The sequence below is a fragment of the Rhodococcus sp. NPDC057297 genome, from assembly GCF_042667435.1.
GTDB lineage: Bacteria > Actinomycetota > Actinomycetes > Mycobacteriales > Mycobacteriaceae > Rhodococcoides.
Genome location: NZ_JBHUZE010000002.1, coordinates 800240 through 856970, shown reverse-complemented (window position 1 = coordinate 856970; position 56731 = coordinate 800240). Strand labels below are relative to the sequence as shown.

Below are 56731 nucleotides of genomic sequence, written 5' to 3'. Positions count from 1 at the left end.
CGCAGCCGAATCACCTCCCTGGGCCCAATGCAGATATCTGGGATTGGCAGATGCACGGTTTGTGCCGTGGCGTCGACTCGTCGATGTTCTTCCATCCGGACGGCGAACGCGGCCGAGCACGTGCTCAGCGTGAGATGCGTGCCAAGGAGATGTGCCGAACCTGCCCGGTTCTCGCACAGTGCAGGTCCCACGCGCTCAGCGTCTCGGAACCCTATGGAATCTGGGGCGGAATGTCCGAGACCGAGCGGGAGATGTACGCACGCCACAACCGTCGTCGAATCGCGGTTTAGCAGGACCGACACGAGAAGCGGGGCCTTTCCTTGGAAGGAAAGGCCCCGCTTCTCGTCCTGCGAGTTACCGAAATCAGTGACTGTGGCCGTGTCCGGCCGCAGGCTCCTCCTCGTCGGCAGGCTTCTCGACGACGGCGCTCTCCGTCGTGAGAATCATCCGCGCAACGGACGCCGCGTTGACGACCGCAGAACGCGTCACCTTGACCGGATCCACGACACCGTCGGCGAGCAGGTCGCCGTAGGTCAGAGTCGCGGCGTTGAAGCCGTGGCCCTTGTCGAGTGCCGCGACCTTGCTGACCACGACGGATCCGTCGATGCCCGCGTTGGTGGCGATCCAGAACAGCGGCGCGTTCAGTGCAGTACGTACGACTGCGACACCGGTTGCTTCGTCGCCCGTCAGGCCCAGGTTGTCCTCGAGCGACAATGCGGCCTGTGTCAGTGCCGAACCGCCTCCGGGCACGATGCCCTCTTCGACAGCAGCCTTGGCTGCGTTCACGGCATCGTCGACGCGGAACTTGCGTTCCTTGAGCTCGGTCTCGGTTGCCGCTCCGACCTTGATGACAGCAACTCCGCCGGACAGCTTCGCCAGACGCTCTTCGAGCTTCTCGCGGTCCCACTCGGAATCGGTCGCTTCGATTTCGCGACGCAACTGGGCGACGCGGGTGTCGATGTCCGCCTGCGTGCCTGCGCCGTCGACGATCGTCGTGTCGTCCTTGGTGACGACCACTCGGCGAGCAGATCCGAGCAATTCGAGGCCGGCTTCTTTCAGGCTGAGGCCGACATCGGCGGTGATGACCGTACCTGCCGTCACGACGGCCAGGTCGTCGAGGAACGCCTTGCGGCGGTCACCGAAGAACGGCGCCTTGACTGCCACTGCCTTGATTGTCTTGCGGATCGAGTTCACGACGAGCGTGGACAGAACCTCGCCCTCGGTGTCCTCGGCGATGATCAGCAACGGCTTGCCGCTCTCGGCAACCTTCTCCAGCAGAGGTAGGAAGTCGGGGAGCGACGTGATCTTCTCACGGTGCAGCAGCACGTAGGCGTCCTCCAACACTGCCTGCTGCGCATCGACGTCGGTGACGAAATACGGCGACAGGTAACCCTTGTCGAAGCGGACACCTTCGGTGACCGACAGCTCGGTGTCCAGCGTCGAGGACTCCTCGACGGTGACGACGCCGTCGGCGCCGACGCGGGTGAGTGCCTCACCCACGAGCTCGCCGATCTCCGGGTCACGCGAGGACACCGTGGCGACCTGCGCGATGGCTTCCTTGCCCTCGACGGGTGTAGCCGCCGCGAGCAGTGCCTCGGCAACCTTGTCGGCAGCCTTGGCGATACCGGAACCGAGTGCGATCGGGTTGGCGCCTGCCGCGATGTTCTTCAGGCCTCCGCGCACGAGTGCCTGCGCCAACACGGTGGCCGTGGTGGTGCCGTCGCCCGCAACGTCGTTGGTCTTGGTGGCGACACTCTTGACGAGCTGCGCACCCAGGTTCTCGAACGGATCTTCCAGATCGATCTCGCGTGCGATGGAGACGCCGTCGTTGGTGACCGTGGGGCCACCGAATGCCTTGGCGAGCACCACGTGTCGTCCGCGCGGTCCGAGCGTCACCTTGACGGCGTCGGCCAACTTGTCGACGCCACGCTCGAGAGCCCGGCGGGCTTCCTCGTTGAATTGGATTTGCTTTGCCATGTTTCGGTATTACTCCTTCGAGTCAGTGAACTCGATTGAACGCACTCCGCCCCGGGACCGAATCGAAATCGGGTACCGGGGCGGGAAGCGTTTACGGCCTACTTGGCGATGACAGCCAGCACGTCACGTGCCGACAGGATCAGGTACTCCTCGCCGGCGTACTTGATCTCGGTGCCGCCGTACTTGCTGTAGATGACGGTGTCGCCTTCTTTGACGTCGACCGGGATCCGGTTGCCCTTCTCGGTGACACGGCCTTCGCCGACAGCGACGACGGTGCCTTCCTGAGGCTTCTCCTTGGCTGTGTCGGGGATGACCAGACCGGAGGCGGTCGTCGTCTCGGCCTCGTTGGCCTGGACGAGGATCTTGTCCTCGAGCGGCTTGATTTTCACGCTCGCCACGTTGAGCCCTCCATTGTTATGGGGTACGCGTCCGGGGTCGGATCCCCGGACTGCTGTGTTTGTACTGCACGTTCACTGCTCTGCACTTGATCCCGTCGTCGCGGGTTCCGGGACTTCGCGCATCGCTGTCTAGCACTCTATACACGCGAGTGCCAGCACTCAACCCCTATGGGTGCAAGGCCGTCAGCGAGCCGTACGCCTGCAGCGAAACCCCCGTCGACCACGGTACTTACCCGCCCCTGTGAGCGGAGATGCAGGCCGTGGCAAACATTTGTACGCACGTGCGGGGCCCAGCAGCGCACCCGACGCCCAAGCGGTGCCGCGTTTCACATTCGCACGGGAGCTTCTGTAACGTTAAGATAACGAGACTCCGATATGTCCACCGGACGTACGAAGCGAACGCGGGGTACAGCACAGGACCGACAGGGCGGGAGGTGGACGGTGAGAACTGCCATCGGCGTATCCACCGGCACCGAGGTCGTCTGCGCCGCTCTGATCATCGAAGAGGACAACGGTTCCCGCACGGTCGAGTACCGCACCGTATCCGCCGACAGTGAGGTCAACACCGATGTCGGTGACCTCGTCGCGTCGGCCATCGATGTCGTCCTGGCCCTTGCTCCGCCGCCCGACGGCGTCGGGGCTCACGCGGGTGAGCGGGTTCGTCCGGAGGTCATCGCGGTCACCCATCGCACCGAGGACCACGCCGCATCCATCAGGTCGGCGTGCGGACGCTCCACCCACGCCATCGTTCTCGTACCCGAGACTGCCGCCGCGCATGCATTTCTCGACGATGCGGGCTCGATCGCGCGTTACCGGACGGTGACCGTCGTCGATGTCGGCGCCACCGGGACCACCGTGTCGGTCATCGACACAGCTTCCGGTGAGGTCCGCCATGCAGAACGCACGTCGCAGTTCGGTGGTGACCTCGCGGATCGGCTGGAGTGGGATCTGCTCGAGCGCGGTGGAAGCGACGACGGCCGGGACGAGTACGAGACCGCGCTGCGCCCGCACGTGGTGAAAGTCGGGCACTTCGCACGCCGAGTCGCGGCGTCGGCGGGTTTCGATGCGGAGGCAGTGGTACTCATCGGCGGAGGGGCCCGCATCCCGTCCATCCGCGCCGTTCTCGGTTCGGTACTGGATCTTCCGGTGATCCTTCCGTCCGATCCGGACACCGTCCTCGCGCAGGGCGCGGCCTTGCTCGCATTGCACGGGGCCCCCGGGCGTTTTCCTACCGTCGCCGACGGCAGAGGTTCGGGTGCGCGCTCGTTCGGCCGCTACGGCAGTGCGCTCGCTGGGGCCTTGCTCGTCGGCGGAATCGTGTTGGCGTACGGCATCCAGACTCTCACCCCCAGCAACGATTCCGGAGTTTCACCCGCGGGTTCGGCCGGAACGACGTCCGAGGACGTCGAGGCCGTGAACGTTCCCGCCGGAGACGACAACCCGATCGGCGCGCCGTCGACCAGCACCCGCGGCTCCTCGGCCGCGCCCAGCACCGGTTTTCCTCGACCGCCTGTCGTCGACTCGACGGAGTACACGTCGGGCAGCACCACCCGACCATCGACGACGCCGTCGTTGCGTCCGGCTCCCGATCTCCCGGTCATTCCGTGGCCGGCCAGCCCACCGGAGCAGTCGACGACCCGGCCCGCGCCGCAGTCTCCGACATCACCGCCCGGCGGCGGAGTGGACTCACCTCCGACCGACGATCCGGGCGAGACGGTGACCACCCCGCCAGTGACGACCCCGCCGGTGACGACCCCGCCGGTGGCGTCGCCGGAGCCGCCCACCTCGGCACCGGGCGGGTCCACCGAGCTCAGCCCTCCTCCGTCGACTCCGGGGAGTATCCCGACCACCGACGTCAACGGAACACCGACGACCCCAGGGTTGAGCCCTCCCACGACGGTATGGTCGCCTCCGCCGAGCGCAGGAGCTTCGGACGTGGACACGGTGCAACCGACGCCGTCGAACGCGCCGACCACGTCGTCGACCACACCATCGGAACCGGCAGGCGGAGCGACCACGCCGACTGCGTGACCGAACAGTTCGCTACCGGGCAGCGGTGATCTGGCTGGTGGACACCGGCAGTCCCGGATCGGTGGCTGCTCGCAGATCCGACGGCTCGGCTCCTCTCGCGATCAGGTGGGCTCCGAGCGCCGCGATCATGACACCGTTGTCGGTGCACAGCCGCGGTCGTGGAATCCTGAGCGTCAAACCTGCTTGCTCACATCGTGATTCGATGAGCGATCGAATACGAGAGTTGGCCGTGGCGCCACCGCCGAGGACGATGGTGTCGACACCGACGTCGGTCGCTGCGCGCACGGCCTTCATCGTCAACACATCGGCGACCGACTCCTGGAACGAGGCGGCGACATCGGCGACGGGAACGACGTCTCCCGCTCGCTGCCTGGCTTCGACGAACCGTGCCACGGCCGTCTTGACTCCGGAGAACGAGAAGTCGTAGCGGGCATCGCGTGGTCCGGTCATACCCCGAGGGAACGCAATAGCGGTTGGGTCCCCTTGTCGCGCAGCATCGTCCAGCGCCGGACCACCCGGGTAGCCCAGTCCCAACAGTCTGGCCACCTTGTCGAACGCCTCCCCTGCGGCGTCGTCGACCGTCGTCCCCAACTCGACGATGGGCTCGCCCAGATCGTTCACGTGCAAAAGATGTGTGTGGCCACCGGAGACCAGAAGCGCCACGCAGGACGGCATCGGCCCGTGTTCGAGCGTGTCGACGGCGACATGTCCACCGAGATGATTCACCGCGTAGAACGGCACACCCCAGGCAGCCGCATACGCTTTCGCTGCGGCGACTCCCACCAGAAGCGCTCCGGCGAGGCCGGGTCCGATGGTCACGGCCACCGCGTCCGGTCGATCCAGGTCCGCTGCGGCGAGCGCGCGCCGCATCGTCGGAACGATTGCTTCCAGATGGGCGCGGGACGCCACCTCGGGAACGACGCCGCCGTAGCGTGCGTGCTCGTCGACACTGGAGGCGACCTCGTCGGCGAGGAGCTCGCACACTCCCGAGTCTCGCCAGCGAACGATGCCGACTCCCGTTTCGTCACACGAGCTTTCGATACCCATCACGTTCATGCGGTTGCACCTACCCTCGGATCGGGCCGTTGCATCGTGTAAGCATCTGCGCCACTCGGTTGGTAATAGTTGCGGCGGGTGCCGACCACCACGAAGCCTTCTCGGACGTACAGTTCGATCGCGGGCGTATTGTCGGTGCGCACCTCGAGGAACACCGAACCGCCGTGAGCGTTCGCTTCGCTCAGCAGTCGGTCCATGAGCGCGCCTCCGATTCCGCGGCGGTGCGCAATCGGGTCGACACCGATGGTGTGAACCTCGGACTCGGCCGAGGTACCGTGCCCGAGCAACGCGATTCCGGCGTATCCCAGAAGCTCTCCGTCTTCTCGCGCCGCGAAGTAACGATTGTGCGGCGCAGCGAGTTCGGAAAGAAACGCTTGTTCGGTCCACGGATCGTCGCCCGGAAACAGGATGCCCTCGAGCTCAGCGCACCGCGGCGCATCCGCCGGGTCCATCGGGGTGATGTCGACGCTCATCGGCCTGCTGCCTTGGCGGCCTCGCGCTCGGCGATCGTCTTGGCATCAGGCCTGCGCAAGTACAGCGGGATCAACGGCTCGGGGGTGATTCCCGACGTCAAACCGTCGGCCGCCGTCATGACCAGACCCGCGGGTGTGGGCGACTCGGCTTCTGCCGCAGGGAGATCGAACAATCCGACGTGCCCCGCAGACCCGGCGATCATGTTCGCGTCACCGGGGTCGACCAGGTCAGGGGCGCCCACGTCCGGGCCCGACACTCGCACGCCGGCCCGGTACCGCGCCGAATAGACTTCGCGGCGGCGTGCGTCGGTGACCACGAGCAACTCGGCCACGGTGTCGACCTGCACCGCGATGGCATCGAGACTGCACACTCCGTGCACCGGGACACCGAGTGCGTCACCGAATGCCGCGCCGGTTGCCATTCCGACGCGCAGGCCGGTGAACGGACCAGGACCGACGCCCACGACGACGGCGTCGAGATCTGCAGGCGTCAGGTCGGCCTCGGCGAGGCATTCGAGGATGTTGGGCGTCAACACCTCCGCGTGCAATCTGGCATCGACGACGACTCGGGCTGCGAGGGTGTGCGCGACACCGCCCTCGAATCGGACGACACCGGAGGTCACAGCGGGCGTGGAGGTATCGACGGCGAGAACGAGCACGGTATCTCAGAGTACCCGCACGAGCACGGCCGGTCAGTGCTGGGCGATCCGTCGCACCTGTACACGACGAGTGTCGGACTCCGGATCACGACGGATGCGCACGGAGATGTGGGAATCGACCAACTTCTCCACCAACCCCTCGCCCCACTCGACGACGACCACGGCGTCCGCGAGGTCGGAATCGAGGTCGAGCGCATCCAACTCGTCGAGCGCGGATTCGCCCGTCATCCCCAGTCGATACGCGTCGACGTGAACCAACGTCACCGGATCGAGGCCCTCACCCCGCCGGCCCGGTCGATGCTCGCGAGCGATGACGAACGTCGGTGAGCTGACACGTCCCTGGACGCCGAGACCCGCCGCGATGCCGCGTGTCATCGCGGTCTTGCCCGCACCGAGGGGGCCGTCGAGCACAACGAGGTCACCGGCGGTCAGGTGCCGGGCGAGTTGCTGCCCGAACGCTTCGGTGTCGGTTGCCGTCTCGAGAAGTCGCTCGGTGCCGTCGAACATGTCCGTGCCGGTGTCCGCTCTCGGGTCCGTGAGGTCAGACAATGCCCCTCCTACCGGATCGACGCTGGGCCCTCAGCTCCATGGCGCGGGTACCGAGCCGCACCAGCGCGGCGTTCACCTTGTCCGGGAATTCCAGCTGAACGAGGTGGCCGGCCTGACGAATCCGCACCATCTCGGCTTCCGGAAGTGCATCGGCGAGCGCAACCGAACTGTCGAACGGAATGATCCAATCGTCGTCGCCGCACACGACCGTCGTCGGAACGCGCAGAAGCTCGGCGAGTGCATCGCTCTCGTCGTGCAATTCCAGCGTCTCGAGAAAGTTCACGATGGTCACGACGGAGGTGTCGTCGATCATCTTCTGCGAGAACTCGACCAGCCGCGGACTCACCCGCGTTCCGTAGGACGCCGCACGCAGTACCGGTGCGATGAGCGTCTTCGCCGCGCCGCGGCCGAACTGGACAACACCGGGAGAGGTGCGTACGGCCAGTCGGAACGCGTCGACCACCGGGTTGTCGAGGCTGCGACCGAGCCCTGTCTCCGCCAGGCCTGCCGCCGTCGTCGAGATCAATCCGACCCCGACGACCCGCTCTCGTACCAATTCGGGTCTCTGCCTGGTCATGGACAGGACGGTCATTCCACCCATCGAATGCCCGATCAGCATCAGGTGTCCTCGCGGCGCGACGGCGCGGATGACCGCGTCGAGATCGAGGCCGAGCTGGGCGATCGTGCAGCTCTCCGGCGTCGGGATCCCGGACTTACCGTGTCCTCGCTGGTCGTAGAACACCATGCGCACCTTCGAGCCCCACTCCTGCTCGAGCGCCTGACGCTGGAAGTGCCACGACGCCATCCGCAGGCAGTACCCGTGCACGAACACTGCGGTGATGGGCGCGTCGGTGGGCCCGACTTCCCGCACGGCCAGCGGAACCCCGTCGTCGGCGATGACGATCGACCCTCGGTCGGCGTCCATCAGCTCGAGGTTCTCGCCTGCGAGCGGGTCCTTGTTGGACCTCAGCAAGGTTTCGCGTAACGCGATCCCGACACTGCCGAAGATCCCGAAGCTCCCGGCCAGTTTCACCGAGCAACCTCCTCGGTCGTGTCTGCGTCGCGTCGATCGGTCGACGCCGATTCGGACTCGACATAGCGTCTGCGTGCCCGTCCACCGATCCCGGTGACCACCTCGTAGTGAATCGTGTCCAGTACGTCGGCCCACTCCTGCGCGACGGGGCCGTCGTTGTCGCCGGAGCCGAACAGCACCGCCGTGTCGCCCTCGACGACGGATCCGCCGTCGGGTCCGAGATTCACGACGAACTGGTCCATACAGACTCGACCGACCGACGGATACCGTCTGCCGTTTATGGTGACGTCGAATCGACCGCTGAGTGAGCGTCGTACACCGTCCGCATAGCCCATCGGTATCAGGGCGACGACGGTGTCCTCGGGTGACGTCCATGTGTGACCGTAGGACACGCTGTCTCCGGCACGCACCTTCTTGATCAGCGCTACCTGCGCGGACACTGTCATCGCGGGGATCAGGCCGAACTGGCCCAGTTCGGGGATCGGCGAGAGTCCGTACATCGCAATTCCCGGCCTGACCATGTCGAAGCGGAGATCGTGCCTGGTCACGGTTGCGGCGGAGTTCGCCAGGTGCACGATCTCGGGTCGCACACCGGCCGCTGCAGCCCTGACGACGCTTTCCTGCAGCACCATCGCCTGCTGGTCGTTCAACGGATGCCCGGGCTCGTCGGCGCACGCCAGGTGCGAGAACATGCCGCGAAAGTGGACGGACCCCTCGGCGACCGCGCCGCCGAGGACGGTGAATACCTCGTCGAGCCCCTGGGGTTCGATCCCGTTGCGGTTGAGTCCGGTGTCCACCTTGAGCGTGACTGCCGCCGTGGTACCGACACGGCGTGCGGCGTCGACGACCGAGTCGAGCTGAGCGCGCGAGGACACTCCGATGCCGATCTCGGCCGTCAGCGCGGGCGCGAAATCGGTGTCCGAACGGTGCAGCCAGGACAGGATGGGCGCCGTGATTCCGGCATCACGCAGTGCGATGCCCTCTCCCACCGTCGTGACGCCCAGCTCGGAGGCACCCGCCGCGAGTGCGGTTCGAGCCACCTGCACGGCACCGTGGTTGTATCCGTCGGCCTTCACCACAACCATCGTTGCGGCGTTCTCTGCGTGTTCGCGAAGCACACGGACGTTGTGTGTGATTGCTGCGAGGTCGATCGTCACCGACCCGCCCGCGCCGGTGTCCGCTCCCTCGGCATCCACCGTTGACGCACTCACGTTGTCCACAGCACCCGATAGTGCCACCACTGCGCGGCGATCGTGCATCGGGTCCGTGGAGATCTGTGAACGATCACGCACGTCCTGTGACCGAACGAACAGTTCGGATTGCGTCCGACACTGCCCCCAGCAGCGGACTCGCGGAGATCGGAGCGGCGAACTCGCCGCCGCGGCCGTGCGCCGCCGTCGCGGCGGCCAAAGCATGGACTCGCGCCGCGCATGCTGCCGCGGTGACCGTGTCCAGTCCGGATGCCATGAGGGCACCCAGAATCCCGGCCAGCACGTCACCCGAGCCCGCCGTCGACGCGGCCGATCCTCCGGCGTCACTCACTACAACCGCACCGTCGGGCCCCGCGATCACGGTTGCGCGACCTTTGAGGAGAACACTCACACCCCACGTCGACGCGAGTTCCCGCACGGCAGAGACCCGATCGGAGCCGGGAGCCGCACCGGTCAGACGCTCGAACTCACCGGCATGCGGGGTCAGCAGCGTCGGCGCGGCGCGTCCGCGGACCAGCTCCGGCGACGACGACAGGATCGTGAGAGCGTCGGCATCGACGACGACGGGCAGTTCGGACGCGAGGACGTGCGACAGTACGTCACGGGACGAGGTATCGGTGCCGAATCCTGGGCCGACTACCCAGCACTGAACACGCCCAGCCTCCTCCACCCCGGTTGCCGCGACGACTTCCGGATAATGCGACACCACCTCCGCCGCAGCGCTTCCGACGTATCTGACCATCCCGGACGTCGCAGCGACCGCGGCACCGGAGCACAGGATCGCAGCGCCCGGATACTGCGCACTTCCCGCGATGACCCCGACGACTCCCTGCGTGTACTTGTCGTCGGTCGCGGTGGGAATCGGCCATCGAGCACCGACGTCGGCCGGCTCGAATGCCCGAAGGTACGGTGGCCCGAGTTTCAGGCCCAGTTCGACGACGTCGACTCTGCCGCAGTACGGGGCGGCCAACACGTGAACCGGCTTGCGCGCACCGAACGCCACCGTCACGTCGGCTCGGACGGCCGGGCCGTCCACAGCACCGGTCGTCGGATCGACTCCGCTCGGAATGTCGGCCGCCACTATCGGTGCCGACACGCGCGAGACCACGTCGGCGGCCTCGGGCCGCAGCGGTCCACGACCGGAGATCCCCACCACGGCGTCGACGACGATGTCCGGCCGACCGGGGGAATCCACGATCCGCCCGCCCGCGCGGCGGAACGCGGCGAGACCGGCTTCGTGCGTGCGCTCCGGGCTGAGCAGCACAGCGCTGACAGCCACGCCCCGACGTCGCAGCATCGCACCCGCCCAGAGCCCGTCGCCGCCGTTGTCCCCCGATCCGACGAGCACACACACGTCACGCCCGACTATCCCGGAAGTCCTGCTGCGCAGTTCCGCAGCGACTACCCCGGCCAGCCCGTGCGCGGCGCGCCGCATGAGTGCGCCGTCGGGCAGTGATTGCATCAGCGGACGCTCGGCGTCACGAACCTGGTCGGGTGTGTAGTAGCTGCGCACGATGGCTTCCTGCCGGATCTATTCGACGGTCACGGACTTCGCGAGGTTCCGAGGTTTGTCGACGTCGTATCCGCGAGCCTGCGCCACCTCGGCTGCGAACACCTGCAGCGGAACCGTCGAGAGCAACGGTTGCAGCAGGGTCGGAGCGGCGGGGATCTCGATGAGATGGTCTGCAAAGGGCCTGACTGCCTCGTCCCCTTCCTCTGCGATGACAACGGTGAGCGCACCGCGAGCCTGGACCTCGCGGATGTTGGACAGCAGTTTCGAGTGCAGCACCGCGCGGCCTTTCGGCGACGGCATCACGACGATGACCGGCACGCCGTCCTCGATCAGTGCGATGGGTCCGTGCTTGAGTTCACCCGCGGCGAATCCCTCTGCGTGCATGTAGGCCAGCTCTTTGAGCTTCAGCGCACCCTCGAGTGCCACGGGATATCCGACGTGACGGCCGAGGAACAGGATCGTCGGTGTGTGGGCGAGCTCGCGCGCGAGCACCCGTACCGGCTCCACGGTGTCGAGCACTCGCTGCACCAGCTCCGGCATCGATTCGAGGTCGGCGTACTCGCGAGCGACCTCGTCGGGGTACTTGGTCCCGCGTGCCTGGGCGAGCGCGAGTCCGACGACATAGTTCGCGGTGATCTGCGCGAGGAAGGCCTTGGTCGAGGCCACTCCGATCTCGGGTCCGGTCCGGGTGTAGACGACCGCGTCGGCCTCGCGAGGAATCTGCGATCCGTTCGTGTTGCAGACAGCCAGCACCCTGGCGTTCTGCTCCTTTGCGTGCCGGACCGCTTCCAACGTGTCCGCAGTCTCGCCGGACTGGGAGATGGCCACCACCAGCGTCGACCTGTCCAGAACCGGATCGCGGTACCGGAACTCGCTCGCCAGTTCCACCTCGACCGGCAGCCTCGTCCAATGCTCGATCGCGTATTTGGCCAACAGGCCGGAGTGGTACGAGCTTCCACAGGCGACCACGAACACCTTGTCGACGTCGCGCAGCTCCTGATCGGACAATCGCTGCTCGTCGAGCACGATCCGACGATTCTCGAAATGACCGAGCAACGTGTCCGCGACAGCAGCGGGCTGCTCCTGGATCTCCTTGAGCATGAAGTAGTCGTAGCCGCCCTTCTCGGCGGCTGCGAGATCCCAGTCGATGTGGAAGGGCCGACCCTCTGCAGGGCTTCCGTCGAAATCGGTGATCGTGTAGCCCTCGGCGGTGATGACGACCACCTGGTCCTGACCGAGCTCCACCGCGTCACGCGTGTGCTCGATGAACGCCGCGACATCCGATCCGAGGAACGTCTCACCCTTGCCGACACCGACGACGAGAGGAGTGGAACGGCGAGCAGCGACGATGGTGTCCGGGTGGTCGGAATGCGTGAAGACCAAGGTGAAGGCACCTTCGAGCCGACGCAGGACCGTCTTGGCGCTCTCGACGAAGTCGCCCGCCGTGGGGCCACTTGCGTATGCCGCCGCGACGAGGTGCACCGCCACCTCGGTATCGGTGTCACTGGAGAACTCGACGCCGCTGGACTCCAACTCGGCCCGCAGGGGACCGAAGTTCTCGATGATGCCGTTGTGCACGACCGACACCGAGCCGCTCACGTCGCGGTGCGGATGCGCGTTCCGGTCCGTCGGTCGCCCGTGCGTTGCCCATCGCGTGTGGCCCATGCCCGTCGTTCCGACGAACTTCTCCGCACCGACCTCGTCGAGCTCCGCTTCGAGATTGGCGAGACGACCGGCCTTGCGTTCGACTGCGGTGTTGCCGTTTCCGTCCAGAATGGCGATGCCTGCAGAGTCGTAGCCCCGGTACTCCATGCGCCTGAGCGCCTCGACGACAACACCCAACGCCGGGCGGTGGCCGACATATCCCACGATTCCACACATGGTGGTTCAGGGTACCCGCCACCGGAGCCCGATCAGCGTGGCGCGTCGCTCCTTCTCTGCCCCGTACCCACGCCGTTCCGCTTCGATCCGATAGCGTTGCCGCTGTGCCGACATCGAAGAAGCTCGCCGCCCAGCTCGGGAAACGTGGTCCCCACCCAGTGCTCCGCGGCAACCTCGCGTTGGCGGGCCAGCCCGGCGTCGTGTTCACCCCGGCCACGGGCTACAACCTGCCTGCGGTGGCGTTCGGCCACGGCTGGCTGTTGAGTGCCGAACGGTACGCGGACACACTGAAGCACCTGGCGTCGTGGGGCATCGTCGCCGCCGCTCCGGACACCGAGCGCGGACCGGTTCCGTCACACCGCGGACTGGCTGCCGACCTCGCCACAACCCTCGACATCGTCACCGGGGTGCGGCTCGGAACCGGAGACATCAGCGTTCACCCGGACAAACTCGCCGTGGCCGGCCACGGCATGGGCGCCAGTATCGCGGTACTCACCGCTGCGGCGCGATCGGACGTCAAGGCCGTCGCTGCTCTGTACCCGGCGCCGTCGGCACCGAGCGCCGAGGACGCCGCCGCGACGCTCGACATCCCGAGCATCGTCCTCGGTGACGCAGCCCTGGCCGACTCGTTGAACGACAACACCGTGTCCCTCGCGGGCGCACTGCGCGCCCCCACGACGTTCCGGCGTCTGGACAAGGCGTCGTCCGACGGAATCGTCGAGGGCCGGCGACTGCTGAGCCCCCTCGGAGTCGGCGGGACGGAGAAGTCGACCGTCCGAACCACCCGCGCTCTCCTGACCGCGTTCCTGTTGTTCCACCTCACCGGCGAAGAGAAGTACGCCGAACTCGCCGGAGCTGGTGAGCTGAAAGGAACGCGAGTCATCGATCCGCACGCACCGGTTCAGGATCAGCCGAAGCCCAACCCCTTGACCGCAATTCGCGGCGTGATCGGCCGCTGAACTCGCTGCCGAACCGCGGCCGGGTCAGACCAACCAGCTCCTGGTCTCCGCCTGGTGCGGATCTTCCTGGCCGTCCTGGCCGTCGCTGCGGTCCTGCTCGATCACCGGCCGGACGGTTCGGTCGTGCTGGGCTGGTGTCAGGAACGACGCTGTGCGGTACTCGTCCTCCTCCCACGACGCGGGCCGATGTACGTCCGACCACGACGCGGGCCGATGTACGCCGGACCACGGCGAGAGCTCTGTATCCGCCGCCGAGACGGGGCCCGACTCTGCGTCGCGCGTCAGGACATGTCTGACGAGGTCCTCGTATCCTCGGCCCGCGGCCTCGATCGATTCCGCACATTCCAGCGATGCGCGGTCCATTCGTTCCCTCCACCACCGACCCGAATCCCCGGAGGGCTGATTCATGACGGACCCGCCTGACTCATAGCGGGCCCGCCTGGGTCAGACGAGCACCGGAACCGGCCGGTGCGGGTGCGGGCATGTCCGGCTCAGGAACAGCCGGTGGTTCGGCGGTCGGCGGTTCTGCTGTCGGCAGCTCTGCCGTCGGTAGCTCTGCCGTCGGTAGCTCTGCCGCGGGAACCTCCGGTTCAGGCGCCTGCTCGGGTCCGGACGCGATGGGTTCCGTTGGGAGCGCAGGGGGCTCCGGTGCGGGAGCTGGGGGCGACGGTGCGGGAGCGGGGGCCGACGGTGCGGGAGCGGGGGGCTCCGGACTTGTCGTGCACTCGACGATCGGAAGGCCGAACGGTCCTGGCTTCAGTTCGAATCGACGATTCTCCCCGTCGGGAGTCCCGAGCTGCAATGCCACATTTCCATTGTGTGCCAACGACAATCGGGCACTGTGCCCGTCGAACGCAGCCTCGACATGTCCGCGTTCGGCGTCGCCGTCTGCAACGGGTGGCGGCGGGACGAACGGTCCGGGAACGGATGGGGAGACCGGATGATTCTGTGCGACGGCTGGGTCCGGCCGTTCGTCGGGCCGATTCCGCTCTGTAGTGTCGGCTGGGTCGCCCGCATCGGACGGCCCCGGACTGCGCGGTGCGTCGTTCGATTCCGCTGGCGGCACCAGGTTTTCACCGACGCCGTGAGGTGAGCTCAGACGATCGAGGAGAGCCTCGATTGCCGCTTCGGTACGTTCGACCATCTCGGCGCCGGAGCGCTCGATGGCGGCGATGATGTCCTTGCCGCTCGGAACCTCACCGAGCAGCGACTCGAGTCCTGCGCGTATCTCCGACGGGTCGATGCGGCGCTCACCGAGGGTGGCGGGATCGCCAAGAAATGCTGAGTTGCCGGGGATGACCGGAGCCGATTGCGGTTGGGTATCGACGACGTTCGGCCCGAACTCCGGCACCCGTGCCGGTGGGACCATCCCGTCGCGCCCAGAATAGGCAGGGTTCTGTGGGGCAGGAGGCAGTATGTCCGTGCCCCCTCCCCCGCCTGCTCGTCGGTTCGTGCCGTCGGAACCCCACGTGGGCTGCGGGGCAGACGGGAACGGCTCGAACCGAACGGCCTCGGCGACCAGCGCCACGGTCGTCAGGTGATCCCGCACTGCCTGATCGATGGATGAGCAGATGTCCGTGAAGGTTCGGCACGCAGCGGACACGATGGGAACGAGAACCGTGCGCAGCCACTCGTCGCACACGTCCCGAGCGTTCTGCATCAGCTTCCGTGGTGCGGAGTCGGCAGACAGAGGTCCGTTGGTTGCAGGCCACTCGAACACCGGGAGCGTGTCCGCCAGGGCATCCGCTGCCTGTTTCGCGCGATCCAGCGACGTCGGGTCTGCCAGGTCCACCGTCGCGACGGTCTCGATACGCTCGACGGTCTCCACCAGCTTGCCGTCGATCGCTCCCCACTCGGACGCGACGGTCGGATCGAACCGGGCCGTCTCCGACGCCTTCTGCTCCACCGCTCCGCGAATCCTCTCGGCGGCCTGACCGAGCACCTGCGCCAGCTGTTCGGTCGCGAGCACACGCTGGTCTGCCAACGTGGTGTCCGAAGCGATGTCGGCCACCGCGGACTCGGCAGCGGAGCCGACCCAGGCCTGCACGAGGTCGTCGGCGAGTGCCCCTTGCTTGTCGAGCTCTCGCCGAGCCGACACGACGCCGTCGCCGAGCAGCCGCGCGTCCTCGGACAGCACTGCCAGGTCGAGCCCACGTTGTTCGTCGTACCGCGCACACAGGGCCGGGTACGTCCACGCTGAGTCGGGAGTGAGCCGGTGCAGGATCGGCAGGTATCTCTCGAAATAGAGCAGGCCAACGGCTCCCGCGTCGAGGATTTCGTCGACACTGCGTCCGGTGGGGCTCACCGCGAGCCTTCCGGGGTCGCGATCGCCCACGACGTGCGGGCGTCCGCGGCCTGGTAGGCGGCGAGGACGGCATGCAGGGACACCGCGTTGTCCTTGACGGCTTCACCCCACCGCCGGATCCCCGCCTCCACGCCGTCGTAGCCTGCGGCGATTCGCAGCCCGACGTCGCCGTAGTTGCGACCGGCCGCCGCTGGCCCCAACCCTAGTTTCGCCGCCACCAGAGCGACATCCGCCACCGCCTGAGAGGACGCGTCCAACTCCGCCGCCACCCGACCGACCTTCTCGATGTCGATTTCCATACTCGGACGTTCCCCCATGTCGACGACCCGCTCGGCACCAGTTCGGTGCTCCTTCTCTGTTCGACGCAGCCCGAGAACATTCGGTTCCACCGTGCCCAGGTATCGTCCGATAACAAGAACCCGCCGGGTCACAACGAGCCAGCGGAAAGACTCGACATCGGATAGCACCTACCTGCGAGGAGTCCCATGCACATCGGAACCATGTTGAATTATTCGGGCGGGTTCAACGAGACCGTCGCCGAGGTCGCGGAGCTCGAGAAGGCCGGAGTCGACATCATCTTCGTCCCCGAGGCGTACTCGTTCGACGCCGTCAGCCAACTCGGGTTCCTCGCCGCCAAGACATCGACCATCAAGATCGCGTCGGGCATCTTCCAGATCTACACCCGCACGCCGTCGCTGACGGCCATGACCGCAGCCGGCTTGGACTACGTCTCCGACGGCCGGTTCGTGCTCGGCCTCGGTGCCTCCGGACCTCAGGTGGTCGAGGGCTTCCACGGCGTCAAATACGACGCGCCGATCGCTCGGACCAGGGAAGTGATCGACATCTGCCGGCAGGTGTGGCGCCGCGAGAAGGTCGAGCACCAGGGCAAGTACTACCAGATCCCCCTTCCCGCCGAGAAGGGCACCGGGCTCGGAAAGCCGCTCAAGCTCATCAATCACCCTGTGCGCGAACGCATCCCGGTGGTCATTGCCGCATTGGGACCCAAGAACGTGGAGTTGACGGCCGAAATCGCCGAAGGCTGGCAGCCGATCTTCTACTTCCCCGAGAAGGCAGAGCAGGTCTGGGGTGACGCATTGGCCGCAGGCAAGGCCAAGCGCGATCCGTCGCTCGGCGACCTGCAGGTGTTCGCGAGCCCGACGCTCGCCATCGGTGACGACGCCGAGAAGTTCCTGCCCTGGGTGAAGCCGCATCTCGCCCTCTACATCGGCGGAATGGGCGCGAAGGGCAAGAACTTCTACAACGACTTGGCGAAACGATACGGCTACGAGGCCGAAGCCGAGAAGATCCAGGACCTCTACCTCGCGGGAAAGAAGGAGGAGGCCGCGGCGGCTGTGCCCGACGAGCTGGTCCGCGCCGTCAACCTGATCGGTCCCGAAAGCTACGTCAAGGAGCGTGTCGCGGCGTTCGCCGAAGCCGGGGTCACCACGCTGAACGTGGCGCCACTTGCCGAGAACACTGCCGGCCGCGTCGCGCAACTGACGAAGCTACGGGAACTGACGGCCTGACGACAGGTCAGACCTGGCCGACCCGGCTCGCCAGATCCTCGGCGAGCCGGTTCGCCAGATCCACCTCGGCAGCTTCCACCATCACCCGCACCAGCTGCTCGGTTCCACTGGGGCGCAGCAGGACTCGCCCGGAATCACCCAGGATTCGTTCCGCCTCGGACACCGCATCCAGAACAGCCGGGGCCGACGCGACGGCGCGCTTGTCCGACACCTTCACGTTGATCAGCACCTGAGGAAGCGTCGTCATCACCGACGCCAGGTCGGCCAAGGAACGTCCGGTCTCGGCCATCCGCCCCATCACCAGCAATGCCGTCAGAACTCCGTCGCCGGTGGTACCGAACGACGGAATCACCACGTGGCCGCTCTGTTCGCCACCGAGCGCGAATCCGCCCGATCGCAGCTCCTCGAGAACGTACCGGTCACCGACCGCGGTGGTACGGACCGAGATCCCTGCCTCGCGCATCGCGATGTGCAGACCCAGGTTGCTCATCACGGTGGCGACCAGCGTGTCGTCGGTGAGGACGCCCGCGTCCTTGAGGCCGACGGCAAGGACGGCCATGATCGCGTCGCCGTCGACGATCGCACCCGACGAGTCGACGGCGAGGCACCGATCGGCGTCGCCGTCGTGTGCGATTCCCAGGTCGGCGCCGTGCTCCACGACAGCCTTCTGCAGGTCCTCCATGTGAGTCGATCCGCACCCGTCGTTGATGTTCAGACCATCGGGGTCGGCGTTGATGGCGATCACGTCGGCACCTGCCTGCGCATAGATCGCGGGTGCAACCTCCGAGGCCGCCCCGTGCGCACAGTCGACGACAACGGTCAGCCCGTCGAGACGATGAGTCGACGCACGTCCGACGTGCGCGATGTACCGACCCGCGGCGTCCGACGATACGCGGACGCGGCCGATACCCGGCCCCGTCGGCGCGGCGCCCTGCAGGTCGCCTGCGATGTGCGCTTCGATTCGATCCTCGACATCGTCGTCGAGCTTGTGGCCGCCCGCAGCGAAGATCTTGATTCCGTTGTCCGGCATGGGATTGTGCGACGCCGAGATCATCACACCGAGTGCGGCACCGAGGTCTGCAGTGAGGAATGCGACTGCGGGCGTGGGAAGAACCCCGACGTCGACGACGTCCACTCCGGACGCCGTGAGCCCGGCAGTGACTGCAGCGGTGAGCATTTCACCGCTCGCACGAGGATCACGTCCTACCACCGCGACGGGAGTCGTACCCGGCGAGCTGGGCGCGAGAACAGCGGCCGCAGCCCTGGCCACCTTCAACGCCAACTCGGGGGTGAGCAGGTCGTTCGCCAGCCCCCGTACTCCGTCGGTACCGAACAGTCGAGTCATGCGGGCATGTCCCCCTTCGCCGAAACGAGCATGCGGTCGCTCCGCAGGCTCCGCTCGAATGTAGAACTGTCGAACAAACGCCGCGAGGGCAGGCATCCGATACTTCGTGGACGCCTGCCCTCGCGGGTAGAACTGTGCGGCGCGTCAGCGCTTGGAGTACTGCGACGCCTTACGTGCCTTCTTCAGGCCGTACTTCTTACGCTCGACTGCACGAGCATCACGCGTGAGGAAGCCGGCAGCCTTCAGCGGCGGGCGATCCTCGGGGGTGACCTCGATCAGGGCGCGAGAGATGGCCAGACGCAGCGCGCCTGCCTGTCCGGACGGTCCGCCACCGTGCAGCAGTGCAACGATGTCGAAGGACTCCGCGCGATCGACGAGCACCAGCGGAGCCTTGATGAGCTGCTGGTGAACCTTGTTCGGGAAGTAGTCCTCGAGGCTGCGGCCGTTGAGCTTGAATCCGCCGGTGCCCGGAGCGAACCGGACGCGAGCGACAGCTTCCTTACGACGGCCGACGGTCTGAACCGGGCGGTCGAACAGGATGGGCGCGGGAGCCGCGGCAGCTGCCTCGATCTCCTCGACGACCTCGGGCTCTTCCACGGAGACGAACTCGTCCGCGGCGATCTCCACTGCCTCTTCTGGGATTTCCTGCGACGTCACGTCATTTCCCTCCGGCGCCGTCACTGGGACACCTGCTTGATCTCGAACGGAACGGGCTGCTGAGCTGCGTGCGGGTGGTTCGGTCCCGCGTACACCTTGAGCTTGCCCGCGATTGCATTACCGAGCTTGTTCTTGGGGATCATGCCTTTGACGGCCTTCTCCACGAGACGGTCGGGGTTGTTCTCCAACACCTGACGAGTCGAACGCGACTTCAGTCCGCCCGGGTGGCCGGAGTGGTGGTGGTGGAACTTGCCGTCGAGCTTGTTACCACTGATGGCAACCTTCTCGGCGTTGACGATGATGACGAAATCGCCACCGTCGACGTTGGGTGCGTAGGTCGGCTTGTGCTTGCCGCGCAGCAGAGTCGCGGCCTGGACGGCAAGGCGTCCGAGCACGACGTCCGTGGCGTCGATCACATGCCAAGTCCGGGTGGTGTCCCCGGCCTTCGGGCTGTATGTAGACACGTAAAAGTCCTGTCTTCATGATGTCGCTGCTGGCCAAGACGTATTGATGACCTCGGCGGCCAGTTGAGACCCGAGATCAAGGAGTCGACCGCGCAGCATTGTGCGCGGCGTTCCCATACACGCCAACGAAGGACGATACCGGCTGCGTGGCCCCCAGGTCAAAACGCCCGACGACCAGGAGGCGCGCCCGACTCACCGTGCACGGACACACCGGATACAACGGCGGGCCGCGGGGAGTGCGTCCAGACGCGCGTCGGCGATGCTTTCTCCGCACCGTTCGCAGGTCCCGTAGGTGCCGGACGCCACGCGTTCCGTGGCTGCATCGAGTTCGCGCAACTCCAGTTCCGCATCGCGGGCCAGCGACGCGACCGTTGCACGCTCGAACGCGATGGTCGAACCCTCCGGGTCGTGTTCGTCGTCGTCGGTGGACCACCGTGAGCCCTCGACGATCGCGGCGAACTGAGACCGCAGCGACGCCAGCCGAGCAGCGACGACCGACCTGGCCTCCTCGATCCTGCCCAGCTGATCCGTCATGCGGTCCAGTGAACATCGCGCGGCGTCCGATGGAAACCCCGGCGTCACCGACAGTCCGGCGCACACGCAATTCGGCCCCGAAGTCGCGAGGACTTCGGGGCCGAATGGACGACGAAGATCAGGAGAAGCGCGCGCGGTTGGCCGCTTCCTGCTCCTGCATCCGCTGGTTGCCGGAGTTCACCGCGCCGATCAGGCTCTGCAGAACGCCGTTGAGTTCGGCCTGCGCAGCGTTCCACTCGTTCTGCTTGACCTGGTACTGATCGGAGTCTGCACCCTGCCACGTCGCGACGAGCGGCTGGATGGACGACTTGACGTCGTCGAGCTTCTCGTTGAGCTGCGACCACTTGGTGGTCATACCGCCGGCCAGATCGCCGATCGCACCGAAGTTGTACTTGATTTCACCGCTGGTCATCGTTTCCTCGCATTCGTGTCCATCGACTTCAGGCCGACGAGTTGATTGGTCCGTACGTTCGAGAGCCGAGCGCGAGCGATCAGAGGTTCAAGCTGCTCGCGACGGAGTTGAGCTGAGACGTGTTGTCCTGCTCCGACTGGTCGTACTGCACACCACTGGTCTTGATCGACTCCCCGATGCCGGACAGAGCGTTTTCCAGCCTGTTGGCGCTGGAATCCCAGTTGGTCATGACCTGGGCGAATGTCGTCGATGCCGAACCCTGCCAGATGCCGGACGCCGCGTGGTTCACATCGCCGCGCAGCGCGGACAGCAGATCGTGAATTTCGCCTCGCAGGCCGTCGACCTTTGCAGACACTGCGAGCATGGTCTGAATATCGGTTTGTGCCATGTCGACCCCTTCGTGTTCATCGGTGTCGAGCACCCTGGTGAATGCTCGGTCGAGGCACCGGTTCGCCATGGCGTACCAGCAGATCTCCCCCTACATCTGATTGGACGCACCCGGTCGGTGGTTCGGTTCCATCGGATCCGAAGAATCTTCGAACCGGTCGCGAATTACCGAGCCGGTGAAACGGACAGGCTCGACACCGCCCGCGCACAGTCGTCGATCAACGCGTCCGCGAAACCCGCTGAGCTCTGGCATCCGATGCTGACCTGCAGCCCGCCCTCGACGAAGACGTGCCACTGCACCGTCGACCCGTCAGGCGGATTCTCCACGTACGAGATCCCCACTCGCTCACCGAAATCCGTCGCGGCGGTGAAATCCACGATCGACCCGTCGTCGCTGCGTGCGTCGAGTTGTCGCTGCAGATCCTCGGCCACCGAATCCAACGATGCACCCGGTGTCAGTTCCGTCGACGAGAGGACGATCCGCCGCTCGGGAAAGTCCGGCGGTATCAACAGAAGTCGCGTCTGCTCGCTGCGCGTCGTCCAGGTCGCAGGCCCGGCGATACTGGCTCTCCCGAACTCCGACCGTGAGACCGGCTCCGGCGTCGAATTCGGTGTCGACTCGGGCGTCGATTGCTCGGTGGCCCGAGCCGTCGATCCGGCTACCGGCGGCTCGGATGTCGGGGCCGCCGCCGGGATCGGTTCGGCGGAAGCAGGCTGGGCGGATGCAGGCTGGGCGGGGGGCGCAGGTTTTTCCAACCGGAACACGAAGAACACCAATCCGCCGAGAAGGAAGACGAGAGCCAGCGCGCCGAGAGCCAGCGCGGGAACACGGCGCGTCGGAGGCGGCGGCACGGTCGCCTCGTTCAACCACGCCGCGGCTCGGCCCGACGGCACCGGCGGGTTCACCGTGGGATCCGATCGAAGGTCACCGGTCCCCACCTCCCCGCGCACCCCCGCCGCGTGGATGTCTGCTGCGAACGGACTGGCCCAGTCGTGGGCGCCCACGGCCGGCTCGTGGTCCGAGCCCGCGTCTGCCGAACGGTACGAATCCCCTGGTGCGTCACCCGGATCCGACAGTCCGACGGCGGACGCCATCGATCGAACGACAGTCAGCCCCGTCGCACGGTGCATCCGGTACGCGTGCAGGTCGTCCGACGCTGCCTCGCCGACGCCGGGTCCGGTGAGCCCAGGCAGAATGGGTTCGTCTCCTGTCGTCGCGAGGACGAACACGTCGACTCGTCCACGCCTGGGTTCAGCCGCGACGAGAGCAGACACGCGATCGAGAACGGACCGGCTCGCGGTGGCGTCTACATCGATGTCTCTGCTTCCCACTGCGTCCCAACGCACATCACGAACGTAACCGTGTGGCTGCCCGTGCACCCCCGGCTCGTCTCGCCGCCGATCGAGACCGATGACGACCGAGCTCAGGTCGTCGATCTCGACGACCACGGCATACTCGGGGGCACGCTCTCCGAGCGATCGAACGACCGCCGTCGCGGAGTCGAGCACCGTGACCTCGCCGGCCGAGGAACGGACGGCTCGCCGTACCACGTCGCGGCGGACGTCACCCCACGCCGACGGACACGCGATCTCGAGCAGGTCCACGTGACCCACGACGCCGGATCGTGCGAGTGCGTCGCCCACGATTCCGCCGAACACGCGAGCGGTGGAAACTACGGTCGATCCGACGAGCAGCGCATCGTCGTCGACGAACGACCACGGTCGCCGCTCGGTCTCGGAGACGGCCGCTGCATGCTCGGCTGCCACGTCCGGCGAATCGGAACGCAGGAAGAGCAGGGTGCCCGCGTCCATCGTCAGCGCAATGTCGAACCTGGTGCACTGCACTCCAGCCGCCGAACTCACCAGCACGGACACGCAATCCTCACCGAGGTGAACTGCGGCGTAGGTTCCCACGGAGTCGGCGCCCCGCGCCCTCATGCCGGGGACCAGGCCAGTTGCACGAGCGACTGCCCACGCCGGTCCACCAACGTCCCCCGCCCCGGCGGCATCGGCGACGGCTTGACCGTTCCGACGAGATTGCCCTCGTCGCGAGATCCGCTCATCACCAACCCCGGTGACACGAGATCGCGTATCCGTGAGATCACCGGGTCGTACATCGTCCGAGAGGCTCCGCCGGACCGCCGCGCGACGACGAGGTGCAGGCCGATGTCTCGGGCGTGCGGAAGGTATTCCGTCAACGGCGTCAGGGGATTTCCCGACGCGGTGGCCACGAGATCGTAATCGTCGACGATCACGAAGATTTCCGGCCCGTTCCACCACGACCGTTCGCGAAGTTGCTGTGACGTGACGTCCGGGCCTGGCATGCGTTCGGCCAGTTTGGACGCCAGCTCGGTCATCATCGTGGTCAGAACCGGCTGCGACGCGGCGTATCCGGCCAGATGATCGGTGTCCACCAGTCCGAGCATCGTCCGTCGATAGTCCGCGAAGATGATCTTGACTTGCTGGGGCGTGTTCGCTTCCACGAGTGAGGAGCTGATGGACTTCAGCAACGACGTCTTTCCGCATTCGGTGTCTCCGAACACGAGGAAGTGGGCTTGCTCGGCGAAGTCGATCGCGACGGGTTTCAGTTCGGCCTCGTCGATGCCGAGCGGAACCCACAGCTCCGCGACCGCGCCGCGCACCCGCGGCCATCGACCGACCAGTACCCGCCTGAGGTCCGCGAGGGGCAAGCTGTCCGGAAGCATGCGTACGGCAGGAGCGGCTCTGTCACCGTATCGAGCCGAAACACTGCGCAGCGCAGCGGTGATCCCTGCGCCCAAATCCGTGGTCGACGACGCACCGTCGAGGCGCGGTAGGCCGATCAGCAGGTGCAGCCCGTCCTTCGTGATTCCACGGCCGGGCCTGTTCTCCGGCACCCTGGCCGCCTTGACCCGTCCGAACTCCGAGTCCGATGCGTCACCGAGACGGAGCTCGATTCGAGTACCGATCAGGTCCTTCGTCGCGGGTCGGATCTCGGCCCACCGCGTCGCGGTGACGACGAGATGGACGCCGTACGACAACCCCTGCGCGGCGACGGCGGCGAGCTGTTGCTCCAGTGGCTCGAAATCCGTTCTGATGCTTCCCCACCCGTCGATGACCAGAAACACGTCTCCGAACGAATCCTCGGGGTCGACGGGGTGCTCGGTCCGTCGGCGTCTGAATTCGGCCATCGAATCGATACCCCGTTGGCGAAACAGACGCTCACGGCGACTGATCACCGACGTCACCTCCGCGACCGTGCGACGAACGCGATCGACGTCGAGCCTGCTCGCCGTCGAGCCCACATGAGGGAGGTCGATCAAAGCGTTGAGGGTTCCCCCACCGAAGTCGAGGCAGTAGAACTGAACTTGCTCCGGGGTATGCGTCGACGCCATGGACATGATCAGAGTGCGTACCGCGGTCGACTTTCCGGTTTGCGGACCACCGACGATCGCCAGATGCCCCTGTGCCCCGGACAGGTCGACCTGCAGGAGGTCTCGGCGCTGATCGAACGGCCTGTCGACGATGCCGATCGGTGCCCGCAGCGTCGCCGGTCGCTGTGCGAGCGCCGCCGGATCCGCGGCTCCGACCAGGCTGTCGAGCGCGGGCGACCGGTCGAGCGGAGGGAGCCAGACATCGTGGGCCGGGTTACCTTGCCCGCGAACACGTTCGACGACGACGTCCAGAACCGTACGTGCGTCCTGAGCGTCGTCCACGCTCCTGGCGCCGTCCGCCTGGAGGTCCGCGGTGTCGACGGGGTGCGTCTGCTCCAGCTCGCGCATCCGGTCGCCGGGAGAAACCGGTACGGGGAACGCACCGAACAGCTTCGGAACGATGTCGACGTCCGAACGTCCGGTCACCTGACGTGCCGTGCGCGGACGAACGTACGGACCCGACACGTAGGACGCCGCGAACCGCATGATCTCGGCAGAGTCGCACTTGAGATAGCCCGCGCCGGGTTGCGCCGGCAAATGGTACGCGTCGGGAACCCCCAGGACCGTCCGAGACTCGTTCGCCGAGAACGTCTTCAATCCGATCCGGTACGACAAGTGGCTGTCCAGCCCGCGAAGCTTGCCTTCTTCGAGTCGCTGGCTGGCCAGCAACAGGTGCATGTGCAGCGATCGACCGAGACGTCCGATGGCGACGAAGAGGTCGGCGAATTCCGGCTGCTGACTGAGCAACTCCGAGAATTCGTCGACGACGATGAACAGTGCGGGCATCGGCGCCAGGGCCGCGCCGGACGACCGAGCTTTCTCGTAGTCCGTGACGTTGGCGAAGTTACCGGCGTCTCGGAGGAGTTCCTGACGGCGGTTCATCTCACCGGCCAGCGCATCCTTCATCCGGTCCACTAGCGCCAGGTCGTCGGACAAGTTGGTGATCACGGCGGCGACGTGCGGCGCGTCCTCGAGCCCGGCGAACGTCGCGCCACCCTTGAAGTCGACGAGGACCAGGTTCAACTGATCCGGGGAGTGGGTAGCCACCAAACCCAGGACCAACGTCCGCAGAAATTCCGATTTTCCCGATCCCGTCGCACCGATGCACAGTCCGTGCGGACCCATGCCGTTCTCCGCGGATTCCTTCAGGTCGATCTCGACCGCGCTCCCGTCGGGCGCGACGCCTATCGGCACTCGCAGCCGGTCGCGGCCACGTCTCGGCGTCCACACACGCATCGGATCGAGGTCACCGACATCGGAGATCGCGAGCAGTCGGTTCCATGTCGATATCGACTCACCCTCGTCGACGGTGACGTCGCTGTGCCGAGCTGACGTCGTACGAAAGGGGGACAGCCGGCGCGCCACCGTTTCCGCTGCTGCGACACTCAGCATGTCCGCCTGCCCGAAAACCTCGACGCCGGGTCCGCTGACCGCACCCACTGTTCCGTTCTCTGTGACGAGCCGCAGCCCTCGACTGGACGCGAGCGACGTCGCGAATCCGGAGAGATCCAGCACCGTGACCGCCTCCAGCCCGGTTCGTGTCACGTCGGTGCCACTGTTGTCCAGCAGTCCCCCGTCGACGACGATCACGATGTGCGCCACACCCGATGTCGCCGGGGCTCCACGCGTGAACTTGTTCCGCAGCGAAAGCTGTTCGCCCAGCGCACCTTCGAGTTCCAGGAACGAGCCGTAGATCATCCGAGCGCTGCCGACCCCGTCTTCGAGAAGCTCGTGCTGGGCGTGCGGAAGCCACTTGATCCAATCCCAGTGCATCACCGTGTCCGGCCCGCACACCACTGCGATCCGCACCTGATCCGGGTCGTGGAAAGAGCACAGTGACGCGACCATCGCACGCACCGTCGCTCGGGCAGCGGCGCGGTCTCCGGTGAGCGAGATCGCCGCGAATCCGCGCAGCGACACTGCCGTCGGCAGATCGTTCACGACCGAATGCGCACGCACGAAGCGTCGAAGGGATACCGCCGACACCGGCTCCAGTTCCTCGACCGGGCCGGTTTCCGGTGGCACGAGCCGGGTGGCCAATCTCTGCGCGCCGCGGCCGATCCGCACGTGAACGAAATCCGGGTCCGCGGTGCGGCGTTCCCACATTCGGTGAGTTCCGGCGAACGACCAGAGGACGGAAGGATCGGGGTGTGACCACTCGAGGGCTGTACGCTGCGCGTCGGCCGTGACGCGCACGTCCTTGCGCAACTGGTCCAGGTAACGCAGGTAATCCTTGCGATCCTCGTTCGCCTCGGCGGTCCGCGCTCCGCCGCCTTTTCCTCCGCCCGCGACCATCCCCAGCATCGATACGAGCATCATTGCCGGGAACATCAGCATCATCGGGTTCGCGGCCATGCCCGAGGTGAACATCAACGCGACCATGCCTACCATCGCCGCCACCATGACCACGGGCATGAGCTTCATCAGCAGATTTCCGGGGACGATCCGAGGAATTTCCGGTGGCGCCTGCAGCGTCACCTCGCCACCCGGCGTTCTCGGCACCGGACGACGGGCACCACGAACGAAACGAACCGTACTCACGCTGCTGCCCCCACCGTCTCGTGCTGTCCCCCGACACCGAGGCCGCGCTCGTTCCCAGGCGAGAGCGACTCCGGCCCGAAGGCTAACGCATGCGCGCACCGTGAGCCAGCCCTCACCTCGGGCTTCGGAATAGCCCGCATCCCTCGTCGGTTGTGTTCACGAAGAGCGCCCGGTCGCTCTCGAACACGATATTTCTCGTCGAAAGGCTGGCATCGAGCATGTCCTCTTCCCCGTCGCAACCATTCTCTGTACCGTTGTCGATCCTCGATCTGGCACACATAGGTCCAGGTGAAAGCGTCAGGGACAGTTTCGATGCGAGCGTCGAACTCGCCCGACACGCGGAGAAGTGGGGTTACCGGCGAATTTGGTACGCCGAGCACCACAACATGAGCACCATCGCATCGTCGGCGACGAGTGTGCTGATCGGTCACGTCGCCGCCAACACATCCACCATCCGGCTCGGATCGGGCGGAGTGATGTTGCCCAACCACGCACCGCTGACGATCGCCGAGCAGTTCGGCACCCTGGCCACGCTGCACCCGGGACGCATCGATCTGGGTCTCGGCCGAGCACCGGGTAGCGACCAACAGACCATGCGCGCGATGCGCCGAGACCCGTCGTCGGCGGACCGATTCCCGCAGGAAGTTCAGGAACTTCAGGGGTTCCTCTCCGACAATTCCCTCGTGCCGGGCGTGGTGGCCACGCCAGGCGCAGGCACGGGAGTGCCGCTGTACATTCTGGGGTCGTCGTTGTTCGGCGCGCAGCTCGCGGCCGCCCTCGGTCTTCCGTTCGCTTTCGCATCGCACTTCGCACCCGATGCGCTCGAGCAGGCCGTATCGATCTATCGCCGTGAGTTCCGCCCGTCGGACCAGCTGGACGCCCCCTATGTCATCGCGGGTGTGAACGTGATCGCGGCCGACACCGAAGCCGATGCGCAGCAACAGTTCCTCGCCACCAAACGCAGTCGGGTCAGCTTGCTGCTCGGCCGTGGGCGAACCTTCACCGACGAGGAAGCGGACATGCTTCTCGACGCGCCGCAGGGCCGACAGATCATGCAGATGACCAAGTATTCGGCGGTGGGAACACCGGCAACGGTCCGGGATTACCTCGATCGGTTCGTGCGCCACGCCGACGCCGACGAGTTGATCGTGGCGTCCGGAGTCGTCGACCGGGCATCGTGGCTGCGGTCCTACGAACTCCTCGCCGAAGCGACCGGTCTGCGGAGTGAGGAACACGCAACCAGCGCAGTCTGATCGAACCGTCCTGCATATCGCCCGCAGGCACCGGTTCCGAGTATCGTGGGCCACGCTGGTTGCCAGGGGGGCACGAGCGGAGTGACTGTGCACGACGGGGGAACATCAGTGACGGGGGATCTTTCGCAGGCCGTGAACGGACACGGTGCGCGGTTGCAGCCGAACTCGGTAGAACCGAGCACCAGGAACGACACGCGGGGTCTAGGCGTTGCAGCGCCGCTCGATCTGTGTCGATTGACCGTGCTCGCCAAATCCGCACAGGTGGACATGGCTCTACCCACCGACGTGCCGATCTCGTTGTTGATTCCGGGCATCGTCGACATCGTCGATTCGCGTGCGTCAGCCGGCAACGACAGGCACGGTCGGGACTGGGTGCTGTCCAAAGTCGGGATGCCGCCGATCTCGGGCACTGCAACCCTCAACGAGGCGTCCGTCCGCGACGGCGAACTACTGGTACTCGGTACCGCCGACGCCCCGGCGCTGCCGCCCCTGCACGACGATCTGATGTTCGCGGTGGCGTCCGTCGACAGCTCGGGGGATGGCTCGAGGGACGACCTGTGGACAGCCGCCACCGCGCGGCGAGTGGGTTTCGTGACAAGTGCATCGGCGGTGTTGCTCGCCTGCATCGCCGCGATGCTTCCACTGCTGCAACTCGGCGGCCGCGTCGACGCAGGTCAGGTCGACGCCCGAAGCGTCACTGCAGCCGTGGCCGCGGCGACGGCTGCCGTGCTGATGATCGTTGCGGGAACCGTCGTCGGGAGATTCTATCGGGGCGACAGCACCGGTGTTTTTCTGTCCGCATGCGCGCTTCCACTTATGTTCGTGGCCGGATCTCGTTTCGTTCCCGGAGAATTCGGGGCACCGCACCTGGTGCTCGGCGGGGCTCTCGTCGGCGCCTCCGCTGTTCTTGCACTGCGTATCGGCGGCCATGGGTCCGCAGTGTTCACCGCGGCGAGTGCCGCGGCAGTCACCGTGTGTGCAGGCGCAACGGTGTCGATGTTCACCGATCTTCCGGTGAGCACCATCGGAGCGGGGACCACCGTCGTTGCGTTGGCCGGCTTGGCGGCCGCACCTCGTGTGTCGATGATGCAGGCAGGACTTCCACTACCGCCTGTACCGACGGCAGGTGCTCCGCTCGACGACGCAGGCGACGAAGACCCCACCAGTGCGGCCGAACTCGCCGATCGGGCGCGGCGAGCCCGTAGTCACCTGACCGGTCTCGTGTGTGCCGGCGGTGCGGCGGCCACGGGTGGCGCACTTCTGGCTGCGCTCGGAGCGAGCGACGCCTTCTATCGGCCGGGCGTGTCCTTAGCGCTCGCGACGGCCTTGCTCCTGCTGTTACGCGGGCGAACCTTCGCGCAGGTGAACCACGCACTCCCTCTCGTCCTCGGCGGCGCTTCGATCCTTCTGGCCTTGGTTGCGGCCGTCGTGTTCACGCCGGCCCTGTCCGATTCGGACACGATTCAGCTGGCAGTCTTCGTCGCATGTGTCGCTGTGGCGCTCGTAGCGCTGTTCTTCGGTTCATCAGTGCCCACCAGGGAGTACTCCCCCGTCCTTCGGCGCACTGCAGAACTGGTCGAGTACGCGGTGATCGCCACCGTGATCCCACTCGCATGCTGGGTGTGTGGCCTGTACACGGCCATGCGCGCGCTGTGACGGTCCGATCGAGTCGGCGCGCCCAGGCACGAACACTGGCGGTGCCGATTGCTGCCGCGGTGATGGCGGCGACCATCGGAGCCGGTGTCGCGAGCGCGGACCGACCCGTCGTCGATCCGGGACTGCTGCCCGAACCGGGGCCTGCCGCCCCGCTCGATCCCACCGAGCAACGAAACGCTTGTGTACCGGTCTCCGAAATTCCCGACGGCAGTGCGATTCCCGCGGAACTGCAGGCACTGGACTTCGGGTCCGTGTGGCCGATTACCCGAGGCGCCGGGCAGGTCGTCGCCGTCATCGACACAGGCGTCTCACCGCACCCGAGACTGCCGGGACTGCGGCCGGGAGGCGACTACGTCCACACGGGCGACGGACTGTCCGATTGCGACGCCCACGGAACTCTCGTTGCTGGTCTGATCGCTGCGTCTCAGGTGGAGGGCAGCGGCTTCGCCGGTGGCGCTCCGGAAGCTCAGATACTGTCGATCCGCCAGTCGAGCAACGCCTTTCGCGTCGTCCGGGAAGGCGGTGAGCCCGACACCGAGGATCCCGCTGCCGCGAACGCATCGGGCTACGGCAATGTGATGACGATGGCGATGGCCGTACGCACTGCCGCGGACCTCGGCGCGACCGTCATCAACATCTCCGAGGTCGCGTGCGTACCGGGCGGTACAGGTCCCGTCGACGGCCCCTTGGGCGCCGCGATCGAGTACGCAGTCACTGTCAAGGACGTCGTTGTGGTCGCTGCCGCAGGCAACACCGGAGGCGGCGGGTCCGCGTGCGCCACGCAGAACCCCCTTCCCGACCCGACCGATCCGTTCGCCGATCAATGGGATCGCGTCGCCACCGTCGCGACACCGGCATGGTTCGACGATCAGGTTCTCACCGTCGGGTCGGTGAACCCCGATGGATCACCGGCAGCGTTCACCCTCGCGGGCCCGTGGGTCGACGTCGCGGCCCCGGGCACGGCGATGACGTCTCTGTCGCCGACGGGGACAGGACTCGCCGGCGGCACCATCGACAATCAGGGTGGTGTGACTCCGATCCAAGGGACGAGTTTCTCGGCTCCCCTGGTCGCCGCGGTTGCCGCATTGATCAGGGCGCACCGGCCCGACCTTCGGGCCGCCCAGGTGATCGAACGCATCGAGGCGACAGCGCACGCACCCGCCGAGGGCTGGAATCCTCTCGTCGGTCACGGCGTCGTCGATCCGCTGGCCGCGGTTACCGGACAGGTACGCACCGACTCTGCGCAATTCCCTGCCTCGCCGGTCGACATCGCCGCGCCACTCGTGCCGGAGCCGCCCGACACCCGGCCGCGGACGGTGGCTCTGACCGGCGCGGCGGCGGTCGGTGTCGTCCTCGTTCTGGGTCTCGGATTGTCACTGCCCCTGCGGCGCCGAGTCCTCCCTCATTCGGACGGAAGCAGGGCTGCGTCCGGATCTGGTCCGACACCGTCGTGAGCGGTCAAGGCTGCGTCTCGACTCAAAGCCGGCCCCACGCCGAGCAATTCGACTATCTGCCAGGGTGCGGACGCAGCCGCTCCGAAGCCCAGTGCCTTCGCCGCGTCCGCATCCGCGACCCCGTACCGCACGCCGGTGTCGGCCACGAAGAAGTATCCGTCTCGTCGCACGCTCGTCGGCGAGATCCCCGTGGTCTGCACGAAACCTCCGCTACCCGGCTGCACGAACACTTCGTCGGCCGCAGGTCCCCCACCGTCGGCCTGCGCCAACGCAACGGGTCGAGCAGAGTCCGGCAGCGGAAGCACTCTGCCCGAGGAGAATTCGAGACGTGCGGTCGGGCCGCCGTCGGGCGCGTCCTGTGGGAGCCAGGCCACGCAGCCCACCGGCTCGGACTCTCGGTCGACGATCGACGGACGGGACCGCGGAAAAGTCTTCACCGCGAGCGAGTCGGCCGACGGTGCATCGCTGAGTGCGTCGGGAGTCAACGAGTCGATCTCCGGACTCCCCTGCGAGTCGGCGAACGTGATCAGCTGCGCGGTGGCAACGCTGACCTCCTGAATCCCCTCGGAGAGGACCACGTAGTAACGATCCTCGGTGTCGACCACTTTCACCACCGAGCCGACGGTCTTCCCCGCAAGCGAGTAGGCGGGTAACTCGCCCGCCCGCGGAATCAGCGGCGGTGCGATCGGAGGAACCACGGGCACGGTGTTGGCCAGTGCCTCGCTGACTCCGGATGGCATGGTGTTCTCGAGCCCGAGCGCTCGAACGACCGACCTGTCGTTCAGATCGATCGCGGCGCGTACACCGTCGTAGACGAGAAAGACCCCGTCTCCGGTCTCCCACAGGAAAGCCTGGGTGTCCTGCAATTGTTCGATGCCGTCACCGTGTCGGGGATCGCCTGCGATCACGGTCGTGCCCGCCACGGACCCCGCCCCGCCAACGGTGTCGCAGACGCTCCACGCGACCGACGTACCGTCGACGTCGTACGGCAGCGACGACGGCGCACCGGGTATGCCCACCAACGCCCCTCGCGGCCTGTTCGCGAGCTCGCTGTCCTTGACGATCGTCGGATCGTCCGCCTGCCCGACGACGAGGCGTGCCGACGCGAGATTCAGCACGGGATGGAAGGTTTCGTCGACGCGGACGAACATCGCGCCGGATTCCTTGCCGACGACGATCGCCGAGTCGCCGATCTTGTCCTGGGGCCGCAGCAGAGCGAGCGCTGCGCACCCGGCAAGTCCGATGCACGCGATCACGAGACCGACTGCGAGTGCGCGGGATTGAGAGCGCATGGGGTCGTGCAGCATTCGCACGTCCCGCCGAACCAATGCGTGTTCCATTCGGCGAACGAGGAATCTGTATCCGCCGACCTGCCATTTCGTTGTCGGCGTCGCCGCCACGGTGCCCCCTACCGTTTCTTCGGACCCGACACACCCTCGGGTCCGTCCCCGGCGCACACCCTACTACCCACCCGGCCACGACCGCCGTCGACGACCGCTCGGGGACGGCGAGCACGAGGTTTCAACATCGTTGCGCACAGCGTAGAGTCGCCGCTGAGCCGCGATGGGGGTCCGGCTCGTCACACGGACAGCCTTCGGGGGGAGGATTTCATGATGGCCGCGCTACCGGGGCGCCGTCGCCCGGCCCGCACGTCGGTATTTCGAGCACCGACCCTGCGTCGAGCTCTGGGAGTCGAAGTATTCGCGGTCCTGGTCTGCCTCTCGGCGGTTCTTGCCGAGCTTCCGCCCCTCACCGTCGTGCTGTGTGCACTGCCGTTCGCGCTGCTTCCGTTCGTCGTCGTGGGCGGACGCCCCCTCCTCGACTGGGGGTTCGCGTCGGCTCGATATCTGGCGGGGACCGTCCCCTCGACAGGCGTCACCACGGAGTACATCGACGGCGACGGAACCGCCGTCGGAGTGCACAGGCGAGGGACCATGGTCTCGTGTGTGTTGGAACTTCTCCCGACACCTGGAGCCACCACCAGGCTCGGACGGTCGACCGCCATGACCGACTCTGCGTTCGGCCTCGGCGACCTCACTGAATCTCTTGTCCAACACGACATTTCTCTGAGCCGAATCGACATCGTCTCGCACGGGTCGAGAACGGCACCGGGATCACCTGCGACGGACGTGTACGAGAACCTGATCGGCCCGCTCCCCGCCGTCTCGGCTCGGTCGGTGTGGGTCACCGTGACGCTGGACGAGCGGAAGAACCGTGAAGCAGTCGACGCCCGTGGCGGCGGCCGCGACGGTCTGGACCGGACGATCGCGATCGCTACCCGACGGATTGCGCGGGCGTTGGAGGCCGGTCGCGTACGTACTCGGACGCTCACACGCTCGGAGATTCACGCCGCCGCCTCACGCATGTGCCGCGGGACGTCGTTCGAATCCCTCACCCAGCGTTGGTCGTTCGCTCCGCTGCCGGGAGTGATCAGGACCGGTTTCGGGATCGATTGCCGAGGGCTGGACACCGAAACTCTCGAAGATCTGTGGTCGGTGCCCGCGTCCACGTCGACCGTCGTCCTCCGCATCCAGCCGAGTTCGGGTGTCGGCGGGGTGTTGCTCTCCGGATCCTGCGGATTCGTCACCAGGTCGGCAGTCCCGACGCCGTCCATTCCGCGTCCGGTGTCGATGCGTGGTCGCCAACGGGAAGCCCTGCTCACGTCACTGCCACTCGCGATCACCGCCCGCGGGTACGCCGATCCCGTCAGATCCATCGACCACGATCACGCAGCACAGCTCCGGTTGCCGACGTCGGGATGTGGGCAACTTCTCGGTTCGGACGCATCCGGCCACGGAGTCGCGGCGCGGATCCACGGCACGGACATCGGATCGGTTCACGTCGCCGGCGAGCTGTATCTCGCCCAGCAGCTGGTCTTCAGGGCTGTCGCCACGGGTGCACGTATTCTGATTCGTACCGACAGACCCCACGCGTGGGGTCCACTCGTCGACTCGCTCGCAACTCCGGAGCGGTTGAGAATCGACGGAGGCCCACACCGAACCGGTACACGGGTGGATCTGGTGGTGCACGACTTCTCCGACACGATGAGCACACCGGGTCAGGTCCGCAACGACGGGGTCACCGTGCTGACACTCACCGAGCAGATTTCACGAACACCGATGCCGGACCCGACGGTGTCCATTCACCAGCCGGGCGCGGCCGGTGATCGCATCCGGGTTCGAACGTCCACGAGCGAGGTGGAACTGGTCCTGGTCACCATCCCACAGGAGACAGCCTTCATCGGCCGACCGCGCAGTCTGCGACGTTCGAACTCGACCTACTGACCGGCTCCTAGGAATGCGGATACGGGTCGACAGCGCCTCGTGCCGCTGCAGCCGACGCCCACCACCACAGCTGATCGAGCATTCGGTTCGCTGAATCCAACTCGGGGCCGGTCTCAGGAATTCGATTGCCGCCGAACACCTTTCGCGCACGTGCGAATCCGACGCTGTCTCGCACCGTCACCATGTGCAGTTCGGTTGCAACCGAACGCAACTGCTCCACCGCGCGCACTCCCCCGGACATGCCACCGTAGGACACGAACCCGATCGGCTTGCCTCGCCATTCGTATTTCAACGTGTCGAGGGCGGTCTTCACCGACGCGGGGTAACCGTGGTTGTATTCGGGCGTCACGACGACGACCGCGGCGGCCGACGAGATCGTCTCGGCCAGTCTCTCGGCACCCGCCGACGGCGACAGATCCGACTGCAGCTCCAATTCCAGCAGATCGAGCAGCGACACGGAGAACTCCGCCCGCTGCCCGGCGACATCCACGAACCACTGGGCCACCGAAGGCCCCAACCGCTGCGGCCTGACGCTCCCGACGATTACCGCGAGTTCGATGCAATTGATGATGGCCACCGAAACCAGGCTACCTAACGTCAATCCGCCTGATGCATCGGTGGAGGCGCCGATTAGTCTCTACCCATGGTTCGGCCATTGTCTAGGCGAGCATTCCTCGCAGCAGCAGCTTCGACCGGTGCGGGGTTGGCAGCAACGCGCAACGCAAGTGCGCGTGCCGACCCCACCGGCACCTTGCCGGCTCCTGACTCTATTACTACTACCGACCCTGCTCTGTTGTCGGCTGTCGAAGCGGCCGCTCTCCTTCAAGCCGGCAAGCTGCACCCTCGCGACCTGCTCGAAAGTTGCTTTTCTCGTAGCCGTGCTTTCGACGGCGAGATCGGCGCCTGGGTCCGAATTTACCCTGAGCTTGCCCACACTCAGGCCGATGCTGCAGCCGAGCGTCTATCCGCGCGCGCAATCGGCACGGACGGGTCCCCTCCCCTGGTATGTGGTTTGCCCATAGCTCTGAAGGACTTGTTTGCTGTCGAAGGTCTGCCGCTGACCGCCTCCAGCGCCGTTCTCGATGGAAATATTGCGGCCGCGAACTCCACGGTGTGGACCCAGCTCGAGCGGGACGGCATGATCGTGATGGGTCATAGTCACACCCATGAATTTGCAGTCGGCGTCACCACTCCGCAGGTCAGCAATCCGTGGAACACCCAGTTGTCCCCAGGCGGCTCGTCGGGCGGTAGCGCGGCGCTCCTGGCGGCACGCTTTGCTCCCCTCGCCACTGGTACCGATACTGGAGGCTCGATCCGCATTCCGGCCAGTGCGTGCGGCGTGTCAAGTTTCAAACCGACATTCGGTCTGTGTAGCACCGACGGCGTAATTCCGCTCACATGGACCCGCGACACCGCCGGGCCCATGGCTCGAAGCCTGGCCGACGCTTCGCTTCTTCTCTCCCACATGCTGGACCCCGCTACGAGCAGATACGGCTTGCCTACAGCATCCACGCAGAGCTTTCCAATAAGTCCGAGCGGTTCAGTGCGCCCCCTTTCCGAAGTTCGAATCGGCGTGCCCGACACTATCTTCGAAGCATTGCCGGAGCCGCTGGCCAGTTTGTTCGCCGATTTTCTGACCACCGCACGGAGACTCGGCGCCGAAACGATCGACGTATCCATGCCCAGACTGCCTTCAAGCTTGCTGCTCGGGGACCGCTGCGAGATGGGTGCGTACCACTTACAGTTTGCCGACCGTCTCGGCAAATATCGCCCGTCGACAGTTGCAGCCGTAGGACTCGCAACAGCGGCCCTCGCGACACCGGTTGCCGAGTACATCGGGTTCGAGCGCGACCGGCTTCGGTACCAACGTGATTTCAACCGGATGTTCCAGGATCATTCGCTTACCGTGATTGTCCTTCCAGGAGCCGTCACGGACGGGATCGAAAGGGTCGACGACGTGAGTTCGAATGTGTTGACCAGCCCAATTGCGGATGTGAGATGGGCCAACTACGCGGGCGCGCCCGTCGCAACTATCCCGGTGGGGCGATCCAGCGCCACCGGGATGCCGTTCGGAGTCCAAATCGGTGGCGTTCCGTGGTCGGACATGAGTGTTATGCAGGTAGGACTCGAACTGCAGGCCGCGATCGGCAGTTGGACAGACATACCGGCCATGCAATCGTCAACGCGTGATATCCCGACGGCCACCGTCGTAGAGCCCGGTATTGGTCCGGACCCTACCAATACCCAGGGAGCATCGACACCGTTCAGCAGCGTCCCGACGGTCTCGACGGACACACGGTGATTCACGGTCAACAACAGAATCCGGAGGCCGGAATCTCCGGACGGACTTCGCGGGTTGCTGCATTACGTTCGGCGAGTTCCTCGTCCCGTGGATAGTCGACACCCACCAAGGAAAGACCGTGTGCCGGAGCGACCGTCACCGCGCTGGACCTCGAGCGGGACTCGAGCAATGACGCCGTCCACTCCGGACTTCGTCGTCCCTCCCCCACCGCCTGCAGAGCGCCCACCAAGCTCCTGACCATCGACCAACAGAACGCGTCCGCGCTCACGTAAGCCGTGACGTGGTCGCCGTCCCGCTGCCAGTCGAACCGTTGAAGCTCACGGACCGTGGTTGCACCCTCGCGGCGCTTGCAGAATGCGGCGAAATCGTGGAGCCCGACGAGCCTCGCCGACGCGTCGCGCATCGCGTCGAGGTCGATCTCCCGCGGCCACGACACGATCGCTCGACGGGCCAACGGGTCGACTCCGTAGCGTGCCACGCTGAATCGATACTCGTAGTGCCTCCGCAGCGCCGAGAAGCGTGCGTCGAAATCCTTGCTGACCGTCGTCAATGCCGTGACACGCACGTCGGTCGGTAGGAACCTGGCCATTCGTCGTATCAGCCGATCCGGTTCGTCGACGCCACCGACCACGTCGGCGTGCGCGACCTGTCCACGTGCGTGGACGCCCGCATCGGTGCGGCCGGCGACGGTCAACTCGACGGGCTGACGTAACACTGTCGAGAAAGCTTCCTCGAGAACACCGCACACCGTACGGATCCCTGGCTGACGTGCCCAGCCGGAGAAGTCGGTTCCGTCGTAGGAGATGTCGAGGCGCAGTCTCTGGGACGCCGAAAAAGCGGACCCGCCGTTCCCGGTGGGAACGACGGGTCCGCTTGCGCTGAACTCCGAGACCAAAGTGGACTAGTCCTTCTTGCCCTGGTCTTCGGTGGACACAGCTTCGGCGTCGGACGCGTCCGACGCATGAGCGTCCTTGTCCTCGATGCCCTCGACGACGGCGTCGGCGTTCTCGACCTGAGCGTCGGTCGCGTCGGCTTCGACAGCCTCGACGACGTTCTGCTCGTCCGACTCTGCAGCGGCGGGAGCCTCTGCAGCAGCCGGCGCGGTCTGCGACGCCTTCACGCGACGAGCGCGATCGGCCTCGTTGGACACCGTCTGCTCGTTGACGAGCTCGATGATGGCCATCGGTGCATTGTCGCCCTTGCGGGGGACGGTCTTGATGATGCGTGTGTAGCCACCGTCGCGATCGGCGAAGAACGGCCCGATCTCGGCGAAGAGCTTGTGCACGACATCTTTGTTGTTGATCGTCTTGAGAACCTCACGACGATGAGCGAGATCACCCTTCTTGGCGTGGGTGACAAGCTTCTCGGCGTGCGGACGAAGGCGCTTGGCCTTCGACTCGGTGGTGGTGATGCGGCCGTGCTCGAAGAGTGCCGTCGCCAGGTTGGCCAGGATGGCCTTCTGGTGCGACGCCGACCCGCCGAGACGGCGGCCCTTGGTGGGCTTGGGCATGATGAATCTCCTAGTAAGAGCTCAAAGCGAGCTGATTACAGCTGTTCTGTCTCGGCGTAGTCCTGCTCGGCGCCTTCGCTGTCCGCGAAGGATCCAGCATCGGTGTCGCTCCACGTTCCCGTGGTGGCGTCGTATCCGGGCACGGTGGTCGGATCGAAGGACGCGGGGCTGTCCTTGAGCGAGAGGCCGAGCGAGTGCAGCTTGACCTTCACCTCGTCGATGGACTTCTGTCCGAAGTTACGGATGTCCAGCAGATCGGACTCGGTACGGCCAACCAGCTCGCCGACGGTGTGAACACCCTCGCGCTTGAGGCAGTTGTAGGAACGGACGGTGAGGTCCAGATCCTCGATGGGGAGTCCGAAGGAAGCGATGTGGTCGGCCTCGGCAGGCGAGGGTCCGATCTCGATTCCTTCTGCTTCGACGTTCAGCTCACGGGCGAGGCCGAAGAGCTCAACCAGGGTCTTGCCCGCCGAAGCGAGCGCGTCCCGCGCGGTGATGGAGTTCTTGGTCTCCACGTCGAGAACGAGCCGATCGAAGTCGGTGCGCTGTTCGACGCGAGTGGCCTCCACCTTGTAGGTGACCTTGAGCACGGGCGAGTAGATCGAGTCGACCGGAATACGGCCGATCTCTGCGCCCGAGGCCTTGTTCTGAACGGCGGGGACGTAACCGCGACCGCGCTCTACGACGAGCTCGATCTCCAGCTTGCCCTTGTCGTTCAAGGTCGCGATGTGCAGATCCGGGTTGTTCACCGTGACGCCGGCCGGGGGAACGATGTCGCCTGCGGTGACAGAGCCGGGGCCCTGCTTGCGGACGTACATGGTGACCGGCTCGTCCTCTTCGGAGCTCACGACGAGACCCTTGAGGTTCAGGATGATGTCGGTGACATCTTCCTTGACTCCGGGGACAGTGGTGAACTCGTGAAGAACGCCGTCGATACGGATGCTGGTGACAGCAGCGCCGGGGATCGACGACAGCAGGGTACGGCGGAGCGAGTTGCCGAGGGTGTAACCGAAGCCAGGCTCGAGCGGCTCGATGACGAATTTCGAGCGGTTGTCGGCGATGACCTCTTCGGTCAACGTCGGGCGCTGTGAAATGAGCATTGTGTGTTCCTCCTGTACGGACGTCCGCTATTTGACGTCCACGTGTGGAGGCGAGAACGCCTGCGGGTATCGGTGACACCCGCAGGCGTTCTGCGCCTTACTTCGAGTAGTACTCGACGATGAGCTGCTCCTGGAGCGGCACATCGATCTGTGCGCGCTCCGGTACCCGGTGAACCAGGATGCGAAGGCGGTTGGGAACGACCTGCAGCCACGGGGCAACCGGACGATCGCCGTAGCTCTCGCGTGCAACCTGGATCGGGAGAGTCTGTGCGGACTTCTCGCGGACATCGATGATGTCGTACTGCGAGACGCGGTAGCTGGGGATGTCCACTCGCTGGTTGTTGACCAGGAAGTGTCCGTGCGTGACCAGCTGGCGTGCCTGACGACGCGTACGAGCGAGGCCCGCACGGTAGATGACGTTGTCGAGTCGCGTCTCGAGGATCGTCAACAGGTTCTCACCGGTCTTGCCGGGGCGCTTGTTGGCTTCCTTGTAGTAGAGACGGAACTGCTTCTCCATGACGCCGTAGGTGAAGCGTGCCTTCTGCTTCTCCTGCAGCTGGAGCAGGTACTCGCTCTCCTTGATCCGCGCGCGACCGTGCTGGCCGGGCGGGTAGGGGCGACGCTCGAACGCCTGGTCGCCTCCGACGAGGTCGACGCGCAGACGACGCGACTTGCGGGTAGCGGGACCGGTATAACGTGCCATTTTCTAAACCTTCCTTCCCGCTAGACCCGACGCCGCTTGGGCGGACGGCAGCCGTTGTGCGGCTGAGGGGTGACATCGGAGATGGTGCCGACCTCCAGGCCAGCAGCCTGGAGCGAACGGATAGCGGTCTCACGGCCGGAGCCGGGACCCTTGACGAACACGTCGACCTTCTTGACGCCGTGCTCCTGCGCCTTGCGGGCAGCGTTCTCGGCTGCGAGCTGCGCGGCGAACGGAGTCGACTTACGCGAGCCCTTGAAGCCCACGTGTCCCGACGACGCCCACGAGATGACGTTGCCTGCCGGGTCGGTGATCGACACGATCGTGTTGTTGAACGTGCTCTTGATGTGCGCAGATCCGTGCGGGACGTTCTTCTTGTCCCTGCGACGCGTCTTCTGCGTCTTCTTCGGGCCTGTACCGCGTGCTTTAGGGGGCATTACTTCGCCTTCTTCTTGCCGGCAATGGTGCGCTTGGGGCCCTTACGGGTGCGCGCATTGGTCTTGGTGCGCTGTCCACGTACGGGCAGACCACGACGGTGGCGAAGGCCCTGGTAGCAGCCGATTTCGATCTTGCGACGGATGTCGGCCTGCACCTCGCGGCGCAGGTCGCCCTCGACCTTGAGGGACTCCTCGATGTACTCGCGGAGCTTGGTCAGATCTTCGTCGGACAGATCCTTCGAGCGCAGATCCGGGCTCACGCCGGTTGCGTCGAGGATCTCCTTCGAGCGGGTACGGCCGACGCCGTAGATGTAAGTCAGTGCGATCTCCATGCGCTTTTCGCGCGGCAGATCCACACCTGCGAGACGTGCCATGTGGCAATCCTTTTCATGTCCGGAGGTCTGCTCCCAGTCCGTCCCCTGTGCCTCTGTACTGCCGAGAACCTTGCGGCTCTCCAAAACTCAGTGGGGCCCCGGCCTCCGTGCCGGGGGTGTGCCGCAACGCGAGTGTTGCGGTTGGTGCTGGGAGGTCTTCTTCTAGCTATGTGCCAAGCAGAAACGCGAATGCTCGGTGGTTATCCCTGACGCTGCTTGTGACGCAGGTTGTCGCAGATGACCATGACTCGCCCGTTACGACGAATCACCTTGCACTTCTCGCAGATCTTCTTGACGCTCGGCTGAACCTTCACGTCGTTGATCTCCTGTGTGTAGCCCTCGCGCACCGCACAGCGGTACGTCGCGAGCATGGTTCTCTCCGACCGGACCTGGCCGGAGAAGCTTGTTACTTGTAGCGGTAAACGATGCGTCCACGCGTGAGGTCGTACGGAGAGAGCTCCACTACGACGCGATCCTCGGGGAGGATGCGAATGTAGTGCTGGCGCATCTTTCCACTGATGTGTGCGAGCACCTTGTGGCCGTTCTCGAGCTCAATGCGAAACATCGCATTGGGCAAGGGTTCGACTACCCGGCCCTCGACCTCGATGGCACCGTCTTTCTTAGCCATATCCTCCGCGTCCCTGGCTTTACACCTGGTTGATTGCATCTGTTTTGCGTTACCGTGATGCTCACTGGCCACCGACCGAAGTTCGGGGAATGAACCGGTCGAACTACCGCCGGCTTGCGCAGGCATGCGAACAACCGGAACGCAGAGCGCACCGCCGACCTATGCTACCGGCAAAGTCGCACCAGGCCAAATGACGTGATCATCCGTGGCAAGCTCGGTTGATGCGCGCAGTCATTCAACGGGTGTCGGAAGCATCCGTCACGGTGGGGAACGACGTGGTCGGCTCTCTGACACCTGCCGACGGGGTCCAGGGCCTGGTCGTCCTCGTCGGCGTCACGCACTCCGACGACGCACACGTCGCCGACGCGGTGGCGGACAAGATATGGCGGATGCGAATTCTCGACGGTGAGAAGTCAGCAGCCGACGAATTCGCGCCGATCCTGGTGATCAGCCAATTCACGCTCTACGCCAACACGGCAAAAGGACGCCGACCGTCGTGGAATCAGGCTGCGCCTGGTTCGGTTGCCGAACCACTGGTCGATCGTGTCGTACATCGACTGCGTGACCTCGGCGCCACCGTCGAGACCGGACGATTCGGGGCGCACATGAAAGTGTCGCTGGTCAACGACGGACCGGTGACCATCACTCTCGAACTGTAACTACTCGCGCGTCGAAGTACTCGCGCGTCGAAGTACTCGCGCGTCGAAGTACTCGAGCGTCGAAGTACTCCGCCTTGTGTGTTACTCCGGCCGCAAGGTCAGAATGCGGGGCCCGTCCTCGGTGACGGCGACGGTGTGCTCCCAGTGAGCGGCGCGGGAGCCGTCGGTGGTGACGACAGTCCATTCGTCGTCGAGAATCTCCGTCTCGTACGTACCGAGCGTCAGCATCGGTTCGATCGCGAGAGTCGACCCGACCACGAGTTCGGGGCCTTTGCCCGGAGCGCCTTCGTTGGCCAGAAACGGTTCCATGTGCATCTCGCGGCCGATGCCGTGGCCACCGTAGCCGTCGACAATTCCGTATTTGCGGCCGTGCGACTCCTCAGCCGCATGCGTTCCGTTCTCGATTGCGTGCGAGACGTCGGTGAGCCGGTTACCCGGCAGCATCGCAGCGATGCCTGCCTCCATCGACAACCTCGTGGCCTCGCTGAGCAACTGGTCGGCTTCGATTATGTCGCCGACGCCGAACGTCCAGGCGGAATCACCGTGCCAGCCGTCGAGAATTGCGCCGCAGTCGATCGAGATCAGGTCGCCGGTGACGAGGACGTCTGCCGCGGAGGGGATTCCGTGAACCACACGGTCGTTCACCGACGAACAGATGCTGCCGGTGAACCCGTGGTAACCCAGGAAGGACGGAACTGCGCCCGCGTCACGGATGACAGCTTCCGCGACGCGGTCCAGCTCCAACGTCGAGACACCTGGCTTGGCCGCGTCGCGCACGGCAACCAGCGCGGCGCCTACTACGGCGCCGGCCGCAGCCATGGCGTCGAGTTCGCCGGGGCTGCGGAACGGCACTACCTTGCGCTTACGACCGAACGCCATTACTTGTCGTTGCCCTCGATCGCTTTCAGCGCACGAGCGCTGACTTCCTCGACGTCCCCGATCGCGTCGACGGTCACGATCTGGTTCGTGTAGTAGTCCAGCAACGGTGCGGTCTCGTCGCGGTAGACCTTGAGGCGATTGCGGATGACGTCTTCCTTGTCGTCCTCGCGTCCGCGAGCGAGCATGCGCTCGACCACGACGTCCTCGTCCACGACGAAGGACAGAACGGCATCGAGCTCGGCGCCGAGATCGGAGAGAATTCCGACCAGCGCTTCCGCCTGGCCGACGGAGCGAGGGAAACCGTCGAGCAGGAACCCGTTCACGGCGTCCGGCTCTGCGAGGCGGCTGCGGACCATGTCGACGGTCAGCTCGCTCGGCACGAGATCACCGGCGTCGAGGTACTTCTTCGCTTCGATTCCCAGTGGGGTCTTCTCACCGATGTTGGCGCGAAACAGATCGCCGGTCGAGATGTGGGGAACACCCAGCTTCTCCGACAGGACTGCTGCTTGGGTGCCTTTGCCTGCACCGGGAGGACCAAGAAGAACGAGTCTCACTTGAGGAACCCTTCGTAGTTACGCTGCATCAACTGACTTTCGATCTGCTTCACGGTATCGAGGCCGACGCTGACCATGATCAGCACGGCGGTGCCACCGAACGGCAGGTTCTGCGCGCCGCCGGAGCTTCCGATGTCGAGGAACAGGTTGGGCAGCACGGCGATGGTGCCCAGGTAGATAGCGCCCGGCAGGGTGATGCGGCTGAGGACGTAATTCAGATAATCGGCGGTCGGCCTGCCCGGACGGATTCCGGGGATGAAGCCTCCGAACTTCTTCATCTCGTCGGCACGTTCTTCTGGGTTGAAGGTGATGGCGACGTAGAAATATGTGAAGAAGACGATGAGGCCGAAGTAGATGGCGATGTAGACCGGGTTCGCCGGATTCACCAGATACTCGTTGATGATTCGCTGCCACCAACTGGGGTCCACGGCGGTGCTTGCGGACGTGAGCTGGGCGATCAAGTTCGGTAGGTACAGAAGCGAGGACGCGAAGATCACCGGGATGACGCCGGCCTGGTTGACCTTCAGCGGCAGGTACGTCGACGAGCCGCCGTACATCTTCCGGCCCACCATGCGCTTGGCGTACTGGACGGGAATTCGGCGCTGACCCTGCTCGACGAACACCACGCCGGCGATGATGAGGAACGCAGCGACGCAGACGAGCGCGAAGACCAGGCCGCCGCGGCTGTCGAGGATGGACTTTCCCTCGGACGGGATGCGAGATGCGATGCCGGCGAAGATGAGGAGCGACATACCGTTGCCGACACCACGTTCGGTGATGACTTCACCGAACCACATCACCACGGCCGCACCTGCGGTCATGACGAGAACGATGATGACCAGACCGAAGATCGACTGATCGGCGATGATGTCCTGCTGGCATCCCTGAAGGAGCTGTCCGCGTGAGGCGAGAGCGACGAGGCCGGTCGCCTGCAGGATCGCGAGTGCGATCGACAGGTAACGCGTGTACTGCGTCATCTTCGCCTGGCCGGACTGGCCCTCCTTGCGGAGTTGCTCGAACTTAGGGATGACGACCGTCAGGAGCTGAACGATGATGCTGGCCGTGATGTACGGCATGATGCCGATCGCGAACACCGACAGCTGCAGCAGCGCACCGCCGGAGAAAAGGTTGATGAGCGAGTAGATGCCCGCTTGGTCGCCACCGGACACCTGGTCGATGCAGGCTCGGACGTTGGCGTAATCCACACCCGGGGACGGAAGCGTAGCGCCGAAGCGGTACAGGGCGACCAGACCGAGTGTGAAAAGGATCTTCCGTCTCAGGTCAGGGGTCCTGAGGGCCGACACGAAGGCGGAAAGCAAAGATCCTCCTGGCACGACTGCGATGGCATCGAAACATGCATCGAGCCACCAGGCTCTAGGCTGTTCGATCTTGGACTGCGCACGACATGGGTCGTCCGCATGAAACGCATGTTCACGTAACTCTAGAACTCTAACAGTGCGCGGCGATCCGCCGGACGGACAGTCCACGGACGACCCGAACGGTCGGCCGGCGACCTGCCGCACTGGCAGCGATGGCCGCAGCGTGCCCCTCGAAAAGGGTTGCCGCTGCGGCCATCGTCACACTGTGTGCTCACTCGACCTGAGTCGACTCAGCGGCTATACCTCGGTTGCAGAACCGCCGGCAGCGGCGATCTTTTCCTTGGCGGAACCGGTGAACTTGTTGACGGAGATGTCGACCTTGACGGTCAGCTTGCCGTCGCCCAAAACCTTGACGGGCTCGTTCTTGCGGACTGCGCCCTTGGCGATCAGGTCAGCGATGCTGATCTGGCCACCCTCGGGGAACAGGCGCTCGATGTCGCGAAGGTTCACGACCTGGAACTCGACACGGTTCGGGTTGGTGAAGCCCTTGAGCTTCGGGAGACGCATGTGAAGGGGCATCTGGCCGCCCTCGAAGCGTGCCGGCACGTTCTTGCGTGCACCGGTTCCCTTGGTACCGCGACCTGCGGTCTTGCCACGCTTGCCACCTTCACCACGGCCGACGCGAATCTTCGCCGACTTGGATCCGGGTGCGGGGCGCAGGTGGTGCAGTTTGATGGTCATGGTTAGACCTCCTCAACTGTTACGAGGTGGCGCACCACGTTGACCAGTCCGCGAGTCTGCGGGGTGTCTTCGCGGAGGACGGACTGGCGGATGCCTTTGAGTCCGAGGGTCCGCAGGCTGTCCCGCTGGTTCGACTTCTGGCCGATGGTGCTCTTGATCTGAGTGACCTTCAGCTGTGCCATTACTTCACCGCTCCTGCCTGTGCACGCGCACGCAGCATTCCGGCAGGTGCAACCTCTTCGAGGGTGAGGCCACGGCGAGCCGCGACTTCCTCGGGACGCTGCAGTTCCTTGAGGGCTGCGACGGTGGCGTGAACGACGTTGATGGCGTTGTCGCTACCGAGCGACTTCGACAACACGTCGTGGATGCCTGCGCACTCCAGCACGGCGCGAACAGCACCACCGGCGATGACACCGGTACCGGCGCTGGCCGGGCGGAGCATGACGACGCCTGCTGCTGCCTCACCCTGGACGGGGTGCGTGATGGTGCCGCCGATCATCGGGACGCGGAAGAAGCTCTTGCGGGCCTCTTCGACACCCTTCTGAATGGCTGCGGGAACTTCCTTGGCCTTGCCGTAGCCGACGCCGACCAAGCCGTTGCCGTCTCCGACGATGACGAGGGCGGTGAAGCTGAAGCGACGACCACCCTTGACGACCTTGGAGACGCGGTTGATCGCGACTACGCGCTCGATGAAGTTCGACTTCTCGGCAGCGTTTCCGCCACGCGAGTTGTCACGGCGGTCGCGTCCACCACGGTTGTCGCCGCGGTTGTCGCCACCACTGTTGGGTCCACTGTTCTGTCCGGCGGGGCCATTTCCGCCGTCACGCCGTTGACGTCCCGGCATCAGGCTGTCCTTCCGTTGTCAGTTGCAGTCATCATCAGAATGCCAACCCGCCTTCGCGAGCGGCATCGGCCAGAGCCGCGATGCGGCCGCTGTAGCTGTTGCCGCCACGGTCGAAGACGACCGCGTCGATTCCAGCTGCCTTGGCGCGGCTGGCGATGAGCTCGCCGACCTTTGCGCTCTGTGCCTTCTTGTCTCCGTCGAGCGCACGCACGTCGGCTTCGATCGTCGATGCGGAAGCCAGCGTGTGGCCTGCCAGATCGTCGACGAGCTGAACGTGGATGTGGCGCGAAGAGCGGTTGACGACCAAGCGAGGACGCTCGGGCGTTCCGGAGATCTTCTTGCGGAGACGGAAGTGGCGACGCGCCTTCGAGAGGCGACGCTTCGTCGAGATGTCCGTGCCGCGAGGCGTGCGGTCGACCTTCGCCTTGTCTGCTGTTTGCTGGCTCATATCACTTACCCGTCTTTCCGACCTTGCGGCGGATAACTTCACCCTCGTAGCGGATGCCCTTGCCCTTGTACGGGTCCGGACGCCGCAGACGACGAATGTTGGCAGCGATCTGGCCGACTGCCTGCTTGTCGATACCGGTGATGGTGAAACGCGTGGGCGACTCGACCGTGAAGGTGATGCCTTCCGGCGCCTCGATCAGCACAGGGTGGCTGTATCCGAGTGCGAATTCGAGGTCTCTGCCCTTCAGCACCGTTCGGTAACCGACGCCGTGAATCTCCATCTTGGTGGTGTAACCGTTGGTGACACCGGTGATGAGGTTCGCGACCAGGGTGCGCGAGAGACCGTGCAGTGCACGGCTACGACGCTCGTCGTCGGGGCGGGTCACGGCAATGCTGCCGTCATCCGCGCGTGCGATCTGGATGGGCTCGGCGATCGTCAGGCTCAGGGCGCCCTTGGGGCCCTTGACCGCGACGTTCTGGCCGTCGATCGTGATGTCGACGCCCGCGGGGACCGCGACCGGCAATTTTCCAATACGTGACATGGTGGTGGCCTCCCCTACCAGACGTAGGCGAGGACTTCTCCGCCCACACCCTGCTTGGCCGCCTGACGTTCCGTGAGCAGACCGGTGGACGTGGAGATGATCGCCACGCCCAGGCCGCCGAGAACCTTGGGCAGATTGGTGGATTTTGCGTATACGCGAAGACCAGGCTTCGAGATACGACGCACGCCTGCGAGGCTGCGCTCACGGCTGGGCCCGTACTTCAGATCGACGATGAGGGTCTTGCCGACCTCGGCGTCTTCGGTGCGGAAATCAGCGATGTAGCCCTCACGCTTCAGGATGTCGGCGATGTTCGCCTTCAGCTTCGAGTGGGGAAGCTTCACCTGGTCGTGGTACGCCGAGTTGGCGTTGCGCAGACGGGTCAAGAAGTCTGCAATTGGATCGGTCATCGTCATGGTGTGACCTGTGCACCTTTCTCGCAGCGGTTCCCATGCAACACGTGCGAGCTGGTGCCCCCTGGGTTGGCGAACAACCCGGGCCTGGCTCGTCACATCGTGGGCCTACAACGAAGTGAACATGTCCTGACCGACTGTTGCCGGTCAGGGGTTGCGCTCCAAGCAATGCATCGCTGCACTGCCAGGTGTTTCGAGCTTCCGCGTGGTGATGCCGCGTGCGAAGAACTCGAGGTTGCGTCTGTATTGCAAGGACTCGTGTGCAGGCACGACGAAGCCCGGGCAACCGCACTAGTGTAGGCAACCGGTGGGCAAACTCCAAATCGTTCGTACTCAGTCCTGATCCAGCCTGTCGACGTCGATGCGCGGCGCACCCTGCCCCGTTGCTCGGTTGACGATGTAGGTGACCGCCCACAGGACGACGCCGAGCAGCAGCATGGCACCGGCGATCTTGTATTGAATCATCTGCGAATCGGTTCGAGCCCACGGTCCCACCAGGAACAGACACAGCACTGCTCCCGCGACCGGCACCCAGAACGGCGCACGGAAGAACGTCTTGTCCGCCCGTTGCTTCAGCACCAGGCAGGCGACGTTCACCACGGCGAAGACACCGAGCAGCAGCAAGCCGGTGGTTCCCGACAGTGCGCTGACCACCGAATTACCGGACAACCGATTGACCACGATGATCAGCACCACCGCGAGCAGCGTGGTGAAAAGGATTGCGGTCCAGGGTGACCGGCGTTTCGGAAGCACCGCTCCGAGCGCCGTCGGCAGGACTCGCTGACGGGCGAGACCGTAAACGCATCTGCTGGCCATCAACATGTTGATGAGTGCAGTATTGGCCACGGCGAAGACCGTCATGTACGGGAAGATCTCGTCGATGGGGAGACTCGGCGCGCCGACGCGCACCACGTGCAACAGAATTCCTTCACTTCCCGAGTCGTAGTTCAGCGGTAGAACGGCGATGACCGCGACAACGACCAACACGTAGATCAGGCAGGCGATTCCGAGACCGGACAACATCATCTTCGGAAAGATCTTCTGCGGCTCTTTCGTCTCCTCGACCATGTTCACGGAATCCTCGAAACCGACCATGGCGAAGAACGCGATCGTCGTGGCGACCGTCACCGCGAGAAACATGCCTTTCTCGTTCTGGTCCTCGAACACCACGAGGTTGGCGATATCGCCCTCGGCACTCCCCCGGCCCACCGCGACGAATCCGATCACGATGACAATTGCCAGCGCGGCCATTTCGATACCCGTCAGCACAACGTTGAATTTCACGGATTCGCCGACGCCTCTGAGGTTGATCGCAGCGAGAAAACCCATGAACAACAGTGCGACGACGAGTTGAGCCGTCGAGCCTGTCGGGATGTCGAACCAACCGAGTCCGTCTGTGGTGCTGAATGTTTCGTGTAGCCCGGCGAGCAAATTGCCTGCCACGACGTTCGACGATGTGGCCGCGCTGGTGATGCCCGAACAGATCACGGCGAAAGCCACGATGAATGTCGCGAAATGAATTCCGAAAGCTTTGTGGGTGTACAGAGCCGCGCCCGCGGCCTGCGGGTATTTCGTCACCAGTTCCAGGTAGGAAAAGGCTGTGAGTGTCGCGACGACGAATGCGAGCACGAACGGTACCCACGCGATACCACCGACGTTGGAGATCATGTCGCCCGTGACGGCGTACACACCTGCACCGAGGATGTCGCCGACGATGAACAGGAGCAGTAGCCCTGGCCCGAGGACGCGTTTCAGTTCGCCTTGTTCTTCTTGCGCTTCGTCGTGCTTCAGTGTTGCCATGGCGAACCTCCGAAAGCGTCGGTTCGGTTCACGATAGACCTGCAGGCGGGGTCTGGATACTCGAAACGTCCACCCGTTGCGGCCGGGTCGATCGAGGTCGATAGTGCAGGCAGAGGGCGCACACGAAAAACGGGCGTGGGTTCCTTTCGGAACCCACGCCCGTCAGCGTGATGCGTCAGCGTGGTAACTACGCGAGGCCCTGAGACATTGCCGTTTTCAGGGCCTCGAGGTCACCAGGAGCTCTTGTGAACGCCGGGGAGTTCTCCGCGGTGCGCCATTTCGCGAACGCAGATACGGCACAGGCCGAACTTGCGGAACACGGAGTGGGGACGGCCGCAGCGGTTGCAACGCGTGTAGCCACGCACTGCGAACTTCGGCTTCTTGTTGGCCTTGTTGACCAATGCCTTCTTCGCCATGGACTCAGTTCTCCTTGAACGGGAAGCCGAGGTGCTTGAGCAGCGCGCGGCCTTCTTCGTTGTTGGTTGCGGTGGTCACCACGGTGATGTCCATGCCGCGCGGACGATCGATCTTGTCCACGTCGATCTCGTGGAACATCGACTGCTCGTTGAGGCCGAACGTGTAGTTGCCGTTGCCGTCGAACTGCGTGCCGGAAAGGCCGCGGAAGTCCCTGATTCGGGGAAGGGCAATGGAGGTCAGGCGGTCCAGGAACTCCCACATGCGGTCGCCGCGAAGCGTGACGCGGGCACCGATGGGCATTCCTTCGCGGAGCTTGAACTGTGCGATGGACTTGCGGGCCTTGCGGATCTCCGGCTTCTGGCCGGTGATCGCTGCCAGGTCGGCAACTGCACCGTTGATCAGCTTCGCGTCACGGGCGGCGTCGCCGACACCCATGTTGACGACGACCTTGACGACACCGGGGATCTGCATGACGTTGTCGTATGCGAACTCGGTGTTCAGGGCGTCCTTGATCTCGGCGCGGTAGCGCGCCTTCAGCCGGGGCTGCGTGTTCTCAGTGGTAGTCATCTCAGATGTCCTTCCCGTTCTTCCGGGAAACACGAACGCGCTTGCCGGTCTCTTCGTCGGTCCGGTAGCCCACGCGAGTGGGGTTTCCGTCCGAGTCGATGACTGCAACGTTCGATACGTGGATCGGGGCTTCCTGCGTGACGATTCCGCCCGAGGATGCGCCACGCTGGTTCGCGGAGACCGCGGTGTGCTTCTTGATCCGGTTCACGCCCTCGACGAGGACCTTGGAGTCAGCGGGGTAAGCCTGAATGACCTTGCCCTTGGCGCCCTTGTCCTTGCCGGCGATCACGAGAACGGTGTCGCCCTTGTGCACCTTCATTTACAGCACCTCCGGGGCGAGCGAGACGATCTTCATGAACTTCTTCTCACGCAGCTCGCGGCCGACCGGGCCGAAGATGCGGGTTCCGCGAGGATCGTTGTCAGGCTTGATCAGCACGGCAGCGTTCTCGTCGAAACGGATGTACGAACCGTCCGGGCGACGACGCTCCTTGACGGTACGGACGATGACCGCCTTGACGACCTCGCCCTTCTTGATGTTTCCACCGGGGATGGCGTCCTTCACCGTAGCTACGATGATGTCGCCGATTCCGGCGTAGCGACGTGACGAGCCACCGAGAACGCGGATGCAAAGGATTTCCTTCGCGCCCGTGTTATCAGCAACGCGTACTCGCGACTCCTGCTGAATCACAAACTTCTCCTAGACCTGGATGTGCATACGTGCCGGATTTCCGTCCCGACACGCGCGGTCGGCTACCGCGGAGCGGGCGCACGAAGACACACCGCTGCCACAGGCAACCGGTCAAGTGTAGGGGACGCACCGGATCGATTCCAAATCGCGGCTGGTCGACACCTACGCATCCCTCACATCTCCGGGTTACCCGACGCATGGCGGACTGCGCCTGTGGACCGCGCCGCACGTCGTGCACACTGGAGCACGTGAAGACCCTCGCCCGCGGGGAGAATTGCCCCGCTCCCTCTGGGACGTTGACTGTCACGCTCCGGACTTCGGCTGCAGTCGACGTGTCGGCACTGCTGCTCGGCGCAGGTGGCAAAGTGCGCTCGGACGACGACCTGATCTTCTACAACCAGCCTTCCGGCCCAGGAGTGCAGTACCACCGAGACCCGAGCGGCCACCGGATCACCGTCGACCCCGAACGAATCCCCGCAGCTGTCGAGACAGTGGCCATCACTGCCTCCCTCGACGGCACCGGTGCACCGACGTTCGCTGCCTCCGGGCCCGTCGAGACGAGTGTCGACGACTCCACCGGGACCACCGTCGTCATGTATCCGGCCGACGCATTGGGCGCCGAGAATGCACTCGTCTGTCTCGAGATCTACCGACGCGGTGACGCCTGGAAGATCCGTGCCGTCGGGCAGGGCTTTTCCGACGGTTTGGCCGGTGTAGCGACCGCGTTCGGGATCACCATCGACGACGACGAAAGTCCGACGGCCGACACCCCGAGTCCCGAACCCACCCCGAGTCCGACCCCCACCCCCACCCCGAGTCCGACCCCCACCCCGACATCAGGAGGACACCTCCCTATGAGAAGCGAACTGTTCGCACCCGCCCACGCGGAAGTGCCCGGGGCCGGTATTCAGAAGCAGGGCAGCAAGATGTGTCGCATCGGTATGAACGGCGACATCATGGCCAGAGCTGGTTCCATGGTCGCGTATCAGGGTGATCTTCACTTCGAGGCGAAGGGCTCCGGCGGGCTCGGGCGGGCGCTCAAACAGGCATTGTCCGGTGAGGGCGTGCCCTTGATGAAGGTATCCGGCCACGGGGATCTGTTTCTCGCCAACGCCGCCCAGGACGTGCACCTCATCGATCTGGACGGTAACGACGGCCTCACGATCAACGGCGCCAACGTCCTGGCATTCGAGTCGAGCCTGTCCTACGACGTCAAACGCGTTCAGGGTGCTGCTTCCGGCGGAAACGCCGGTTTCTTCAACTGCGTCTTCAGTGGACGCGGTCGGATCGCCATCACGACCGACGGAGTGCCGGTGGTTCTTCAGGTGGATCAGCCCACCTTCGCGGACCCGCAAGCCGCGGTCGCCTGGTCGTCGAGCTTGTCCACCCGCGTGAAGAAGAACGATTCTTTCGGCCTCGGGACACTGATCGGGCGCAGCACCGGCGAGCGGTTCACCCTGGAGTTCGGTGGGCAGGGCTTCGTCGTGGTGCAGCCGTCGGAGCAGCCTCCAGGCGGGCTGATCGGGGGCAGCGGCAGCGGTGAACAGGCGGGCGTCGGCGGCGCGCTGGGAGGTCTGCTCGGACGGTGACCGATCGGCATCGAGGCCGATTACTCGGTACGGTTCACGGGGTGGGGGAACACATCGAGTCGTGGTGGGCGGGGTTACCACTGGACCGTGTCGTGCGGCTACACGGTTCGTCCGTTCGGGAACTGGCCGAATCCGTCGATCCTCTGCCCGCGGGGGCACCTGCGGTCGTGTTCTTCGCATTGCCTGCTGCACACACTCGTGGCGTCCGCGACCTCGTCGAAGACGTCGTCAGCGCCCTCGAACGAGCCGCCGTCGAGACGACCGCGCTGTGGCTCCCGGAGTCCGACCTGTTTCGCGGTACGTCCACGCTCGACGGTGACGCCAGAGGCGTCGCGGTTCGTCGACTAGCCGCCGAAAGTTCGCATTTCGGACCATATCTGGAGAGGCTCACGAGTGCAGCAGCTACCGGGGTTTCGCCGAACGCCGATGGGATTCCACTGGAGACCAGAGCGTCAGGTTCTGCTTCCCTGGTGGCGGCTGCTTACGGCAAGCACTGCGCGGCGCTCGTGCTCGTGGTCGGTACCTCCTACGACCCGTCCGTCGTCGCCACAGCGAGTGAGTGGCTGTGCGCTCGCGCCGGCATCGGAGTCTGGATTTCAGGCGACGACGTGTCCGCCGTCGACAGATTTCCGTCGGTTCGTGTGACTGCGGCCGCCTTGCCGATCGGTGTGAGCACCGTGGTCGATCGATTCCGCCCGCTGAGCTATCCGCCGATCGTCGGGCACCCCCATCCCGGCAGCGAACCGGAGAAGATTCTCTGCCGAGCACTCGACAACCAGCCGTGGGCAACGGGCCGCGAGCACAACCGAGCAGTGCGACTCGGCTCACTGTCGAGCCCCTTCACGGTGGACGTACTGTGGCGAACCGAACGCGTCGTCGTGGAGATCGATGGTGACGAACACCGTGCGGCAACGAAGTTCGGCGCGGACCGCATGCGAGACAACCAACTTCAGACCGAGGGATTTATCGTGTTGCGCTTCACCAACAGCCAGGTGATCGACGACCACGAGCATGTGGTCGCGACCGTCGGCGCAGCACTGGCACGACGACGATCGAAAGGAACTACCGTTGAGCGCTGATGACGTGACAGGCACCGAGGCCGCCGTCCTGCTGGTGTTGATGGCCGAGGCAACTGCGGTCAAGAATTCCGAGTTGAAGAACCTGGGACCCAGTCTCGACAAGCCGTCTCGTGACAAGCTGACGAAGATGGGCCTGATCGGTGTGGACACCGCAGTGCGCCCGATGACGCTGGAGCTGACCGACGCAGGGTGGCGCTTCTGCAGTGATCTCATGGGTGGCGCTCCCCCGGCGCGGCCGACCGGTGCGGGCAAGGCACTGTTCACTGTCCTGGCCGGACTGCGTCGTTGGCTCGATACGTCGCAGACCCGGCCCGCGGAGATCTTCTCCCCGCGCAGTGGGCCGACATCCGATGCGGTCGCCGACGCCCAGTCTGCGGCCGAGCCAGCAGGGGTCGAGACAACAGGGGTCGAGACAACAGGGGTCGAGCCAGCAGGGGTCGAGCCAGCAGGGGTCGAGGCTCGAATCCGCGAAGCCTACGCCCGGTTGGCACCCGAGCCCGGACGACCGATTCGCCTCACCCGCCTGCGTACGGAGCTCTCCGACATCCCCCGAGACGAGCTCGACGACGCCCTTGTCCGCCTCCGGCGCGCGCCGGACGTGTCGTTGATCCCAGAGGAGAACCAGAAGACACTCTCCGATGCGGATCACGACGCAGCCGTCGTAGTCGGGAATCAGCGCAACCACCTTCTGGAGATCGAGCTGTGACACTGACGAGTAACGATGGGGCACGAGAGCAGATCCGAGCACTCGAATCGGTCCGGTTGAGCTGGGCGCCCACTCCCGACGACGTATGGCGTTCTCAATCGAACGTTCACGTCCCGGGCATGCACGAGCGAGTATTCGTCGAGGTGATGAACGCATACTCCGACGCCGAATCGTCGGACGATGCAAGCCCGCTCGGTGTCGTGGTCCGTGGGCCCGCGGGTTCCGGCAAGACACATCTGCTAGGCCAAGTCCGTGAAGAGGTGCAGAGTCGCGGTGGCTATTTCTTCCTGATTCGCCTTCTCGACGCCGCGGGCTTCTGGCGCTCGACCCTGATGGGCATGCTCGACGATCTCATGCGTCCGTCCGGTGAGGGCACGGACAGCCAGCTGTCTTTGCTGCTCCGCAGGCTCTGCGAGATCGGACAGGTCTCCGACGAGCAGCGACATCAGATCATGGGCGAATCCATGATCGAACCGACCACACTCGACGAGTTCGTGACGGCTGTGTACAAGGTCCATCCCCGGCATCGTCGGACCTCGCAACACACACTCCGAGCGCTCGTTCTCTCGATTGCACCCGATGCGTCGGTGCAGGACCTCGGAGACGCGTACTTGCAGTCGATCGACGACGTCGACGCTCAGGAATTCGCGCCATGGGGTATTCGCCGGGCCGAGCTCGGACACCAGGGAATCGCCGAGAACATTTCTCGGCTTCTGGCGATCACCGGGCCGACGGTCCTCGCGATCGATCAGATCGACACACTCGTTGCGCAAGCGCGGACGGGATCGGATCAACAAGCCGCCGACGAACAAGAAGACAAAGTTGTCGAGCACCTCGCGCACGGGTTGATGTCACTCCGTGAGACGCTCCCGAGGACGGCATCGGTGCTGTCCGCCCTGTCGAGCGCATGGGAGCTCATCGCAGCACGTGGCGTTGCCCCGATGCGAGATCGTTTTCGGGTCACTCAGCCTCTCAAACCGATTCCCTCGTCCGAGGTCGGTCGACTTCTACTCGGGCGGCGACTGGCTGCGTGCTTCCTCGAAGCAGGGTTCGCGCCTCCACACCAGACGTGGCCGGTCGCAGCTCAGGCTTTCGACCAAGCCCCGGACTTCACACCGCGTCAGCTTCTCATCGCGGTGGACCGTCACATCAGGCACTGCCTCGACACCGGCGAGGCGTCGGAACTGACGTCCTTTGCCGATCGAACAGGCTCGGCGGCGCCAGGTGAACTCCCCCATGCACGGCTCAGCGAACTCGATGCTCTCGACGAGCGCTACGCAGAACTTCGCCGCGGAGCCGACGTCTCGACGCCTCTGGTCCCCGATACGGAGGACTCTCTCGTCCCGGTTCTGCTGTCTGCGGGCCTCACCGCATGGATTCACGAGCACCAGTCTTCCGACGACAGCCTTGCCCAGGACCCGCCACCCAGCGGTAAGCCCGCTCTGCACGCCCGCCTACGCCACACCGT

The 56731-nt window shown here is 65.2% G+C and carries 59 protein-coding genes (2 of these 59 cut by a window edge); 14 read left to right on the top strand and 45 right to left on the bottom strand.

The genetic code is table 11. The annotated features are described in order from the left end of the window. On the top strand, positions 1-290 hold the 3' portion of the coding sequence (locus ACFULT_RS09780) for a WhiB family transcriptional regulator (RefSeq protein WP_026347518.1). The gene continues 4 nt to the left of window position 1, outside the view; 290 of the gene's 294 nt are visible here — the last part of the coding sequence; the start codon falls outside the window, past its left edge; the stop codon is at positions 288-290. Positions 291-363: 73 nt separating this feature from the next. On the opposite strand, the gene groL is transcribed toward ACFULT_RS09780, so the two are convergent. Then, positions 364-1977 carry a chaperonin GroEL gene (groL, locus tag ACFULT_RS09775; RefSeq protein WP_094653295.1) on the bottom strand — a complete coding sequence of 538 codons (1614 nt, stop codon included), beginning with the start codon at positions 1975-1977 and terminating at the stop codon, positions 364-366. A 98-nt stretch (positions 1978-2075) separates the two neighbouring features. Then, positions 2076-2375 (bottom strand): co-chaperone GroES, encoded by a 300-nt coding sequence (groES, locus tag ACFULT_RS09770; protein WP_008718149.1) that lies wholly within the window; start codon positions 2373-2375, stop codon positions 2076-2078. 441 nt (positions 2376-2816) lie between these two features. Here groES and ACFULT_RS09765 point away from each other — a divergent pair, with 441 nt between their 5' ends. Then, entirely contained in the window at positions 2817-4406 is a 1590-nt protein-coding gene (locus ACFULT_RS09765; protein WP_378481330.1) for a hypothetical protein, read from the top strand. 12 nt (positions 4407-4418) lie between these two features. Here ACFULT_RS09765 and tsaD read toward each other — a convergent pair whose 3' ends face one another. The 8 genes from tsaD to glmS are packed head-to-tail and all read right to left on the bottom strand — an operon-like array spanning position 4419 to position 12781. Further along, the gene (gene tsaD, locus ACFULT_RS09760) at positions 4419-5462 is read right to left on the bottom strand and encodes a tRNA (adenosine(37)-N6)-threonylcarbamoyltransferase complex transferase subunit TsaD (protein WP_037110385.1); all 1044 of its coding nucleotides are present in this window, start codon (positions 5460-5462) and stop codon (positions 4419-4421) included. Next, positions 5459-5935: a ribosomal protein S18-alanine N-acetyltransferase gene (gene rimI / locus ACFULT_RS09755; RefSeq protein ID WP_378481329.1), complete on the bottom strand. Its 477-nt coding sequence runs from the start codon at positions 5933-5935 to the stop codon at positions 5459-5461. Before rimI ends, tsaD begins: the two co-directional genes overlap by 4 nt. Then, the gene (tsaB, locus tag ACFULT_RS09750; RefSeq protein WP_378481328.1) at positions 5932-6594 is read right to left on the bottom strand and encodes a tRNA (adenosine(37)-N6)-threonylcarbamoyltransferase complex dimerization subunit type 1 TsaB; all 663 of its coding nucleotides are present in this window, start codon (positions 6592-6594) and stop codon (positions 5932-5934) included. Before tsaB ends, rimI begins: the two co-directional genes overlap by 4 nt. Positions 6595-6627: 33 nt before the next feature. Then, complete coding sequence (gene tsaE, locus ACFULT_RS09745) at positions 6628-7101, bottom strand: tRNA (adenosine(37)-N6)-threonylcarbamoyltransferase complex ATPase subunit type 1 TsaE (RefSeq protein WP_176459868.1); 474 nt, start codon at positions 7099-7101, stop codon at positions 6628-6630. A gap of 34 nt (positions 7102-7135) precedes the next feature. Further along, positions 7136-8176: an alpha/beta fold hydrolase gene (locus ACFULT_RS09740; protein WP_378481327.1), complete on the bottom strand. Its 1041-nt coding sequence runs from the start codon at positions 8174-8176 to the stop codon at positions 7136-7138. Then, positions 8173-9468 carry an alanine racemase gene (gene alr, locus ACFULT_RS09735; protein WP_378481326.1) on the bottom strand — a complete coding sequence of 432 codons (1296 nt, stop codon included), beginning with the start codon at positions 9466-9468 and terminating at the stop codon, positions 8173-8175. Before alr ends, ACFULT_RS09740 begins: the two co-directional genes overlap by 4 nt. Beyond that, a complete protein-coding gene (locus ACFULT_RS09730; protein WP_378481325.1) occupies positions 9461-10900 on the bottom strand; it encodes an NAD(P)H-hydrate dehydratase in 1440 nt (479 codons plus the stop codon). The genes alr and ACFULT_RS09730 overlap by 8 nt, the downstream gene beginning before the upstream one ends. Before the next feature lie 18 nt (positions 10901-10918). Beyond that, the gene (gene glmS / locus ACFULT_RS09725) at positions 10919-12781 is read right to left on the bottom strand and encodes a glutamine--fructose-6-phosphate transaminase (isomerizing) (RefSeq protein ID WP_378481324.1); all 1863 of its coding nucleotides are present in this window, start codon (positions 12779-12781) and stop codon (positions 10919-10921) included. Positions 12782-12885: 104 nt separating this feature from the next. Between glmS and ACFULT_RS09720 the strand changes: the two genes are divergently transcribed. Continuing rightward, entirely contained in the window at positions 12886-13740 is an 855-nt protein-coding gene (locus ACFULT_RS09720) for a dienelactone hydrolase family protein (RefSeq protein WP_094719140.1), read from the top strand. A gap of 24 nt (positions 13741-13764) precedes the next feature. Here the strand turns inward: ACFULT_RS09720 and ACFULT_RS09715 are convergent, their stop codons facing one another. From ACFULT_RS09715 to ACFULT_RS09705, 3 genes are all read right to left on the bottom strand, one after another. Next, positions 13765-14103 (bottom strand): hypothetical protein, encoded by a 339-nt coding sequence (locus ACFULT_RS09715; protein WP_037106805.1) that lies wholly within the window; start codon positions 14101-14103, stop codon positions 13765-13767. Positions 14104-14164: 61 nt separating this feature from the next. Then, entirely contained in the window at positions 14165-16045 is a 1881-nt protein-coding gene (locus ACFULT_RS09710; protein ID WP_378481323.1) for a hypothetical protein, read from the bottom strand. Then, the gene (locus tag ACFULT_RS09705) at positions 16042-16344 is read right to left on the bottom strand and encodes a hypothetical protein (protein WP_378481322.1); all 303 of its coding nucleotides are present in this window, start codon (positions 16342-16344) and stop codon (positions 16042-16044) included. Before ACFULT_RS09705 ends, ACFULT_RS09710 begins: the two co-directional genes overlap by 4 nt. Before the next feature lie 186 nt (positions 16345-16530). Between ACFULT_RS09705 and ACFULT_RS09700 the strand changes: the two genes are divergently transcribed. Then, positions 16531-17571 (top strand): LLM class F420-dependent oxidoreductase, encoded by a 1041-nt coding sequence (locus ACFULT_RS09700; protein ID WP_378481321.1) that lies wholly within the window; start codon positions 16531-16533, stop codon positions 17569-17571. A 7-nt stretch (positions 17572-17578) separates the two neighbouring features. On the opposite strand, the gene glmM is transcribed toward ACFULT_RS09700, so the two are convergent. The 8 genes from glmM to eccCa form a co-directional block, all read right to left on the bottom strand. After that, positions 17579-18916, bottom strand: a complete 1338-nt coding sequence (gene glmM / locus ACFULT_RS09695) for a phosphoglucosamine mutase (protein ID WP_378481320.1) — start codon at positions 18914-18916, stop codon at positions 17579-17581. Between the two features lie 144 nt (positions 18917-19060). Next, entirely contained in the window at positions 19061-19597 is a 537-nt protein-coding gene (rpsI, locus tag ACFULT_RS09690) for a 30S ribosomal protein S9 (protein ID WP_019663591.1), read from the bottom strand. Then, positions 19594-20037 (bottom strand): 50S ribosomal protein L13, encoded by a 444-nt coding sequence (gene rplM / locus ACFULT_RS09685; RefSeq protein ID WP_019663590.1) that lies wholly within the window; start codon positions 20035-20037, stop codon positions 19594-19596. The genes rpsI and rplM overlap by 4 nt, the downstream gene beginning before the upstream one ends. Before the next feature lie 192 nt (positions 20038-20229). Continuing rightward, a complete protein-coding gene (locus ACFULT_RS09680) occupies positions 20230-20571 on the bottom strand; it encodes a TraR/DksA family transcriptional regulator (protein WP_378481319.1) in 342 nt (113 codons plus the stop codon). Between the two features lie 118 nt (positions 20572-20689). Beyond that, the gene (locus tag ACFULT_RS09675) at positions 20690-20983 is read right to left on the bottom strand and encodes a WXG100 family type VII secretion target (protein ID WP_019663588.1); all 294 of its coding nucleotides are present in this window, start codon (positions 20981-20983) and stop codon (positions 20690-20692) included. A gap of 79 nt (positions 20984-21062) precedes the next feature. After that, positions 21063-21371 (bottom strand): WXG100 family type VII secretion target, encoded by a 309-nt coding sequence (locus ACFULT_RS09670; protein WP_255122655.1) that lies wholly within the window; start codon positions 21369-21371, stop codon positions 21063-21065. A gap of 164 nt (positions 21372-21535) precedes the next feature. After that, positions 21536-23308, bottom strand: a complete 1773-nt coding sequence (locus ACFULT_RS09665) for a type VII secretion-associated protein (RefSeq protein ID WP_378481318.1) — start codon at positions 23306-23308, stop codon at positions 21536-21538. Beyond that, the gene (gene eccCa / locus ACFULT_RS09660; protein ID WP_378481317.1) at positions 23305-27324 is read right to left on the bottom strand and encodes a type VII secretion protein EccCa; all 4020 of its coding nucleotides are present in this window, start codon (positions 27322-27324) and stop codon (positions 23305-23307) included. The genes ACFULT_RS09665 and eccCa overlap by 4 nt, the downstream gene beginning before the upstream one ends. 218 nt (positions 27325-27542) lie before the next feature. Between eccCa and ACFULT_RS09655 the strand changes: the two genes are divergently transcribed. The 3 genes from ACFULT_RS09655 (at position 27543) to mycP (ending at position 31687) form a co-directional block, all read left to right on the top strand. Further along, positions 27543-28577 carry an LLM class flavin-dependent oxidoreductase gene (locus ACFULT_RS09655; RefSeq protein WP_037108901.1) on the top strand — a complete coding sequence of 345 codons (1035 nt, stop codon included), beginning with the start codon at positions 27543-27545 and terminating at the stop codon, positions 28575-28577. Positions 28578-28685: 108 nt separating this feature from the next. Continuing rightward, on the top strand, positions 28686-30233 hold the full coding sequence (gene eccD / locus ACFULT_RS09650; protein WP_378481316.1) for a type VII secretion integral membrane protein EccD: 1548 nt from the start codon (positions 28686-28688) through the stop codon (positions 30231-30233). Continuing rightward, positions 30191-31687 (top strand): type VII secretion-associated serine protease mycosin, encoded by a 1497-nt coding sequence (mycP, locus tag ACFULT_RS09645; RefSeq protein WP_378481315.1) that lies wholly within the window; start codon positions 30191-30193, stop codon positions 31685-31687. Before eccD ends, mycP begins: the two co-directional genes overlap by 43 nt. On the opposite strand, the gene eccB is transcribed toward mycP, so the two are convergent. Continuing rightward, positions 31636-33087 (bottom strand): type VII secretion protein EccB, encoded by a 1452-nt coding sequence (eccB, locus tag ACFULT_RS09640; protein WP_037108913.1) that lies wholly within the window; start codon positions 33085-33087, stop codon positions 31636-31638. The genes mycP and eccB overlap by 52 nt on opposite strands. A 213-nt stretch (positions 33088-33300) precedes the next feature. On the opposite strand from eccB, the gene eccE reads away from it, so the two are divergent. Further along, on the top strand, positions 33301-34971 hold the full coding sequence (gene eccE, locus ACFULT_RS09635; RefSeq protein ID WP_244164866.1) for a type VII secretion protein EccE: 1671 nt from the start codon (positions 33301-33303) through the stop codon (positions 34969-34971). Between the two features lie 7 nt (positions 34972-34978). Here eccE and ACFULT_RS09630 read toward each other — a convergent pair whose 3' ends face one another. Continuing rightward, a complete protein-coding gene (locus ACFULT_RS09630) occupies positions 34979-35548 on the bottom strand; it encodes an NADPH-dependent FMN reductase (RefSeq protein ID WP_378481314.1) in 570 nt (189 codons plus the stop codon). A 66-nt stretch (positions 35549-35614) separates the two neighbouring features. Here ACFULT_RS09630 and ACFULT_RS09625 point away from each other — a divergent pair, with 66 nt between their 5' ends. Beyond that, entirely contained in the window at positions 35615-37273 is a 1659-nt protein-coding gene (locus tag ACFULT_RS09625; protein WP_378481313.1) for an amidase, read from the top strand. A gap of 7 nt (positions 37274-37280) precedes the next feature. Here the strand turns inward: ACFULT_RS09625 and truA are convergent, their stop codons facing one another. The 8 genes from truA to infA form a co-directional block, all read right to left on the bottom strand. Continuing rightward, complete coding sequence (truA, locus tag ACFULT_RS09620) at positions 37281-38168, bottom strand: tRNA pseudouridine(38-40) synthase TruA (protein ID WP_378481312.1); 888 nt, start codon at positions 38166-38168, stop codon at positions 37281-37283. A gap of 6 nt (positions 38169-38174) precedes the next feature. After that, on the bottom strand, positions 38175-38783 hold the full coding sequence (gene rplQ / locus ACFULT_RS09615; protein WP_037108923.1) for a 50S ribosomal protein L17: 609 nt from the start codon (positions 38781-38783) through the stop codon (positions 38175-38177). A gap of 35 nt (positions 38784-38818) precedes the next feature. Then, on the bottom strand, positions 38819-39883 hold the full coding sequence (locus ACFULT_RS09610) for a DNA-directed RNA polymerase subunit alpha (protein WP_019663576.1): 1065 nt from the start codon (positions 39881-39883) through the stop codon (positions 38819-38821). Positions 39884-39980: 97 nt separating this feature from the next. After that, positions 39981-40586, bottom strand: coding sequence for a 30S ribosomal protein S4 (gene rpsD, locus ACFULT_RS09605; protein ID WP_019663575.1), 606 nt, complete (start codon positions 40584-40586; stop codon positions 39981-39983). Between the two features lie 20 nt (positions 40587-40606). Then, positions 40607-41020, bottom strand: a complete 414-nt coding sequence (gene rpsK, locus ACFULT_RS09600) for a 30S ribosomal protein S11 (RefSeq protein ID WP_019663574.1) — start codon at positions 41018-41020, stop codon at positions 40607-40609. Next, positions 41020-41394 (bottom strand): 30S ribosomal protein S13, encoded by a 375-nt coding sequence (gene rpsM / locus ACFULT_RS09595; protein WP_019663573.1) that lies wholly within the window; start codon positions 41392-41394, stop codon positions 41020-41022. The genes rpsK and rpsM overlap by 1 nt, the downstream gene beginning before the upstream one ends. 200 nt (positions 41395-41594) lie before the next feature. Further along, a complete protein-coding gene (rpmJ, locus tag ACFULT_RS09590) occupies positions 41595-41708 on the bottom strand; it encodes a 50S ribosomal protein L36 (RefSeq protein ID WP_025347279.1) in 114 nt (37 codons plus the stop codon). A gap of 92 nt (positions 41709-41800) precedes the next feature. Further along, positions 41801-42022: a translation initiation factor IF-1 gene (gene infA / locus ACFULT_RS09585; protein ID WP_005140011.1), complete on the bottom strand. Its 222-nt coding sequence runs from the start codon at positions 42020-42022 to the stop codon at positions 41801-41803. 221 nt (positions 42023-42243) lie between these two features. Here infA and dtd point away from each other — a divergent pair, with 221 nt between their 5' ends. After that, positions 42244-42681, top strand: a complete 438-nt coding sequence (gene dtd / locus ACFULT_RS09580) for a D-aminoacyl-tRNA deacylase (RefSeq protein WP_037108925.1) — start codon at positions 42244-42246, stop codon at positions 42679-42681. Positions 42682-42762: 81 nt separating this feature from the next. On the opposite strand, the gene map is transcribed toward dtd, so the two are convergent. The 14 genes from map to rplN all read right to left on the bottom strand — a co-directional run bounded on the left by map (position 42763) and on the right by rplN (position 51889). Beyond that, the gene (map, locus tag ACFULT_RS09575; RefSeq protein WP_037108927.1) at positions 42763-43560 is read right to left on the bottom strand and encodes a type I methionyl aminopeptidase; all 798 of its coding nucleotides are present in this window, start codon (positions 43558-43560) and stop codon (positions 42763-42765) included. Then, a complete protein-coding gene (locus ACFULT_RS09570) occupies positions 43560-44114 on the bottom strand; it encodes an adenylate kinase (protein ID WP_037108929.1) in 555 nt (184 codons plus the stop codon). The genes map and ACFULT_RS09570 overlap by 1 nt, the downstream gene beginning before the upstream one ends. Further along, positions 44111-45433, bottom strand: a complete 1323-nt coding sequence (secY, locus tag ACFULT_RS09565; RefSeq protein ID WP_019663567.1) for a preprotein translocase subunit SecY — start codon at positions 45431-45433, stop codon at positions 44111-44113. The genes ACFULT_RS09570 and secY overlap by 4 nt, the downstream gene beginning before the upstream one ends. 297 nt (positions 45434-45730) lie before the next feature. Beyond that, on the bottom strand, positions 45731-46174 hold the full coding sequence (rplO, locus tag ACFULT_RS09560; RefSeq protein WP_019663566.1) for a 50S ribosomal protein L15: 444 nt from the start codon (positions 46172-46174) through the stop codon (positions 45731-45733). Between the two features lie 2 nt (positions 46175-46176). Further along, positions 46177-46356 (bottom strand): 50S ribosomal protein L30, encoded by a 180-nt coding sequence (gene rpmD / locus ACFULT_RS09555; RefSeq protein WP_037108932.1) that lies wholly within the window; start codon positions 46354-46356, stop codon positions 46177-46179. Beyond that, positions 46356-47018: a 30S ribosomal protein S5 gene (gene rpsE, locus ACFULT_RS09550; protein WP_037108938.1), complete on the bottom strand. Its 663-nt coding sequence runs from the start codon at positions 47016-47018 to the stop codon at positions 46356-46358. Before rpsE ends, rpmD begins: the two co-directional genes overlap by 1 nt. 34 nt (positions 47019-47052) lie before the next feature. Next, positions 47053-47466 carry a 50S ribosomal protein L18 gene (gene rplR, locus ACFULT_RS09545; protein ID WP_020111156.1) on the bottom strand — a complete coding sequence of 138 codons (414 nt, stop codon included), beginning with the start codon at positions 47464-47466 and terminating at the stop codon, positions 47053-47055. Position 47467: 1 nt separating this feature from the next. Next, complete coding sequence (gene rplF, locus ACFULT_RS09540; protein ID WP_378481311.1) at positions 47468-48007, bottom strand: 50S ribosomal protein L6; 540 nt, start codon at positions 48005-48007, stop codon at positions 47468-47470. A gap of 14 nt (positions 48008-48021) precedes the next feature. Continuing rightward, a complete protein-coding gene (gene rpsH / locus ACFULT_RS09535; protein ID WP_019663561.1) occupies positions 48022-48420 on the bottom strand; it encodes a 30S ribosomal protein S8 in 399 nt (132 codons plus the stop codon). A 330-nt stretch (positions 48421-48750) separates the two neighbouring features. Continuing rightward, complete coding sequence (locus ACFULT_RS09530; protein WP_378481310.1) at positions 48751-50217, bottom strand: APC family permease; 1467 nt, start codon at positions 50215-50217, stop codon at positions 48751-48753. A 230-nt stretch (positions 50218-50447) separates the two neighbouring features. Beyond that, on the bottom strand, positions 50448-50633 hold the full coding sequence (locus tag ACFULT_RS09525) for a type Z 30S ribosomal protein S14 (RefSeq protein ID WP_019663559.1): 186 nt from the start codon (positions 50631-50633) through the stop codon (positions 50448-50450). Positions 50634-50637: 4 nt separating this feature from the next. Then, the gene (rplE, locus tag ACFULT_RS09520; RefSeq protein ID WP_019663558.1) at positions 50638-51201 is read right to left on the bottom strand and encodes a 50S ribosomal protein L5; all 564 of its coding nucleotides are present in this window, start codon (positions 51199-51201) and stop codon (positions 50638-50640) included. Position 51202: 1 nt separating this feature from the next. Next, positions 51203-51520, bottom strand: a complete 318-nt coding sequence (gene rplX, locus ACFULT_RS09515) for a 50S ribosomal protein L24 (RefSeq protein ID WP_019663557.1) — start codon at positions 51518-51520, stop codon at positions 51203-51205. Continuing rightward, positions 51521-51889 carry a 50S ribosomal protein L14 gene (gene rplN / locus ACFULT_RS09510; RefSeq protein WP_008718280.1) on the bottom strand — a complete coding sequence of 123 codons (369 nt, stop codon included), beginning with the start codon at positions 51887-51889 and terminating at the stop codon, positions 51521-51523. 248 nt (positions 51890-52137) lie between these two features. On the opposite strand from rplN, the gene ACFULT_RS09505 reads away from it, so the two are divergent. The 4 genes in view from ACFULT_RS09505 to ACFULT_RS09490 are tightly spaced (at most 41 nt apart) and all read left to right on the top strand, a layout consistent with a single transcriptional unit that may run on beyond the window. Then, the gene (locus ACFULT_RS09505; protein ID WP_378481309.1) at positions 52138-53478 is read left to right on the top strand and encodes an AIM24 family protein; all 1341 of its coding nucleotides are present in this window, start codon (positions 52138-52140) and stop codon (positions 53476-53478) included. A gap of 41 nt (positions 53479-53519) precedes the next feature. Beyond that, positions 53520-54557, top strand: coding sequence for an endonuclease domain-containing protein (locus ACFULT_RS09500; RefSeq protein WP_094719160.1), 1038 nt, complete (start codon positions 53520-53522; stop codon positions 54555-54557). Then, positions 54547-55263: a hypothetical protein gene (locus ACFULT_RS09495; RefSeq protein ID WP_378481308.1), complete on the top strand. Its 717-nt coding sequence runs from the start codon at positions 54547-54549 to the stop codon at positions 55261-55263. The genes ACFULT_RS09500 and ACFULT_RS09495 overlap by 11 nt, the downstream gene beginning before the upstream one ends. Next, positions 55260-56731, top strand: partial view of a helicase HerA domain-containing protein gene (locus ACFULT_RS09490; protein ID WP_378481307.1) — the beginning only. It continues 1675 nt past the right edge of the window; only the first 1472 of its 3147 coding nucleotides appear in the window; the start codon lies at positions 55260-55262; its stop codon lies beyond the right edge, outside the window. The genes ACFULT_RS09495 and ACFULT_RS09490 overlap by 4 nt, the downstream gene beginning before the upstream one ends.

What these genes read in the sequence shown, in the direction of transcription:
- tsaD (WP_037110385.1), bottom strand. Translation starts at nt 5,462, where the DNA reads ATGAACGTGATGGGTATCGAAAGCTCGTGTGACGAAACGGGAGTCGGC.
- ACFULT_RS09610 (WP_019663576.1), bottom strand. Translation starts at nt 39,883, where the DNA reads ATGCTCATTTCACAGCGCCCGACGTTGACCGAAGAGGTCATCGCCGAC.
- ACFULT_RS09700 (WP_378481321.1), top strand. Translation starts at nt 16,531, where the DNA reads ATGCACATCGGAACCATGTTGAATTATTCGGGCGGGTTCAACGAGACC.
- rpmD (WP_037108932.1), bottom strand. Translation starts at nt 46,356, where the DNA reads ATGGCACAGCTGAAGGTCACTCAGATCAAGAGCACCATCGGCCAGAAG.
- rpsM (WP_019663573.1), bottom strand. Translation starts at nt 41,394, where the DNA reads ATGGCACGTCTCGCAGGTGTGGATCTGCCGCGCGAAAAGCGCATGGAG.
- rpsE (WP_037108938.1), bottom strand. Translation starts at nt 47,018, where the DNA reads ATGCCGGGACGTCAACGGCGTGACGGCGGAAATGGCCCCGCCGGACAG.
- rpsH (WP_019663561.1), bottom strand. Translation starts at nt 48,420, where the DNA reads ATGACGATGACCGATCCAATTGCAGACTTCTTGACCCGTCTGCGCAAC.
- dtd (WP_037108925.1), top strand. Translation starts at nt 42,244, where the DNA reads ATGCGCGCAGTCATTCAACGGGTGTCGGAAGCATCCGTCACGGTGGGG.
- infA (WP_005140011.1), bottom strand. Translation starts at nt 42,022, where the DNA reads ATGGCTAAGAAAGACGGTGCCATCGAGGTCGAGGGCCGGGTAGTCGAA.
- ACFULT_RS09530 (WP_378481310.1), bottom strand. Translation starts at nt 50,217, where the DNA reads ATGGCAACACTGAAGCACGACGAAGCGCAAGAAGAACAAGGCGAACTG.
- glmS (WP_378481324.1), bottom strand. Translation starts at nt 12,781, where the DNA reads ATGTGTGGAATCGTGGGATATGTCGGCCACCGCCCGGCGTTGGGTGTT.
- ACFULT_RS09670 (WP_255122655.1), bottom strand. Translation starts at nt 21,371, where the DNA reads ATGGCACAAACCGATATTCAGACCATGCTCGCAGTGTCTGCAAAGGTC.
- ACFULT_RS09525 (WP_019663559.1), bottom strand. Translation starts at nt 50,633, where the DNA reads ATGGCGAAGAAGGCATTGGTCAACAAGGCCAACAAGAAGCCGAAGTTC.
- tsaE (WP_176459868.1), bottom strand. Translation starts at nt 7,101, where the DNA reads ATGTTCGACGGCACCGAGCGACTTCTCGAGACGGCAACCGACACCGAA.
- rplR (WP_020111156.1), bottom strand. Translation starts at nt 47,466, where the DNA reads ATGAGCCAGCAAACAGCAGACAAGGCGAAGGTCGACCGCACGCCTCGC.
- ACFULT_RS09655 (WP_037108901.1), top strand. Translation starts at nt 27,543, where the DNA reads ATGTCCTCTTCCCCGTCGCAACCATTCTCTGTACCGTTGTCGATCCTC.
- rplF (WP_378481311.1), bottom strand. Translation starts at nt 48,007, where the DNA reads ATGTCACGTATTGGAAAATTGCCGGTCGCGGTCCCCGCGGGCGTCGAC.
- groL (WP_094653295.1), bottom strand. Translation starts at nt 1,977, where the DNA reads ATGGCAAAGCAAATCCAATTCAACGAGGAAGCCCGCCGGGCTCTCGAG.
- rplX (WP_019663557.1), bottom strand. Translation starts at nt 51,520, where the DNA reads ATGAAGGTGCACAAGGGCGACACCGTTCTCGTGATCGCCGGCAAGGAC.
- ACFULT_RS09665 (WP_378481318.1), bottom strand. Translation starts at nt 23,308, where the DNA reads ATGAGGGCGCGGGGCGCCGACTCCGTGGGAACCTACGCCGCAGTTCAC.
- rplQ (WP_037108923.1), bottom strand. Translation starts at nt 38,783, where the DNA reads ATGCCCAAGCCCACCAAGGGCCGCCGTCTCGGCGGGTCGGCGTCGCAC.
- ACFULT_RS09680 (WP_378481319.1), bottom strand. Translation starts at nt 20,571, where the DNA reads ATGACGGATCAGCTGGGCAGGATCGAGGAGGCCAGGTCGGTCGTCGCT.
- ACFULT_RS09705 (WP_378481322.1), bottom strand. Translation starts at nt 16,344, where the DNA reads ATGGAAATCGACATCGAGAAGGTCGGTCGGGTGGCGGCGGAGTTGGAC.
- glmM (WP_378481320.1), bottom strand. Translation starts at nt 18,916, where the DNA reads ATGACTCGACTGTTCGGTACCGACGGAGTACGGGGGCTGGCGAACGAC.
- mycP (WP_378481315.1), top strand. Translation starts at nt 30,191, where the DNA reads ATGCTGGGTGTGTGGCCTGTACACGGCCATGCGCGCGCTGTGACGGTC.
- rplO (WP_019663566.1), bottom strand. Translation starts at nt 46,174, where the DNA reads ATGACCATCAAACTGCACCACCTGCGCCCCGCACCCGGATCCAAGTCG.
- rplE (WP_019663558.1), bottom strand. Translation starts at nt 51,201, where the DNA reads ATGACTACCACTGAGAACACGCAGCCCCGGCTGAAGGCGCGCTACCGC.
- rpsK (WP_019663574.1), bottom strand. Translation starts at nt 41,020, where the DNA reads ATGCCCCCTAAAGCACGCGGTACAGGCCCGAAGAAGACGCAGAAGACG.
- map (WP_037108927.1), bottom strand. Translation starts at nt 43,560, where the DNA reads ATGGCGTTCGGTCGTAAGCGCAAGGTAGTGCCGTTCCGCAGCCCCGGC.
- ACFULT_RS09715 (WP_037106805.1), bottom strand. Translation starts at nt 14,103, where the DNA reads ATGGACCGCGCATCGCTGGAATGTGCGGAATCGATCGAGGCCGCGGGC.
- rpsD (WP_019663575.1), bottom strand. Translation starts at nt 40,586, where the DNA reads ATGGCACGTTATACCGGTCCCGCTACCCGCAAGTCGCGTCGTCTGCGC.
- ACFULT_RS09625 (WP_378481313.1), top strand. Translation starts at nt 35,615, where the DNA reads ATGGTTCGGCCATTGTCTAGGCGAGCATTCCTCGCAGCAGCAGCTTCG.
- rimI (WP_378481329.1), bottom strand. Translation starts at nt 5,935, where the DNA reads ATGAGCGTCGACATCACCCCGATGGACCCGGCGGATGCGCCGCGGTGC.
- eccE (WP_244164866.1), top strand. Translation starts at nt 33,301, where the DNA reads ATGGCCGCGCTACCGGGGCGCCGTCGCCCGGCCCGCACGTCGGTATTT.
- ACFULT_RS09675 (WP_019663588.1), bottom strand. Translation starts at nt 20,983, where the DNA reads ATGACCAGCGGTGAAATCAAGTACAACTTCGGTGCGATCGGCGATCTG.